The following is a 57,671-nucleotide window of genomic DNA, read 5'->3' as shown; positions in this document are numbered from 1 at the left end:
ACAAGTCCTCAGTGGTGCTTCGATTGCCGAACGCGATCGCGCAGAGCCATGTCGCATCAACGGCTCCATCCGGGACCGGTGTGAAATTTTCACCGGTGTACAGGGTCGCGACTACGACTCCATGGGATCCAAGATCTACCACCGTCGCCTGTCCGCCAAGACTTGGCGCGCACTGAGCAAAACCCGCGAGATGCGGCCCACAGGACCACACGACCTCGATAACGCTCGAACCCGTGTGGACGTTGTCATCCACCGAGAGAGAGATCTGAAGGCGATAGCGATAGGAATACGTGGTGAAGATCGACTTGTAGGCCGCGTAACCAGCAACAACGACGACCAATAGCGCCGCAAGCCATCTCATATTGATCAGCGAGCCTCTCGAAACAACTTGGACAGTGTCACCTATAGTAGCAGCGAGTGTTGACTAACCATTAAGGCGAGAGGTGAATATCTCCTATTGGGAATTACGGTGACAGTGCACTTAATTTGGTCTGGCCGAATTTGGACTGCACCCCTCAAGTGAGACACGAATCTCGGTGACAGGGCATTTTCCGAGGATGACCTGTGGCAGCAAGAGCGAAGAACCAACACGAGGCCCAACGGGGCAGCAACCAGCGCGTTCGATACCCAATACAAAGGTGAGAGCTAAATTCCCGTTGCTGCGAGTTCAGCAGCTCGTTCGCGTGCTTTTGCTGCGCGCCACCGACAAAAGCCGAAGAATGCAAGCCAGTTCATTCCAGGACATCAATTGGATTTGCGTCGTTCGTCTTCGAACGGCGGACGACTGAGATGCCTCGTGAGACGCCCTTCATTGCCCCACCCGTAGCGCTTAGCGAACGGAACGTACAGAAGGCAGGCTAGGCCCAACGCTATCAGTACCATAATCAGGTTGAGGCCGAGGAACACGTAGATGCCCGACGTGCCCCCGATCACGAGGACGAGCATAAGCGTGGAACGAATGCTGAAAGGCGACATGCCCGCTAAAATAGCACGAGGACGCTCTTAGCTGACAGCTCTCTGACGATTAGGGTTTGCAGACCATTAAGTCAGCTTCTCGCCCGGTCGAGGCATGCACGTACGATCTGACGATGTTGGCTTATCCGGGCAGACCGGAAGGAAGTCATAAAGAGCTCGCCGAATCGCGATCTCAACTGGTGAATAGTTTCCGTCCGCCCGCTCAAGCCGGAGGGGTTCCGAGGGATGCAGCGGCGGCTGGGCCATGAACCGCGGCGCCGTCCCTTGGTGGCGCTGCCCGGCGTGCACCAGGAATGGATGGCACAGGTAGACAGTGCCGGCTTCACCCGTCGCCAGCGCCTCGGGCCGCTCGGCTCCCATCCAACCCTGCACCATTTCCGTTTGTAACATCCCAGTCTCGCCTGCTGGCGCGAGGAAGCGTGCCATGTCGATGTGTGATCCCACCCTTATCCGCGTTGGGGAATTACGGTGACAGTGCACTTAATTCGGTTAACCGATTAAGTGCACTGTCACTGTAATTCGAGATCTGGAGCGTAGGAACTGGAGACCTGGCCACGCGGAGGATTCGTATCGCGGCGTATATGCAATGATGGCGACACTCCGAACAGCACCGAGTCTGGCAAGGGCATCGCGACGCAAGCAACGTTGCCAGCCGTCCAGGTGACGAAGTTCGATTGGGGTTGGCTCAGGCCGATCGAAAGGCCGTGCATACCGAATTTGGCCCCAACTTCAATTGCGAGACCTGTGACGTTGCGGTGCAGCTGTAAAGGCTGCTCAGTTCCGAGGAATTTCCTAGCTATTTGGGGGGTAAAGGCGCTGAGTGATCCGCGCGATGGTCGATCCTCCCAATTTCAGATTCGTCAACAGTCTCCGCCCACCATGCTCTAGGTGTGGCGGCCGAATGGGATGGGCTCTCCGTGTGGACCGGCCCTCGGACCGAAGTCTGACGCCCGAACAGCTAAGCTAGACCAAATACGACTCAGAAGCGCAATTGGTTGCTGAGAAGGAGAGTAAAGCAGAACGCGACCGTTGTAATCAAGTCGGGGAGTAGCCACCTAACGAACTCAGCATCCGGCCCGCTTCAAGCGCCTGTCCGGACACGCGACAGTTAGCCACGCCAAATCTTACGGTCGACAACGGCCAACGGCACGTCGCCTTGACGTGCGCGTCACCCCGGTCAGGACATCTCATGCCTACCGAACAAGCAGCCGTGCGGGTCGTCCACAAACCGTGGGGGGTTCGCGATCTGCAACCGTGGAGCAGCGTCGACGGGTCTGGTAGTGCCGTCGGAGAGTTGTGGTTCGAGCGGGCCAACAAGGATGCGCCCACCCCGGCGTTGCTCCTCAAGCTACTGTTCACCAGCGAACCATTGTCGATCCAGGTTCATCCCGACGACACTTACGCACGTGCGATGGGGATGCCGAACGGCAAGAGCGAGGCATGGTATATCCTCGCGGCCCAGCCCGACGCGCAGATCGGCGTTGGATTAAAGCACCAGATAACTCCACAACAATTGCGCGCGTCGATCCAGAACGGTTCGATCGCCGAACTCATTCACTGGCGATCGGTTGCCAAAGGCGACGTCATCTACATCCCGGCCGGTACCATCCACGCCGTCGGCGCCGGCATCGTGCTCGCTGAAATTCAGCAGCACAGCGACGCCACATTCCGGCTATTCGACTACGGCCGGCAGCGCGAATTGCATGAAGACAATGGGGTCGCCGTCGCCCACCCATGGCCCCTTCCAACGCCAGGCAATCCGACGCCCTTGACCGTAAACCGAACGGTACTGGTCGCGAGCAAGCATTTCGTTCTCGAGCGGCTTGAACTGCTCGAGGGGGCAAGCTGGGCGCTGCTTGCAGAACCGGAAACCTGGATTCTCACCCTCGACGGCCATGCGGCAATCGGCTTAACCGCGGCAGCTATCGGACATGCCATCTTCATCGGTGGCGGCTGCACCAGCATAGAGGTTGGCAATAACGGATTGAGCGCGCTGATTGCGTATCCTGCAAGTCGCCCGATCGATTCCCTGTTGCAGAGTTTAAGCAAGCAACCGGGCAAGCCTGCCAATCCAGCTGCGATCCCCGTTCCGCAATTTGCAGGCCTCGCATGATGCCGCTTCGCCGCGTCGCCCTGATCGGCAATTCACTGCCTCGCCGCTGCGGTATCGCCACCTTCACGACCGACCTTGAACGCGCGATTTCGAATTCAAGGCCGGACCTGGAGACCAGTATTATCGCCATGAACGACCACGCACAGGCCTACGACTATCCCGGTTCGGTCGCATTCCAGATCAAGGATGACGTCATTGGAGACTATGTGCGTGCCGCAGCCTTCCTGAATGCCGGTCGCTACGACGTCGTCTGCCTGCAACACGAATTCGGAATCTTCGGCGGGGAAGCCGGCGCTCACATTCTCGAGCTGCTTTCACGCCTCAGCATGCCGGTTATCACGACACTGCACACGGTGCTCGCCAAGCCGACCACCGCCCAGCGCGCGGTGATGGAGCGTATCGTCGAGGCATCTTCGAAAATCATTGTGATGGCCAACAAGGGACGCGAGATGCTGCGTAGCGTCTATCGCGTGCCGGACGACAAGGTCGAGGTCATTGCGCACGGCATTCCCGACTTTCCCTTTGTCGAGCCCGATGCTGCCAAGGCCAAACTTGGATTCAGCAACCGCTCAGTCATTCTGACTTTCGGCCTGCTCTCCCCCAGCAAGGGCATCGAGGTCATGATCGACGCCATGCCCTCGATTCTGGAGCGCCGCGCGGACGCGGTCTATGTCGTACTCGGCGCGACGCATCCCAATCTGGTGCGCGACCAGGGTGAGGCCTATCGCGAAAGCCTGATGAAGCGCGTGCGCGAACTTGGGGGTGAGAACCACGTCGTATTCCTCGACCAGTTCGTCGATCAGGCCACGCTGCTCGAATTCATTTCGATGTGCGACGTCTACGTCACGCCTTATCTCAACGAAGCGCAGATGACGTCGGGCACGCTGGCCTACAGCTTCGGTCTCGGGAAGCCGGTGGTTTCGACGCCTTATTGGCACGCGTTGGAGCTGCTGGATGACGGTCGTGGCGTCATCGTTCCCTTCGGCAACTCTGCCGCGACCGGCAAGGAAATTGCGCGATTGCTCACCGATACCCCTCGTCGTCAGGCGATGCGCGAGCGCGCCTACGCCGTCAGCCGATCGATGACATGGGTTCGCACGGCCGAGCGCTATATTGCCGTATTCGAAGACGCGCGGCAGGGCGACTGGCTCAAGGTGATCGCGCGCACCGGACCGGTTGCGATCGCGCACAGCCCTGCGGCGTCGGACATGCAGTTGGATCACTTTCTTTCGATGTGCGACGACACCGGCCTGTTCCAGCATGCGGTGCATTCGGTACCTGATCGCGCGCACGGCTATTGCGTGGACGACAATGCGCGCGCCTTGCTGCTCGCCTGCGCCCTCAACAATCCCGGCGAAAAACGTCTGCCTGAGGTTTTGACTGCCCGCTTTGCCGCATTCGTGCAGCATGCGTGGAATCCCGACACCAGACGCTTTCGCAACTTCATGGGCTTCAATCGAACCTGGCTGGAAGACCGTGGCTCCGAAGACAGCCATGGACGAACATTGTGGGCGCTGGGTGAGTGCGCACGGAAGGATGCAAGCCCGTCGCGACGTCGATGGGCTGAAGCCTTGTTTGCCAAGGCGTTGCCGACTGTTGAGGCCTTTGCTTCGCCGCGTGCATTGGCCTTCACCCTGCTGGGTCTGGACGGTTATTGCGCCGTCGTTCCCGATGACGCGCGCGCCCTGGAAATCCGGCATTTCCTCGCCGACAGGTTGATGTCGAGCCTCGCGTCGGTCGAAACGCCGGACTGGACGTGGTTCGAGGAGGGTCTGGCGTATGACAATGCGCGCTTACCGCAGGCCTTGATGCTGACAGGCATGGCCACGCAAACGCCTGACTACCTCGATGCCGGAATGCGATCCCTGCGTTGGCTGATGAAACAACAAACGGCTTCGACCGGGCATTTCCGCCCCATCGGCACCGCCGGCTTCGGCGAACTGCGCCAACCGCCTCGCCCATTCGACCAGCAGCCGGTGGAAGCCACGGCGACGATCGCCGCCTGCCTGACCGCTTGGCGGGCAGACGGCGACGCCGAATGGAAAGCGATCGCAACCAGCGTTTTCGCCTGGTTTCTCGGCCGCAACGATCTATCGATCGTGCTCGTCGATGCCGAGACCGGCAGTTGCCGGGATGGATTGCATCCCGACCGCGCCAACGAAAATCGCGGAGGTGAGTCAGTCGTGTCCTATCTGCTCGGTCTTGCCGATATTCGTCAGCTTGCGCGCGTCAACGTCAGCGAAACACCCCCCGTGGCCTTTCGCGCCATCGGGGCCTGATTACATTTTTCCCTCCAGCGAACCGAGGACATCTTGTCGCACGCCACTTTCCTGAATCGGCAGGCGCTCTATCTGCGTCCAGACACCGCGCGCGTGATCGTACGCCCGTTCAAGCCGGCGACCGAACCGCGCGATCTCAACCCGACCGATAAGACCCGCGCCAACCACATCGTCGAACGGGTTCTTGCGCTTGACCCGAAGATTGCGGCCAGCCTATTGGCGGATGTGCTGGAAAATTTTCAGGGCCGGCATCGTAACCTGCTGGAGACGTTCGAGGCGCGTACCGACGTCATGGAACAAGCGCTGGCAGCGCACGGGCCTTTTTCCAGCGTCCAGCGCCAATTGATCGGAGCCTATTTTCTGAACGAATACTCGTTCGAAGCCTCGGCACTGTTCAATCCCAGCATCGTGCCGCATCCCGACCAGTCGGACGCTCCGAGGGGCGGCTTGCGCTTTATTCTCAGCCTCCGTGCCGTCGGTGAAGGCCATATATCGTCACTGACCTTTCGCGCCGGCACGATCGCTGCCGATGGCAGTCTGACCGTCGATCCAACAGCCCGCCTTGCTTCCAGCCCTCGGGTCAAGCTTCGCATACCCAAACCAGATGGCGACGACATCGAACTGACGTTCAACCCGGACGAGGAACTCAGTGAGCGCGTCATCTTTCCGGTTACGGAGTCCCAGTCGAACGGCATCGAAGACGCCCGCTTCGTTGAATTCGACGATGGCGGCCGCAAGACCTATTACGCCACTTATACCGCCTACAGCGGCAAGGCGATTCGATCGGAGCTGATCGAGACCTGCGACTTCCTGTCATTTCGAATGTCGCCGCTGCGCGGGACCGCCGCACGCAATAAGGGGATGGCGTTGTTCCCGCGCAAGATCGACGGCAAGTACGCCATGATCGCGCGTCAGGACAATGAGAACCTCTATCTGATCTATTCGGACGATCTGCATCAATGGGACGGCGGTCAGGCGATCCTGAAGCCGCAATTTCCCTGGGAGTTCGTGCAGATCGGAAACTGCGGTTCACCGATCGAACTCGATGAGGGCTGGCTGTTGCTCACGCACGGCGTCGGTCCAGTGCGAAAATATTCGATCGGCGCTGCCCTGCTCGACAAGAACGATCCATCCAAGGTCCTGGCGCGTTCGGTCGAACCGCTGCTGCATCCCGAGCCGTCGGAACGCGAAGGCTACGTTCCTAACGTGGTTTATACCTGCGGGGCGATGCGGCACAATGATCAGATCATTTTGCCTTATGCCGTGTCCGACACCTACTCGAACTTCGCGACCATCAAGACTGCAGCCCTAGTGCGGGCTATGTCCTGAGACATCTCCCAATATTGTCTGTCCCTATCGCTAGGGACAGACGTCGGCGCCTGAGTTGGCTAGTCTGGCCCGGATCACACGAGAATCCAGGGAAGACCGCCTTGAGCACCGCGCCGCGTATCGACATCGACCTGGCCGCATTCTGGGCCGACCCCTATCCGATGCTTGCAAGACTGCGCAAGGAGGCGCCGATCGCTTTCGTGCCGCAGCTCGGCTCGACGCTGCTGACCTGCCGCGACGACATCTCGATCTCGGAGAAGCAGATTGACGTGTTCTCCTCGCACCAGCCCGCGGGCCTGATGAACCGGCTGATGGGCCACAACATGATGCGCAAGGACGGCGAGGCGCACCAGGTCGAGCGGCGCGCGATGTTTCCGACGATCTCGCCGAGGACGGTGAAGGCGCACTGGACCGCGCTGTTCCAGGCCCATGCCGACCGCATCATCGAGGCGATCGCGCCCGGCGGCCGGATCGATTTCATGCGCGACTTCGCGCTGCCGTTCTCGGGCGAGTGCCTGAAGTCGATCACCGGCCTCACCAATATCGGCTTCGCCGACATGGATGCGTGGTCGCAGGGCATGATCGAGGGCATCGCCAATTACGGCGGCGATGGCGCGATCGAGGCGCGCTGTCACGCGGCGACGTCGGGCATCGATGCCGCGATCGACGACATCCTGCCGGTCATGACCAAGAATCCCGATCAGAGCATTCTCGGCGTGCTGCTCGCATCCGGCATGCCGATGGAGAGCGTGCGCGCAAACGTCAAGCTCGCGATCTCGGGCGGCCAGAACGAGCCGCGCAAGGCGATCGCGGGCACGGTGTGGGCGCTGCTGACGCATCCCGAGCAGCTCGAGCTTGTGCGCAAAGGCGAGGTGACCTGGCTGCAGGCCTTCGAGGAATATGCGCGCTGGATCTCGCCGATCGGCATGTCGCCGCGGCGCATCGCCAAGCCGTGGTCGATACGCGACGTCGCCTTCGAGCTCGATGAGCGCGTGTTCCTGATGTTCGGCTCGGCCAACCGCGACGAGAAGCATTTTGAGCGCGCCGACCAGTTCGACGTGCGGCGTGATACGTCCAAGAGCGTCGCCTTCGGTGCCGGTCCGCATTTCTGCGCCGGCGCCTGGGCCTCGCGCGCCATGATCGCCGACGTCGCGCTGCCGACGGTGTTTGCGCGTGCTGGGCATATCGAGATCTCCGATGACGAGCCGGTGCGGATCGGCGGCTGGGCGTTCCGGGGCTTGCAGAATTTGCCGGTGAGATGGCTGTAATAGCCCGGCAAGGGTCTGTCCATCACGAGCGCCCATGATGTCATCTTGCACCTGTTTTGCCCGACGTGTCAAATTTTATTTCGGATAAAGCGCAATTGATTGTTTTCGCGCGCCTCGGCTACTGTGCATGGGGTTGTTTTCGCTTTTTTGTTCCGGCTGCGCGTCGGAGGTCGACCATGCGCAGCCTTCACGTCCGCGTGCAGAAAAATTCCATCTTCAATCGCTCCGCCGCTTGAAAGATTAATCATGCGCTCTGCCCCAGAGGCAGTGCATGCATCGCTATTTTCCCGCACGTCTCGACACCTTTCCCGCCCCGCACCATCATCCCCCCGACATGAATGATGGCGGCCGTACGCGGCCGGGAGCCTGGAATGCAGCGTCGTGACTTTCTGAAACTGTCCGTTGGAACGGCGGCCGCGGCAGCGTTCGCGCCGCGTGCGAATGCGCAAGGCGCTGTGAAGGAAATTCGTATCGGCTACCAGAAGACCGGCGTGCTGGTCATCACGCGCCAGCGGGCTACTCTAGAAAAACATTTCGCGCCGCAGGGCATCGACGTGAAATGGATCGAGTTCTCCTCCGGCCCGCCGATGATGGAGGCGATGAATGTCGGCAGCGTCGATTACGGTGCGGTCGGCGATTCCCCGCCTGTGTTCGCCCAGGCCGCGGGCGCGGCGATCGTCTATGCCGCCGGCCAGCCGATCACCAACGGCCAGGGCATTCTGGTGCCCAAGGACTCGCCGATCCGCTCCATTGCCGACTTGAAGGGCAAGCGCGTCGGCTTCACCAAGGGCTCGAGCGCGCACAATGTCGTGGTGCAAACGCTGGAGAAGGCGGGCCTAACCTACGCGGACATCACCCCCGTCTATCTGACGCCGCCGGATGCCGGTCCCGCCTTTGCCAATGGCAGCATCGAGGCCTGGGCAATCTGGGATCCTTATTTCGCGATCGGCGAGACCAGGCAGAACGGCCGCATCCTGATCAATGCGCGCGAGGTCACCAAGACCAACTCGTTCTACATCGCCAACCGCGAGTTCGCGAAGAACCACGGCGCGATCCTGCAACAGATCGTCGACGTCACCACCGCGACCGGTCAATGGGCCGAACAGCACCGCGACGAGGTCGCCAAGTCGCTGGCCGCGATCACCGGCGTCCCGCTGGAGATCCAGGCCGTCGCGGCCGATCGCGCCAATTTCGTGATCGGCCCCGTCACCGACGACATTGTCGCGACCCAGCAGGGCGTCGCCGACCGCTTCTACAAGCTCGGCCTGATCCCGAGGCCGATCGTCATCCGCGACATCGTCTGGCGCAGCACGGCGACCTGATCGTGCCAACCAATCTCCCCATTTCAAAAGGGTTGAACATGAGGCGTATCATTCAGCGTCTGATCGCGGCCATCGTGCTCTCGATCGGCATCGTCGCGGCGGCGGTCGGAACGTCCTACGGTCAGGACAAGGTGGTCCGCATCGGCTACCAGAAATACGGCAAGCTGGTGCTGCTCAAGAGCAAGGGCACGCTGGAGCCGAAGCTCGCGGCTGACGGCTACAAGGTGGTGTGGACCGAGTTCCCGTCCGGCCCGCCGCTGCTCGAAGCGCTCAATGTCGGCGCGATCGATTTCGGCAACACCGGGGAAGCCCCGCCGATCTTCGCGCAGGCCGCCGGCGCGCCGATCGAGTATGTCGCCTATGAGCCGCCGGCGCCGAAGGGCGAGGCGATCCTGGTGGCGAAGGACAGTCCGCTGAAATCGGTCGCCGATCTCAAAGGCAAGAAGGTCGCGCTCAACAAGGGCTCCAACGTGCACTATCTCCTGGTCAAGGCGCTGGAGAAGGCGGGCGTCAAATATTCGGAAGTTGAGCCCGTGTTCCTGGCACCTGCCGATGCGCGCGCCGCGTTCGAGCGCGGCGCGGTCGATGCCTGGGTGATCTGGGATCCGTTCCAGGCCGCAGCCGAAGCGGCGACCGGTGCACGCACGCTGGCTGACGGCACCGACATCGTCGCCAACTACCAGTTCTATTTCTCCTCGAGGAAATTCCTCGAGGCCAACCCGAAGATCGTCGATGCCGTGCTCGCCGAGCTGAGCTCGGTCGACGATTGGGCCAAGGGCGACATCCACGCGGTGGCCGAACAGCTGGCGCCGGCGATCGGCCTGTCCGTCCCGGTGGTCGAGGTCGCGTTGAGGCGGCAGTCCTATGGCATCAAGCCGCTCACCGATGCCGTCATCGCCGATCAGCAGCAGGTTGCCGACGCGTTCTTCGCGCTCAACCTGATTCCCAAATCCATCAAGATTTCCGACGTGGCGCGGAGACCAGGAACATGAGCAAGGTCATGAGCAAACAAAGTAACGCCAACATCCTCTGGTTCCTGCCGACCCACGGTGACGGCCGCTATCTCGGCACCGGCATCGGCGGCCGCGAGGTCAACTTCAACTATCTGCGCCAGGTCGCACAGGCCGCCGACCAGCTCGGCTATTTCGGCGTGCTGTTGCCGACGGGCAGGTCGTGCGAGGATTCCTGGGTGGTCGCGTCCTCGGTCGCGCCATTCACGGAGCGGCTGCGTTATCTCGTCGCTGTCCGTCCCGGCCTGCAATCGCCGACCGTGGCGGCGCGGATGACCGCGACGCTCGACCGCATCACCAATGGACGCCTGCTGGTCAACGTCGTCACCGGCGGCGATCCCGTCGAAAACAAGGGCGACGGCATCTTTCTCGGACATGACGAGCGCTACGAGGTCACGCGCGAGTTCCTCAACGTCTATAGCGACCTGCTCGCCGGCAAGACCGTCAATGTCGAGGGCAAGCACATCCAGATCGAGGACGGCAAGCTGCTGTTTCATCCGGTGCAGTCTCCGCGGCCGCCGCTCTATTTCGGCGGCTCGTCCGATGCCGGCATCGATGTCGCGGTCGACGCCGTCGACAAATATCTCACCTGGGGCGAACCGCCGGCGCTGGTCGCCGAGAAGGTCGCGAAAGTAAGGGACATCGCCGCCGCGCGTGGTCGCAAGCTGTCCTTCGGCATCCGCCTTCACGTGATCGTCCGCGAGACCAATGAAGAGGCCTGGAGCGCCGCCGACGAGCTGATCAAGCATGTCAGCGACGACACCATCGCCACCGCGCAGAAGAACTTTGCGCGGATGGACTCGGTCGGTCAGCAGCGCATGGCGCAGCTCCACGGCGGCAAACGCGACAAGCTCGAGATCGCCCCGAACCTCTGGGCCGGCGTCGGCCTCGTGCGCGGCGGTGCCGGCACGGCGCTGGTCGGTGACGCCCAGACCGTCGCCGCCCGCATCAAGGAGTATCAGGATATCGGCATCGATACTTTCATCATGTCGGGCTACCCGCATCTGGAAGAAGCCTATCGCTTCGCCGAGCTGGTCTTCCCGCTGCTTTCGCTGGAGCAGCCGGGCAACGTGACCAAGCTGCACTTCAATGGCGGTCCCTTTGGCGAGACGGTCGGCAGCGATTATCGTCCGCAGCATCGGGTGTCGCAATCATGAGTCTCATCGACAGCGTCTCTCTCCCGCGCAATTTTCGCCTGCCGCGTGTCGACGGACTGGTCCAATGGATCGTGCCGCTCGCCATTATCGCGATCTGGCAAGTGGCGAGCGTTACCGGCTTCGTGCCAGTGCGCGTGCTGCCGGCGCCGAGCGATGTGGCACTCGCCGGCTGGAAGCTGCTGCTCTCCGGCGAGCTGATCCGCAACATCTGGGTCTCGTTCTGGCGTGCCTCGATCGGCTTCCTGATCGGCGGCAGCATCGGTTTTGCCTTCGGGCTAGCGAACGGTCTGTCGCAGCTCTCCGCCAAGCTCACCGACACCACGCTCCAGATGGTGCGCAACGTGCCGCATCTGGCGCTGATCCCGCTGGTTATCCTCTGGTTCGGGATCGACGAGAGCGCCAAGCTGTTTCTCGTCGCGCTCGGCGTGTTCTTCCCGATCTACCTCAACACGCTGCACGGCATCCGCACCGTCGATCCGCAGCTGATCGAGATGGGCCGCATCTACGGCATGAGCGACGGCGAGCTGTTCCGCCGCGTCATCTTCCCCGGCGCGCTGCCGTCGATCTTCGTCGGCATCCGTTTCGCGCTCGGCATCATGTGGCTGACGTTGATCGTCGCCGAGACCATCGCGGCGTCCTCGGGCCTCGGCTACATGGCGATGCAGGCGCGCGAGTTCATGCTGATCGACGTCGTCGTGCTCTCGATCCTGATCTACGCCCTGCTCGGCAAGCTCGCCGACAGTGCCTCCCGCGTGCTGGAGCGCCTGACGCTCTCCTGGCACCCCGCTTTCCAGAAACGCTGAGAGTGACATGCAGACAGCCCTTCGGACCTCCCTTCCGGAAACCGAGCTCGCCAGCCGCGCCAATTTCGCGCCGGCCGCCCGTGTGGCGCGCGAGGACCGCCAAGAACGCCAAGTGCATACCAGCGGCCTGCCGCTCAGCATCCGCGGCTTGCGAAAATCCTTCGGTGACAATGAGGTGCTGCGCGGGATCGATTTGCACATCCCCGCAGGCCAGTTCGTTGCCATCGTCGGAAAGAGCGGCTGCGGCAAGAGCACGCTGTTGCGTCTCATCGCGGGCCTGGAAAAGATCGACGCCGGCAGCATCAGCTTCGGCGATGCGGCGATCCAGCCCGAGGATATCCGCGTGATGTTCCAGGAGCCGCGCTTGCTGCCCTGGGCGCGAGTGCTCTCCAATGTCGAGGTCGGCCTCGGCCGCGATCGTTCATCCGGCGATGCGCACGCGCGTGCCGAGAAGGCGCTCACCGAGGTCGGGCTCGTCGACAAGCGCGACCAGTGGCCGTCGGTGCTGTCAGGCGGCCAGAAGCAGCGCGTCGCGCTCGCCCGCGCGCTGGTCTCGCGCCCGCGCGTGCTGGCCTTCGACGAGCCGCTCGGCGCGCTCGATGCACTGACCCGGATCTCGATGCAGCGGCTGCTAGAGCGTGTCTGGCGCGACCAGGGCTTTACCGCGATCCTGGTGACCCACGATGTCGCCGAAGCGGTCGCGCTGGCCGACCGGGTGCTGGTGATCGACGAGGGCCGCATTGCCCATGATGTCATGGTTAACGTCGCTCGTCCCCGCGAGCGCGGATCCGCCGAACTGGCGAGCCTCGAGGGCTCGATCCTGAGCCACCTTTTGTCGGCGGACGATCGTACCTAAATAGAGAGGACCCCGCTTCGGGGAGCATGCCATGAATGTAGTCCCCCGCGAGCTCATGACCGAAATTCCCGTCTCGTCCGCCGATTTCCGCGGCGCCATGCGCCATCTCACCGGCGGCGTCAGCGTCATCACCGCCGGACGGGGCAAGGACATCACCGGCATGACGGTCACGTCCGTAACCTCGCTGTCGGTCGATCCGCCGACGCTGCTGGTCAGCATCAACCGCGATGCCTCGTCTTTTCCGCTGATCCGTCGCTACGGTGCCTTCGGCGTGAACATCCTCGCGGCCGATCAGCTCGACGTCGCGGAACGCTTTGCCGGCAAGGGTAGCCTGAAGGGTGCCGATCGTTTCGCCGGCGCCCAGTGGGTCACGGCTGTCTCCGGCGTTCCGCTGCTGGTCGGTGCCTTGTCCGCCGTCGATTGCGAGGTCGAGGAGATCGTCGAGCGCCATTCGCACGGCATCGTCATTGGCCGCGTCAGGGACATCAAGAATTCGGCCCGGACCGCGGCGCTCGCCTATTGGCACGGCCAGTATGTGGCGGTGGATCAGGACGAGGATGCCGCAAGGCTCGCCGACGTCAGCGTTCCCGCGCGCGGCCGCCGCGGCGTTTGATCGCCGCAGGCATTAGGCTGCGCAGGCTGGCCTTTTCTCCCTCATCGCTCTAGAAGCGCCTTGAGCCTTCTATCCGGGACGGCCATGGAGCGGAACGATGAAGCGCGTCGGGACCTGGGCCTTCTACGCCGTCGGCGCGCTGGCGATCGTTTATCTCGCGCTTTACGCCTATGCGATGCTCCGCGGCCAGCCGTTCGTGCCGGGCGATCCCATCCATATTTTTCGCAAGCCCGACGCGCCGAGTTATTCGTGACGGATTTGTCTAACCCACCTACCGCACCAACATTCACCCCCGCAAAATCGCCAGCGCCAGCGCCTGAGCGCGCGGCACGATGCTGTCGAGCTCGAGATATTCCTCGGGCGAATGGGCGAGCCCGCCCACCGGCCCGACGCCGCAGATGGTCGGCGTCCCCACCGCGGCGGTGAAGCCGGAATCGGCGCAGCCGCCGGAGAACTCGCCTTGCAGCGTGGTGAGGCCGGCCTGCTTTGCGGCGGCCTGATAGTTTTCGAACAGCGCCTTCGAGCTCTCGCTCTGCACCACCGGAACGAACTCGCCTTTGATCGTCAAGGTCGCGCTGGTGCCCGGCACGTAAGGCGTCGCGATGATCCGTTCGATCTCGGCCATGACAGTGGCACGGTCCTTTGGATCGACGTAGCGCATGTCGATCTGGCCCTCGGCGTAAGGCGCCGTGGTGTTGACCGACTGGCCGCCCGAGATGAGGCCGACGTTGAGCGTGATGCCCTTGGTGAGATCGGTCAACGCATGGATCTGGATGATCTTGTGCGCGAGCTCGCCAATCGCGCTGACGCCCGCGGCGAAATTGGCGCCGGAATGCGCTGCCTTGCCGGTGACGGCCATATGCATGAAGATGCCGCCCTTACGGCTGGTGACGACATTGCCTGTTGGCCGGCCCGGCTCGGAATTGAAAACGGCGCGCGCAGAGCGCCCCTCGCGTTCGATCACCGGCCGCGACGAGGGCGAGCCAATCTCCTCGTCCGAGGTGATCAGCAGCTTGATCGGATGCGGGTTGCCGCCGAATTTGTAGAAGGCGGCGGCGACGAAGATGTTCATCACGACGCCGGCCTTCATGTCGGCGACGCCGGGTCCATAAGCGCGCTTGTCCTTGATGGTGAACGGACGACGTCCGGCCTCGCCCTTGCCGAACACGGTGTCGCGATGCCCCATCAACAGCACCGGCTTCTCGTTGCTGCCGGGCTTTGCCACCTCGGCATGGATCGCATCGCCAAACGTGCCGTGGCTCTCCCTGCGCGAGGGAATGCCGTGCTCGGCAAAATGTCGCTCGAACCGCGCACCGACCGCATCGACGCCTTCCTTGTCATAGGATCCGGAATCGATGTTCACGACATCGCGCAGCAGATCGATCATCGCCTGCCGCTGCGACGCCAACCAATCCGTGATTTGAGCTTCAGACATCTGGTTCCTCGCGTGGGTCACGTGCGGGGTTATAGGGCCTCGCGTCGTCATGGCCTAGTCGCGTGGCGCGGCCCGGTCATGCGAAGGATGCTGTTGAGGTTGGCACCCCTGCCCTAGAAGCAAAGACGCCCGGGACCAGCCCGGGCATTTGCATTCTCTCGCTATCGACTGGAGCCCTACGCTCCCACCATCGGCATCCGCGGATACTCACCTGGCGTGCCCGCCGGGGTGATCGGGATGCCGCCGTCGGAATATTCATTGAGCTTGTTGCGCAGCGTGCGGATCGAGATGCCCAGGATGTTCGCGGCATGGGTCCGGTTGCCGAGGCAGTGTTTCAGCGTCTCCAGGATCAGATCGCGTTCGACGTCGGCGACGGTGCGCCCCACCAGCGCCCGCGTCACCTGCTCGGCGGCCATGGTCGCGTGCGCCACCGCCGGCACTGTCTTGGCGAGATCGAGGCGATCGCCGTCCGGGGTGAGGATCGCATCGGGTCCGATCTCGTCGCCCAGCGCCATCAGCACCGAGCGGTGCATGGTGTTCTCGAGCTCGCGGACGTTGCCCTGCCAGCGGTTGGTGGAGAGCACGCGGCGCGCTTCCGCCGAGATCGGCCGCACCGGCACGCCGTTGGCTTCGGCATATTTCTTCACGAAATGCTGGGCGAGCTCGAGAATGTCGGCGGGACGCTCGCGCAGCGGCGGGATCTTCAGGTTCACGACGTTGAGGCGGAACAGAAGGTCCTCGCGGAACGTGCCTTCGCGCACGGCTTCCACCAGATTGCGGTTCGAGGTCGCGATGATGCGGATGTCGACCGCAACAGGCTTGGTGCCGCCGACGCGGTCGATCACGCGCTCCTGGATGGCGCGGAGCAGTTTTGATTGCAGGCGAACGTCCATCTCGGAGATTTCGTCGAGCAGCAGCGTGCCGCCGGTGGCTTCCTCGAATTTGCCGATGCGGCGGGCGATCGCGCCGGTGAAGGCACCCTTCTCGTGGCCGAACAGCTCGGACTCCAGGAGATGCTCGGGGATCGCGGCGCAGTTGATCGAGATGAAGGGCCGCTTGGCGCGGGCCGAGCGGGTATGGACGTAGCGGGCCAGCACTTCCTTGCCGGTGCCGGATTCGCCGGTGATCATCACCGAGGCGTCGGAGCCCGCGATCTGCTGGGCAAGCTTGACGACGCGCGCCATGGCTTCGTCGCGATAGATCAGCTCGCGGGAATCATTGGCCACAGCGGCCAGCACCGCCGCGATCAGCTCCGGATCCGGCGGCAGCGGGATGTATTCCTTGGCGCCGGCGTGGATCGCGGCGACCGCGGCGCGGGCGTCGTTGGTGATGCCGCAGGCGACGATCGGGGCGTGGATGTGCTCGGCCTCGAGCCGCATCACGAGGTCGCGGATGTCGAGGGCGACGTCGACCAGCAGCAGGTCGGCGCCCTTACCGCCGCGCAGCACGCGCATCGCCTGCTCGTGATCCTCGGCGTGGGTCACGGTGGCGCCGTTCTCCATCGCGATCTTGGTGGCGGTGGTGAGCTGGCCCTTCAATGTGCCAACGATGAGAAGCCGCATGTCAGTCTCCTGTCCGTCTGTTCGCGCTATCGCGCGTCATTCCTTTGCAAGCGCTAGCTGCGTTCGGTCCTGATGATTTCAGTCATGGTGACGCCGAGCTTGTCCTCGACCAGCACCACCTCGCCGCGGGCGACGAGCTTGTTGTTGACGTAGATGTCGATGGCCTCGCCGACGCGGCGGTCGAGCTCCAGCACGGTGCCGGGCCCGAGCTTCAACAGCTCGCCGACATCCATCTTGGAGCGGCCGAGCACCGCCGAGACCTGCACCGGCACGTCGAAGACGGCCTCGAGGTCGGCGGCGACGCGCGAGGCATATTCGTCCTCGCTGTAGCTCACATCGGTGCCGGTCGGCGGCAATGGGCCGTTGAGGTCGGGCAGCGGGACCTGTCCGTCGTTGTCGCTCATGGCTTAATTCCCCCTGCGGGACGCGATATAGCGTCCGACCATGTCGTCGATCTTGGCCGCGATGGCGCTGCGCTCCAGCACGACGCCGCCATCGGCCCATTCGATCCGGCAGTCGCCGGTGGCAATGTCGGGCTCGGCCAGGATCACCAGCCGTCCTTCGAATCCGCTCTGCTTGGCGAGCCGCTCGATCTTCTCGCGCGCGCTGTCGTAGAGCGCGTCGTTGATGCGGACCACGAGATGCGGGGTGGCGACCAGATGCGAGAAGCAGTCCTTGACCAGCGCCATGATCTCGCCGAGCGGCTCGGCGGCGACCAAGTCGGCGCACAGCTTGCGGGCCACGGCGACCGCGACGTCAACCGCCTCGGTCTCCATCTTGCTCTCGATATTGCCGATGCCCGACGCGATGCCCCGGATGCCGATGTTGATCTCTTCCATGGCGAGCGCGACGCGGCGGTCGCTCTCGGCCTTGGCCTCGCGCTGGCCTGCGTCAAAGCCGTCCTGATAGGCGCGCGCTTCGGCTTCCGCGAGCTTCTGCGCGATCTCGGCCACGGTCGCGGCCTTCTCGCGCGTCCGGTCGGGTGCGGCGAAGTCGGTGTCGAACAGGAATTTGGCCGGAGCGCCCATCAATACACCAGCTCGTCGTCGGCGCGGTTCTTGGTCAGCATGATCTCGCCCTTGGCAGCGAGGTCCTTGGCGAGGTTGACCAGCAGTGCCTGGGCCTCGTCGACGTCGCGCAGGCGAACCGGGCCCATCGCCGCCATGTCGTCCTGGAGCATCTTGGCCGCGCGCGAGGACATGTTGCCGAAGAAGAAGCTGCGGACGTCCTCGTTGGCGCTCTTCAGCGCCACGCCGAGCTTGTCCTTGTCGACGTTGCGCATCAGCGTCTGGGCCGAGCCGGAATCGAGCTTCACGAGGTCGTCGAAGGTGAACATCAGCGCCTTGATGCGCTCGGCCGATTCCCGGTTGTCCTCTTCCAGCGAGGTGATGAAGCGGGTTTCGGTCTGGCGGTCGAAATTGTTGAAGATCTCCGCCATCACCTCGTGGGCGTCGCGGCGACGGGTCTGCGAGAGGTTGGACATGAATTCGGTACGCAGCGTCTTCTCCACGCTCTCGATTACCTCCTTCTGCACCGCCTCCATCTTCAGCATGCGGTTGACGACGTCGAGGGCGAGGTCCTCGGGGAAGATGCCGAGCACGCGCGCGGCATGCTCCGGCTTCAGCTTCGACAGCACCACCGCGATGGTCTGCGGATATTCGTTCTTGAGATAGTTGGCGAGAACCTCTTCCTGCACGTTGGAAAGCTTCTCCCACATGTTGCGCCCCGCGGGGCCGCGGATCTCGTCCATGATGCCGTTGACGCGCTCGGGCGCCAGATATTGCTGGAGCAGCCGCTCGGTGGCGTCGAAATTGCCCATCAGCGCGCCGGACGCCGACATGCGTGAGACGAATTCGAGCAGCATGTCCTCGACCGTATCGACCTCGACGGTGCCGAGAGTCGACATTTCCAGCGAGAGCTGGCGCACCTCGTCATCGTCGAGCAGACCCCAGATCTTGCCGCCATATTGCTCGCCGAGCGCCAGCATCAGGATCGCCGCGCGTTTCGGCCCCGCCACCGCTTCGGTCTTGGCGCCCGCGCGGCTGCCGGCACGCTGACCGAGCGTGGAGATCACGCTGGTGATGTCGTTCGAGTTGGCGTTTTGCCGGTTGCCGGCCATGTCAGTTCACTTCTCGAATCATTTCGCGGGTTCGGTCAGCCATTGACGGATGATGGCGACGGTTTCGTTAGGGTTGCGCTCGGCGAGCTCGCCGACGCGGTGAACGGACTGGGCGTGGACTTGGCCTTGGACGGTGGCGACGTCGATCGCGCTCGCGGCGCCGCTCGGCAGCAGCGCCTGGCCGCCGGCCGGTGCGGCCTCGTCCAGGGCGGCGGGGCCGGTGAGGGCACCGGAGATGGCGGCGGCAACCTCCTCGGAGGCGAGGATGCGCTTCACCAGCGGGCGGATCACCATGAACATCACGATCAGGCCGAGCAGCATCATCACGCCGAGCTCGACGAAGTACATGACGTCGTCCTTGGTGAACTGCAGCATGCCGAGGAAGCCGCTTGGCTCGGCGATCGGGGCGGTGGAGGGGGCATCGGCAAAGCGCAGATTGACGACCTCGACCTGGTCGCCGCGCTTCTGGTCGAAGCCGATCGCCGAGCGCACCAGGGTGGCGATGCGGTCGAGCTGCTCCTTGGTGCGGTCGGTGTAGGCGAGCTCGCCCTTGTCGTTCTTGGTGTAGATGCCGTCGACCAGCACCGCGACCGAGATGCGGTTGACCCGGCCGGCCTCGGTCACTTCGGTCTTGGTGGTGCGGGAGATCTCGTAATTGTTGGTCTCTTCGGTCTTCTTGCTCTGGTCCTTCGCCGCCGGGCCGCTGTTCTGCTGCTGGCCGGGGAGCTCGTTGTTGACCGTGACCTGGCCGTTATTGTCGGCGGTCATGCTCTGCTCTTCGCGGGTCTGGCTCGAGCGCAGCACGCGGCCTTCGGGATCGAACTTGTCCGAGGTCTGGGTGACCTTGTTGAAGTCGAAATCGGCAGAGAGCTGGACGCGGGCGCGCCCCGAACCGACCACGGAGGAGACGATGTCCTCGACCTGCTTGCGCATCCGCTTCTCGTAGGCGGTGCGGCGCTCGTCGCCGACCGCCTGCTCCGGATCGGTCTGGGCACCATCGGCAAGCAACGAGCCGGCTTCGTCCACGATCGAGACCCGCTGCGGCTTCAAGCCGTTGACGGCGGAGGCGACGAGGTGGCGGATGGCGCGGATCTGCTGGGCTTCGAGCGATCCACGGACCCGGACCACGATCGAGGCCGACGGCTCTGGCGCCTCGCGCGAGAACAGCGGACGCTCGGGCAGCACGAGGTGGACGCGGGCGGCCTGGATCCGGTCGATGGCGCGGATGGTGCGGGCGAGCTCGCCCTCCAGCGCGCGCAAATGATTGATGTTCTGGACGAAGGAGGTGGTGCCGAGCGCGTCGGACTTGTCGAACACTTCATAGCCGACCCCGCCGCCCTTGGGCAGGCCGCCCTCGGCGAGCTTCATCCGCAGCCGCGTCACCTTGTCCTTCGGCACCATGATGACGCTGCCTTCATTGCGCAGCTCGAACTGGATGCCCTGGCGCTCCAGGTCCTTGATAATGCCGGAGGAATCCTCGACGCTGAGGTCGGTGAACAGCGTCGTCATCTGCGGCGTGGTGACGCGCATGATGACGAAGGCAAAGAAGCCGATGAGCGCGGCGGTGACCGCGATCATCGCCCCGAAGCGGGCGGCGCCGATACCTTTTAAAAAGTCCGCAAGACCTTGCAAGCAACCGCCCCGAAGCTTCGACCCGCAACTGAGCGGCCGAGTGGGCAATTATTGCCTAGGTGATGGTTTCGATATGGTTAACGAAGGTTAAGAGCTCGGACAAAAGTAGCGCCAAAACGAAACATGAAAAAAATCGGCCTCGCACAGCGGGGCCGATTTTCGTCAAAAGCAGCAGATTTCCGGGTTGCTTACTGGCGATATTGCTGGATGCGGGTGGTGCGAAGGCCCGCCAGACCGTGCTGGTCGATGGAAAACTGCCAGGAGAGGAATTCGTCGACCGTCAGGGTGTACCGGCTGCAGGCCTCTTCGAGCGAGAGAAGTCCGCCACGAACTGCGGCAACGACTTCAGCCTTGCGGCGGATGACCCAGCGTTTGGTGCCGGGGGCGGGCAGATCTGCAATCGTCAGCGGACTGCCGTCCGGCCCGATGACGTATTTTACCCTCGGGCGATGGGGTTCTGTCATGGCGTACTCACAAACTCTCAACCACTGAACTCACTTCGCAACCGTACGCATGCGGGCTTAAAAATCCGCTAAGCCTAAGGCTTCAATACAATTCTCGTTGAAACTTGCGGGAACACGACCGGCCCGGCGGGCAGAAAACGCAATTTCAGCCGGCCGAGCGGGGTCTTCGTAAATACTTTACTAAGAACAGGGCGCGCAAACCGCGCGTATCGGCGCAAAGCGCGAGGTCTAGCTGCCGCTGCTGCTGCTGGCGGCGACGACGCTCTTCACCTGGTTCAGCGTGTAGCTCTGGCCGTCGATGGTGAGCAGCGGCGGCGACTGGGTCAGGTCGACTGACGACACCGTGCCCTGCACCTGCGCCGAAATGCCGACATTGTTGTTCGAGGCGTCCTTGCCGGTCGCCGAGATCGTGTACTTGCCGTCGGGCCATTGCGTGCCGTCATTGCCCTGGCCGTTCCAGGTGAAGGGAATGTCGCTGCCGGCACCCGCGGAATATTGGCCGGTGAACACGGTCTGGCCGCTGGAGTTGGCGATGGAGATGTTGACCGTGGCGCTGGAGGGCACGTTGAGATGCCAGGTCGCCGACGAGCTCTTCATGGTCGCGGTGGTGCCGTCGACCACCGCGGTCTTGCCGACGAAATCCAGCGCCTGGGTCGCCTGCGTGGTCTGCTGCAAGGTGACGAGCTGCGACAGCGAGTCGTTGGTCTTGAGCTGCTGCTCGACGCCGGCGAACTGTACCAGCTGCTGGGTGAACTGGTTGGTGTCGAGCGGATCGAGCGGGTTCTGGTTCTGCAGCTGGGTCGTCAGCAGCGTCAAGAAGGTCTGGAAGTTGCCGGCGAGCGTCGCGCCCGTGGACGAGCCCAGGCTCGAGCTCGACGAGGAGGACGACGACGTTTGCGTCGTGCCGGAGACGACGGCAGGTGCGGTGGCGGAATTCGTGGTGGTCATTTGCGAATACTCCTCACACTCTGATGTCGACGCCGCTGCTCGATCCGAGCATGCGGCCATAGCTGCGGCTCACGGGCGCGGCCGCGGCAGAATCGTCTTCACTGATGATCAGCCGGCGGGAATTGCCGGAATTGTCGTTGTTCTGGCCGGAGTTCTGTCCCGGCGAATTCTGGTCGCGCAGGCTGAAAGAGAGCCCGTTGCTGCCGGTCTTGAGGCCGGCATCGTCGAGCGCGCGCTGCAATTGCGGCGCGTCCTGCCGCAGCATCTGCAGTGTCTCCGGCTTCTCGACGGTGAGATGCGAGGTGACCTGGCCGTTGCGGTCGACATTGATGCGGACGTCGATGCGGCCGAGATCGATCGGATCGAGGCTGATGTCGAAGCGCGTCTTGCCGGAGCGCGCGGCGGCCGCGATCTCGACTGGGATGCCGCTGATCGGCACGGCGTTCGAAGTCGCCGCGGTCGCGGTCAGCGTCGCGGTGGAGGCGGTGGCCGCCGACGTCGTATTGGTCAGCGGCGCCTGCACGGCGGAGGCGGCTTGCGCACTGGCGTCGGTCGTCGCAGCAGCAACGGCTTGCGTGTCGGCATGGGCGTGCGTGGTCGGCGCGGCCGGCGTCGCATCGGCCGTGCGATTGGCAGCATCGGCCTTGGCGTCGGTCGCGGCGCTATCGACCTGCGGCTTGGCGGCTTCCGGATGCGCGGCGGCGTTGGTCGCCGTCGCCGTCGCGGCATTTTGCGCAGTGGTCGCGGCCTGCGCGGTCTTGTCGGTATCCTGGCCGATATTGGAGACGTCGGCCTGGCCTTGCGCGGTCGCTGCAGCCTTGAACGACGTTTTGGGCGTGCCCTGGTCGACCGCGGTGAGCTGCGCGGCGTTCGCCGTCGCATCCGTCGCGGTGCCGTCGGTCGTTGTAGCAGCCGCATCGGCGAGCGCGGACTTCGCATCGGCGGTTTTGCCGTCGGTCTTGCCGTCGGTCTTGGCCGTCTTGCCGGTCGCATCGGTCTTGGCGCCGGCGATCTGCGCCGCGGTCGAGGCGCTGGCGGCGATGCCGGCGGCTGCGATCGTCAGCGGCGAGGAGGCGGTGTTGGCGGCCTGGCCGGCTGTCGCATTCGGATCGACCGGAACCACGGGCGCCGCGACGGGGATAGTGGCCGGATCGGGCGTCGCCGCCGGCGTCGCGGCGGCCTGTGCTGCGGCAGAGGCGTCGACCGCGGCGGCGAGGCCGTCGGTGGTGCCGTCGGTCTTGTCGCCCTTGGCGTCCTTGGTCTCCTGCGACTTGTCGCCCGACTTGGACGCGTCGCTCTTGTCCTTGGTCTTGGCAGTCGCCTTGGTCGGATCGGCCGGCGTGTCGCTCGCGGCCGTCGTCGAGGAATCCGTGTTGTCGCTCGCGTTGCTCTGCGAGGACTGATCGGTCGAGGAAGAGTCGCGCGTGCTCCGGTCGGACGAGGAGGACGACGAAGACGACGAATCGGTCCGCCGCGGCGCGGTGTCCTGGCTCGCGGACGAGGCGCTGTTGCTGATGGCCTGGGTGTTGCTGTCGACCAGCGCGCCGAAGGAGTCACTCGGCGTCGAGTCCTTGGTGCTCTGCGACCGGGCAGGCTTCTGCTGCGCGCTGGAAACCTGCGCGCTTGCCGCTACGTCTGACGTGACACCGACCACAGGCGACCCCTCGAAAACATCTTCGGGCTAGAAGGTCAGCAAGGAGCGGGCCAATCCTTCGAATTGCCATTTTATATAGCGATATCAATATCTTGTGGAATCGGCAGTACCCCCGGCAGCTGCGCGAAAACCCCGTCATTTCTGCCGCCCCGGCAAGAATTGCCGAAAGCTTGGGGCGGCCGCGATTGCTTCACCGGAATGCGGCATATATTAAAGGGTGCTCTCAGCCGCTTTCGACCGGGCAGGCCGTGCCCTTCGGGAACTCTTGGTTCCCGGGGACCGCCAGTGTCCCGGCCAAAGGCACAGAAATCGCGGATCGCGAACGTCGCCGTCACAACTGCTAGGCCCATGCTCAACAGTCTGGATCTCGAAGGCCGTCCTAAGGACACCAGGGTCGTCGTTGCCATGTCAGGCGGCGTCGATTCCTCGACGACGGCTGCGCTGTTGAAGGCGGAGGGCTATGACGTCGTCGGCATCACGCTGCAGCTCTACGACCATGGCGCGGCGACCCACCGCAAGGGCGCCTGCTGCGCCGGCCAGGACATTCATGACGCCCGCGACGTCGCCGCCAAGCTCGGCATTCCTCATTACGTGCTCGACTACGAGGACCGTTTTCGCGAGTCCGTCATCGACAATTTCGCCGACTCTTATGCGCTTGGCGAGACGCCGGTGCCGTGCATCGAGTGCAACCGCTCGGTCAAGTTTCGCGACCTGCTGAAGACCGCGCGCGAGCTGGGCGCGCAAGCGCTCGCCACCGGCCATTACGTCGCCTCGCGCCGCCGCGACGACGGGTCGCGCGCGCTGGTGTGCGCCGCCGACGGCGATCGCGACCAGAGCTATTTCCTGTTCGCGACCACGCAGGAGCAGCTCGACTTCCTGCGCTTCCCGCTCGGCGACATGACCAAGCCCGAGACGCGCGAGCTTGCGCGCCGCTTCGGTCTCTCCGTCGCCGACAAGCACGACAGCCAGGACATCTGCTTCGTGCCGACCGGCCGCTACACCGACATCATCACCCGCCTGCGTCCGAACGCGATGGACCCCGGCGACATCGTCGATCTCGACGGCCGCGTGCTCGGCCGGCATCACGGTATCGCCAATTTCACCATCGGTCAGCGCCGCGGCCTCGGCATCGCCGCCGCCGCGCCGCTGTTCGTGGTGCGGCTGGAGGCCGCCAACCGCCGCGTCGTGGTCGGCCCGCGCGATGCGCTGAGGATGCACCGCATCGCCTTGCGAGACGTCAACTGGATCGGCGGCGGCGACATCGACCGCGCGATCGGCAATGGCCTCGAGCTGTTCGTCCGCGTCCGCTCGACCCGCAGCCCCCAGCCGGCGTGGCTGCGCGGCGCTGACGGCCATTACGAGGTCGAGCTCGTCGCCGGCGAAGAGGGTGTTTCGCCCGGCCAGGCCTGCGTGTTCTACGACGCGCCCAGTGGCCAGGCCCGCGTGCTCGGCGGCGGCTTCATCCAGAGCGCTGCCGCGAAGGTCGCGAGCAACACGACGCGGCCGCTCGTGGAAGCGGTGCGCGGCTAAAAGATATCCGGGGCAGGGGCATGGCAGCAGACATCTCGCGGGCCGGGGTCGAGAAGGCCTATGGCCGCTGGGCGCCGGTCTATGATCTCGTGTTCGGCAAGGTGTTCGACGCCGGCCGGCAGTCGACCATCGCAGAGGCCGACCGCATCGGCGGCCGTATCCTCGACGTCGGCGTCGGCACCGGTCTCTCGCTGTCCGATTATTCGCGCACCACAAAGATCTGCGGCGTCGACATTTCCGAGCCGATGCTGCGCAAGGCGCAGGCGCGCGTGCGCGCGCTTCGCTTGAGCAATGTCGAAGTGCTCTCGGTGATGGACGCGAAGAACCTCGCCTTCCACGATGGCTACTTCGACGCGGTGGTCGCGCAATATGTCATCACCGCCGTGCCCGATCCCGAAGGCACGCTCGACGAGTTCGTGCGCGTGCTCAAGCCCGGCGGCGAGCTGATCCTGGTTAACCACATCGGCGCCGAAAAGGGGTTTCGCAAGCTCTCCGAGCTCGCGTTTGCGCCGTTCGCCCGCCGCCTCGGCTGGCGTCCGGAATTCCCGTGGCAGCGCCTGGTCGACTGGGCTGCAAAGCACGGCGGCATCACGCTCGCCGAGCGCCGCCCGATGCCGCCGATGGGCCATTTTTCGCTGATCCGCTACCACAAATCGTAATGTTCAGAGGCTGGAACAGAGCGCGCGCTTCGCGCGTTTCCTGTCCATGCGGACGACATCAAACATCATCCTGGCTAGCCTCGTGATCGCAGCCGCCGGCGCCGCGGTCGCGCAGGCGCCGCCCGCTCCGGCGACGCCGCCGCAACAGACCGCGCCGCCATCCCCGCAGCACGCGGCCGACTGCACGCCGCAGGACCGCCCGAACCGCGCCACCACGCCCGACGGCACCACTACCGGCCAGGCCCGGGAACCGCTCGGCGACAAGCTGGCAAAATCCGACGGCGTGCTCTGCCCGCCCGCCGGCGTCGATCCCGAAATGCACGCCCCCGCGCCGAGTACGGATGGCAAAATGCCCGTCATCCCGCCCCCCGGCAGCCCCGGCGGCGACCCCAACGTCAAGCCGAAGTAGGCCGTAGCTCCTACCCAGCTGTCATCATGCCCGGGCTTGTCCCGGGCACCCACGTTCTTGGGACCGCAGATTAAGGCGTGGATGGCCGGGACAAGCCCGGCCATGACGGATTCGGCGGGGAGTTCGGCCCAAAACAGGCTGATCTGTCCCCACGCGGACCTGTCCCGCCGAAGCTTTCGCGAAAGCGGAAGCGAAGGCGGATTGACTTCCCGCCGCCCCCTTCTTTATATGCCGCGCGTTCGCGAGATCGGCCTTATCAGGCCCTCGCGACCCTGTGGCGGGGTAGCTCAGCTGGTTAGAGCACGGGAATCATAATCCTGGGGTCGGGGGTTCGAGTCCCTCTCCCGCTACCATCTTTCCCCACATCCCTTTGACGCGGTTTGGATAAGCAGTTTCGCCCAGCAGGGTATTTAATCTCGAACGACCGAACACATGCTCTTCTCGCTGGAGCCACTCCCATGCGACGAGCGCTGCCGTTGCGACCGCAACCGGAAGGCGAGCGCAAGGGTTTCAGCGAGAGGATTTCCAGTTTTCCCGGACCGCTGACAGATTGCGGTCGATCCTGTTCATGGCATGCGCGTGACTTCGACGCGCAGCGCTGGCGTGTCCTTGATCGCCACTCGGCCGTCGACGCCGGCTTTGACGTAGCCGTCCCGCACCCGGACATTGGGCGTGCCAAAAGCGATGTAGAGCACGGCGAGCATGGTGATGACATTAGCGGCCGCGGACGCGGTGAGCGTCCATGCGAGCAGCGAGATATTGCGCATCCCTTTAAGTTCTCCGAATTCAGCAGCTCCGAGTTCGCGCGCACAGCCGATGCGGCCGCAGGGCAATTAAGGCGAGGCCCACCAGCCGTCCGGAAAGGGCTCTAGCGGTTTAGTATCATCGTTATCGGGGTCCCTCGGACCGCCAGCCCGGCGGCTATCCGGTGGCGGCGTAGGTCGGCGGTCCGTTGGGACCCAACAACGGAGACTAGATGAATCAGATGGGGCTAGCTGAAGTTTCGAAGTGTTCACGTTTGGACAAAGCTGCGTATGAATAGAATGGTTGGCAACAAGCAACGTTGGGGCTCGCCGGCCCTCATGGCGGGACGACTAACTCCAGGCTAACCCGCGCCGTCCACCAGCAACCTGCGATCCGTCAAGTTCTTCTCTACCGGCAAAAAGAAAATTGGGCCCCGCCAGCGCGAACGCCATGCCGTTAATCGATCTGCTGTTGGCCCGCGCAAATTATCGCTAAGGCCCTTTCCGATTTTGCGAGAATTTTCTGCCTTGCTTCAGCGATCTGTTCGAGAGGCGGCACGAGCTCCCGTATCCCCATCTCAATTCCGAGATCGTTAAGGGCCCTCTGATCAAACAGGATCGAGTCATCCGCCCAGCGGGTCATCTGTTCCGCCCAGCGATTGCGAAGGTCATTCGCGGACAGCTGTTCATAGCGGCGGCCGCGGACCAGATAAGATTGGCGATTTTCCGATTGCCGGCTTTTCAGCATGGCCTCGACAGCTTGAACCGCCCCGGGTTTGCCGGAGGCTCCAACTCCTGAGAGGATGGAGCCATGACGAGCAAGACGACGAACAAGTTTTCACCCGAGGTCCGGACCCGAGCGGTTCGGATGGTTCTGGATCACGCCAGCGAGTACCCGTCGCGCTGGGCGGCAGTGACGTCGATCGCGACCAAGATCGGCAGCACGCCGCAGACGCTGCATGACTGGGTCAAGAAGGCAGAGGTCGATAGCGGGCAGCGTTCCGACCGACACGGCCGAGAAGCTGAAGGCGCTCGAACGGGGGAACCGCGAGCTTCGGCAGGCCAACGAGATCCTGCGCAAGGCAAGCGCCTATTTTGCGATGGCGGGACTCGACCGCCGGTTCAAGCCATGATCGCCTTCATCGACGATCATCGTGGGGCGCATGGGGTCGGGCCGATCTGTAAGGTCTTGCCGATCGCCCCCTCGACCTACCACGCCCATGTGGCCAAGCGGCGCGATCCGGCCAAGCTGCCGGCGCGCGCCAGACTGGATGCCGCGCAGAAGATCGAGGTTCGCCGCGTGTTCGATCAAAACTTCTCCGTCTACGGCGTGCGCAAGGTCTGGCGCCAGCTCAAGCGCGTGCCCGTTGCACAGTGTCGCGACTGATGCGGGACATGGGTTTGCAAGGGGTTATCCGCGGCAAACCGGTCAAGACCACGATCGGCGCCAAGGCCGCGCCATGCCCGCTGGATCACGTCAACCGCCAGTTCAAGGCGCCAAGGCCGAATGCTCTTTGGCTCTCTGACTTCACCTATGTCGCGACCTGGACCGGCTTCGTCTACGTCGCCTTCGTCATCGACGCCTATGCCAGCAGGATCGTGGGCTGGCGAGCCTCGCGCACGGCGCATGCGGGCTTCGTGCTCGATGCGCCGGAGCAGGCCCTGCATGATCGAGGGCCGGTCCATCGCGGCGGCCTCGTGCATCATAACGACAGGGGCAGCCAATGCGTCTCCATCAAATACACCGAGCGCGCCTGGCTGAAGCAGGCGTGGAGCCTTCTGTCAGCAGCGTCGGAGATTCCTATGACAATGCTCTGGCCGAAACCATCAACGGTCTCTACAAGGCCGAGGTGATCCATCCGCGCGGGCCATGGCGCAGCTTCGAGGCCGTCGAGTTCGCGACCCTGGAATGCGTGGACTGGTTCAACAACCGGCGGCTCCTGGAGCCTATCGGCAACATACGCCGGCCGAAGCCGAGCAACGCTACTACGCCATGCTGGAACAACCGGTCATGGCGGCGTAACTTAAACCAACCAGCCTCCGGCAAACCCGGGGCGGTTCAAATTAAGTTAAAGCCGGCCGGGTCAATTTAGCGGTTAGAGGGCAGCATCCATGGAAACTGCTAAGCACTGCCGGACCCAGTCGGCTGAATGCCTCCGCCTAATGCAATTGGCGCGGGGTGAGCGCGAAGCCAGATCCCTGAAATCGCTATCGGAAAGCTGGATCCGGATCGCCAATCAGATCGATCGATACCAATCTCTTACGCGCGATCAATGAATGCATTGACCGATCCGTTGATCGCTTACACGCGCCGTTGCACGATCCACTCTGAGCCGGGGAATCCGCGAGGTGAGAAGCCTGACTTTCCGGGCGTCATGCGTCGGAGATGACCGCTGTCCAATTCAATGACAATTTGAGTAGGAGAGGAATTCACTACCGTACTGCTGATAACCGTTTCATCTCCCAAGACGATCGGTAAGTCGATGCCTGTCGCTGGAAAGGTGCGAAGCATGGCATTGGTCCTCAGCCACACTGTAGCGCCAGTCGCAAGCGTCCATGAACGCGTATGGCCGGCCCATTCCAACTGTTCGCCCCCCGAACAGGTGGGCAGCATACAGACTTCCCCCGACCAAACTTGACATCCGGCAATACCCCAAGCCATGCCGCCGTCAAAGCGACGCCCGTGGCTGCGACAAATTGTTACACCTTCGCATGCCGCGAGATCAGCTCGATCTCGACGAGCTCGCGAGCAACTATCGCGCGGCGATCCTAACCGTATCCCTCCGGCGGCGGCCGCCTTGTTTAGTTTGAGAGGCGGGCCGAGGATTTGACCTTAAATCTAGCTTTAAGGTCACGTCGCGAATGCAGGTCAATGTCTTGGGCGCCGAGCGTCGGCGGCGATGGAGTTACGACGAGAAGGTTCGCCTTGTCGAAGAGACCTTGCAGGCTGGCGAGACGGTCTGCGGCGTCGCGCGCCGGCACGGGGTGGCTCACAGCCTGCTGTTCACCTGGCGTCGACAGGCGCGCCAGGGCCGACTGGGCGGAGATTCCGTACCAGCTCTCGTTCCGGTCGAGATCACGCCGGTGGCGGCTCCGATCTCGAGCGACGCGCCACAACCGGCGTCTTCCCTGCCTGCGCAGCGCGCAAGGGCTGGAATCATCGAGATCGAGCTTGGCGGCGGCTGTCGCGTTCGCGTTGACCGTGACGTGGACGTTGAGGCGCTGCAGCGGATTCTTGAGCTGCTGCGACGACGATGATCCCGATTCCAAGCGGCGTCAGGGTTTGGATCGCCACTGACCACACCGACATGCGTCGCGGCATGCAAAGCCTGGCTCTGACGGTTCAGGAGAGCTTGAAGCGCGATCCTCATGCCGGCGATCTCTATATCTTCCGGGGTCGTCGCGGTGACCTCGTCAAGATTCTCTGGCACGATGGGCTGGGCATGTCGCTCTACGCCAAGCGCCTTGACCGTGGGAAGTTCATCTGGCCCGCGGCGTCAGCCGGCGCGGTATCGATCTCAGCGGCGCAGATGGCCTATATGCTCGAGGGCATCGACTGGCGGAATCCGCAACTGAGTTGGCGACCGCAAAGCGCAGGCTGAGCGAAGAAACTACGGTTGCTGCCATTTTGGGGAGTCCCATCGCGTCCAATCTGTGATTCACTGCGTCGCATGGATGCCGACCGCGACGCTGTTCCGGATGACGTTGCCGCCTTGAAGGAGGCGCTGGCGGTGGAGCGCGTGAAGGGTTTGGAGATATCCGCCGAGCTCGCGGTCGCCCGCGCGAAAGCGTCGGAAGACGAAGCGCTGATCGCCCAGCAGCAGTTGCAGATCGCCAAGCTGAAGCATCAGATCTATGGGCAACGGTCGGAACGTTCGGCGCGGCTGATCGAGCAGTTGGCGCTGACGTTCGAAGAGCTGGAAGCCGACGCCACCGAGGACGAGCTTGCGGCGGAACGAGCCGTGGCGAAGACGACGACGGTGCGCGGATTTATGCGCAAGCGCGCTGAGCGCCAGACCTTCCCTGAGCACCTTCCCCGGGAGCGGGTGGTGATCGAAGGACCTACGGCTTGTGAATGCTGCGGCAGCAATCGCCTTCGTAAGCTCGGCGAGGACGTGACGCGCACGCTGGAAGTAGTGCCGCGCCAGTGGAAGGTGATCGAGACGGTCCGGGAGAAGTTCTCCTGCCGCGATTGCGAGAAGATCAGCCAGCCGCCGGCGCCATTCCATGCCATCGCCCGAGGATGGGCCGGTCCGAGCCTCCTGGCCATGATTATGTTCGAGAAGTTCGGCCAGCATCAGCCCTTGAACCGTCAGGCCGAGCGCTATGCCCTGGAAGGGGTGCCGATCGCGCTGTCGACCATGGCCGATGCCGTGGGGGCGGTCTGTGCGTCGCTGGATTCCCTGCTGCGCCTGGTGGAAGCCCATGTCATGGCAGCCGAGCGCCTTCATGCTGACGATACGACGGTGCCGGTCCTGGCCAAGGGCAAGACCGACACGGGACGGTGCTGGATCTACGTTCGGGACGACCGGCCGTTTGGGGGCGCGGGTCCCCCGGCAGCGATGTTTTACTACTCACGCGACCGCAAGGGCGAGCATCCGCAGGGGCATCTGGCCCGGTATGCCGGCATCCTGCAGGCCGACGCTTATGACGGTTACAACCAGCTCTATCTGGCCGGGCGCCAGCCCGGACCGATCCGGGAGGCTGCCTGCTGGTCGCATGGAAGGCGGCCATTCTTTGCCATGGCCGACATCGAAGAGAATGCGCGGCGCAAGGGTGCCGGAAAGAAGGAAATCCCGCTCTCTCCGATTGCGATCGAGGTCGTGCGGCGGATCGATGCGCTGTTCGAGATCGAACGCTCCATCAAGGGCAGGAGCCCCGAAGGGCGTCTTCAGGTACGACAGACGCTGAGCCGGCCTCTGGTCGAGGACCTTCAGGTCTACATGCGCGAACAGCTCGCCAAACTGTCTCGTGGGCACGATCTGGCCAAGGCGTTCAACTACATCCTGAAGCGCTGGGCGAGCTTCACGCTCTTCCTGGAGGACGGCCGCGTCTGTCTCTCGAACAATGCCGCAGAGCGAGGATTAAGAGGTATAGCTCTCGGACGAAAATCCTGGTTGTTCTGCGGCTCTGATCGCGGCGGACGGCGCGCAGCTTCCATGTATAGCTTGATCGTCACTGCCAAAATGAATGGCGTTGATCCGAGTTGATCCGCAGGCCTGGCTCACGGATATCCTTGCCCGTATAGCCGCCCACCCAGCTCATCGACTCGACGAGCTTCTGCCTTGGAATTGGACGCCGGTATCAGCGATCTCCGCTCGAGCGGCATGACCACCCCACGTCAACAAGGTCCATCACGTCACCACCAAGGTCGCGAGGAACCGCGGCGAAGACGAAGATTGGCTGCGAGACGTTGTCTGTCAGCTATCGATCCGCTCTGTATTCTGGCGCGGACGACTGAGTTGTGATGCCTCTCTAATGTTGAGAGCTGTCTTCCCTTTATCAGAAATAAGATAGACGACATGTGGAGGCATAGCCGAAATTCCGGCTTCGTGGAGATAGCCTAACTCACACAGACGTCTGGCGCGACCATAGACGCCTTTCCATGGGCGCCACGCGCTATGTCCTTCCCTCATCGCTTCTCGTAAGCATTCGAAATCGAGTTTTTCTAGGTCCATAATCTATTCCAGCCTTGGCGCGATATCCGGTAGTTTATCAGACACTCTTCGCAATCGCACTATCATGACAACCACTAACCGTCGGGCAGCCATGTGCCGCCGCGGCGGCTAATAAGCCTTGCGGTCTCCTCGCTTCATCCGTGATCCGTCACGCCGAAAGTAACTAATCCCAGAGCTTTTGTCGCACCCTCTGACGCGCGTTTGGCAGACTTCGATGGGATCTTGGTGGGATCTCGTCACTAATCTGCACTGCGCTCTCCGTTCGAAGGAGCGTTCTCAGTACCGCGCTTTGCTCGGCAAGGCGGCCTTCAGCGGACGGGTACTCCTAACCGCTCAGGCCGGCAACCGATTTGCCAACATAGTGCCCACGCAGCGCTTTTTCAGCCTCTTGCCGATTTACCGTAAGCTATTGAATTTGTTTGGTGAGCACGCCGGGGGCCAAAGGCATCCTTGGCACGGAAATGCGCCCAAACTCTTTGCCTATCTCCGTAAATTATTGATATTGCGGCAAAAGGGGCGGCCCTCCGAGCGCACCAGGAGCCGACGTGACTGCCGGAAGCGTAAGCCAATGCGGTCCGATAAACGGTTCTGGCTGGTTGAGTCCAGCAGGCGACCTGGATCGACCATGCAGCAGATCCGCTTCATTCTCGAGACGGACGGAAGGGCGGATCAAGTCCTCACTGATGCTCGTCACCAAATGGGTGTTCGGACGATTGTCTTGCACGTGGCGCTTCAACAGCCCATTTTGCGCAGTCCCTGCTTGCTGACCGAGAGGCCAACGGTGGATGTGCGATTTCTATTTAGTCAAACGCGCCGCTGCACAATCCACTCCGACCCCTGGAATGCAAGCGATGGGCAAGTGGCCGGAACGAGCCGGCGAAGACGGCCGCTATCCAATTCTAACACGATCGCGCAGGGTGATGAGGCAAAGCACGGTGCTGCTATCACGGCGTCCCCCAAAAGGATAGGCAGATGAGTGCCGACCGGCGGGAGGGTCTGCTGCCCGGCGCTGGTTGTCAGCCAGACCGAAGCGCCAGTTAGAAGCGTCCAATAGTGAGCATGCGCCGCCCAATCCAAAGTGCCGATCGCCGTTTTTCCATACCGTTCATAGGAAAGGCAATCTGCTCGAGAAACCGACTTGGCGAAACTTTCGTGTTGGCAAGCATAGGCCCGCCGCCCGTCGCGGCGCGGGGCCCGTTTCCTTTGTCTTGATTTAGGAACGCCACGCCTAGTCTTCGAGTTCTGCAGCAATATCCATCGCTTTGAGATTCCAAATCCATGACAGAATCAAAAGCAAGATAACGGGGCAAGCCGTCAAAACTATTCCTCTCAAATGGAGCTCCCGCATGGACTGAAAGAAGAACGGTGCCGACATCATCGCTATCGCAACTAGCGCGGTTCCAGCGCTTAGGTTGCTGAAAAATCTTACCCGCAGTTTCCGTATCGCATTATTTGCCACCTTTCCCATGACTTGCCTCTGTCATTTGATTTGCGAGAGCCATCGCTTTCCTAAACGGGCGGCGGCAAGCAAAAAATCAGGATTGCTTATTCGAGTTAACGCGACGTCCTGCTTACAGTCGTCTTTCGGCTCGAAAATCCGTTCCGTTGGCGCGCGCAGGCGAGCGAGCTATCGGCGTCAGCTGTGTCTGCGGCAATGTTCCCGCGTACGCGTGATGCCCAACTTCCAGCACCCGGATCTGGAAGGGGGCTTAACCAGCATTGCTGTCAGCATATTGCCTTGCTGAACCCGTTCGCCCGACTTGGGCCTAGGCTCGAACGCTCGCCGTTGCCAAAAGCCGGCAAACTCCCGCCGCGCCTTGCACGGGAAGGCTCAATAAGCCTCCTGGCCTGAAAGCACAATCACGGTCCGTATTAGAATACGAATGTCCAGCCAGATGCTCCAATTGGTCACGTACCAGACGTCGTATTCAACACGCTTCTGCATCAGATCGATAGTTGGCGTCTCGCCACGGAAGCCGTTGACCTGGGCCCAACCCGTTAGGCCAGGCTTCACATGATGTCGATAAGCGTAGTTGCTGATCATCTGATTGTAGTAGTTGTCATGTGCGAGCGCATGCGGGCGCGGGCCAACTAGCGACATTTCTCCGCGCAGAACATTCCAAAGCTGCGGCAATTCATCGATGCTCGTTCTGCGCAAGAGACGCCCAATCTGGGTAACTCGCTCGTCCTGTTTGCTCGCCTGCCTAATCTCGGGGCCGTTCTCCGAAACCGTCATACTGCGAAATTTCCAGATCTCGAATGGCCGGCTGTTGAATCCGCGGCGTGTCTGTCGAAAGATGACGCTGCCCGGCGATTCCAATTTGATCAAGATCGCTGGGACGATGAGCAGAGGGACCAGAAGCGCTAACCCCACAGAGGCCAAGGCGATATCGAGGCTGCGTTTCAGGGCCCGCTCGCCGATTGAAAGAGGTGTCCGCTGGATCTCGATCGCCATCGTTCCACTCATCGGCACGAACGGCCGTGACACGAGGTCGGCGATCGCAAAATCGGCCAATAGGCGAACCGCATTCGGTACCTGGCGGAGCCGTTGGCTCAGCTTTTGTAGAACCAGAACTTCGTTCCAGTCGAAGGCCAGCAGAAACTCGTCTGCCTCAGCCGCACGAGACTCTCGAACGATCTTGAGAACATCCCGGTCCCACGCTCCATCGTCATCCTCCAACGTCACGTTCAGTATCACGTGACACACGACTTCGAAGCCATTCCTGCGCAAATCCTTGAGGCGATTGGAGGTGAAATCGAGCGGTTTTGGGCTGACCAAAACAACCCGTCGCCTGAAGGAATGGCTGCTGGCAAGGGACGAAGCCAGCAGGAGGCGCCAGACCGCGCGGTGTGCGCCTAGACTGACGAGGCCGATCATCGCGAACAGCATGATGGTGGCACGGGATAGGACGGACGTCGATTTCAACAGGAAGGCGGCGAAGGTAAGAATTGTCAGTGACAAGAGCCAGGCGAAAAGGACCTTACGTAATTGCCAGCTCGCATCGAGAAGGTGGTGACGATCGTATCCGCCCTGAAAGAAGGCAATCGTGACAAAAACCATGGCCACAATCAAGCCCGGACCCATTGAAAGCTCTTGATCGGACGAAACTCCGATGAGTTTGCGATGAACTAGAGCAGCGCAGAGATAGCTGATTAGAACCAGCAAGAAGTCGGCCGTCATAACGGCGATTTGTAGCGGCGTCTGCAAGGATGCGCCGCGACTAGCTGCTTCTGAGGATAAGTGTTTGGAATCGAATATGGCTGAGGTCACGATAAGTCTCTTTCGCAAAGATTTCTCGGCCTGAGAACAGCTTGACTAGTGAAAAATGGCGCCACGTCAGGGCGGAAATATGCCCTGAACCGCGAGGCGTCCGGTGCCTCGATTGCTCAATGTCATAGGTCATCGACAAGCAATGCGCGACGCAAGATGCTATCGCGGTGCCAGGACACGCAGGCACGGCGATTGTACATTTGCGGTGCGCGGCATGCTTGCCGCCTGTGCCGGAAGCGGCAATTCGGTCAAAGGCGGCGGCGGGTCTGCAGTGAATTGCGGAGTGCTGCTGGAAAAGAAGTAGAGGGTGGACCAGTTCGCTGAAAGTTCGACCCAATTGCTGTTACCCGCACCTCGATTGTTGGAGCCGTTGTGCAGCGAGTCGGGGGCGCGCCACCAGTCGGCGCCAACATTTGCGACGACCTTTATGTTCGGATCCGTCGTCTTCATGTCCATCTGCACGTACACGGAGTCCACGCTTCCGGCGGCAAAAGCGCCCCGTCTCACCATCCACATCAAGTCGTTACGGCCAGGCGGAGGGCCATCGGCAACAGTGCTTCCATCGGCTTGTACTTCGATCTTCATCTGGACGGCCAGATTTTTGGGAGCGATAGCGTCGAAATGGGCTCCGACGATTTCGTTTTCGTTCTGGTCCTGCACCAGGACCCACTCTTTGGTGGCGTGGAGACGTACATACGTCTTTCCGTTGGCTATGAGTATCTTTCCGTCCGAGGTTGCTGGGGCAGCTGCGCCGAATTTTGGAAAGACGGAAGCCAATCCGGTAACGGATGTGAAGTCCGAAGGAGGGGCGCCGCTTTCCGGCCTGGAGGCGCCGTTGCACCAGGATGACGTCTTGGGCGCGCCGGCCGGAAAGCCTTGGCTGTAACCGGGAGTATTTTGCTCGATTGCGCTCAACGAGAGCCCCGCCGGGGTGACTTCGTTCAACGGGCCGTTCGCCGAGACAGCGCTCCCTGGAGTCACGGCAACGATCGCAATTATTCCGATGGGCAAGAGCCGGGTCGGAGGTTTCCGGAACAGGAGGTGGACCGCGCTCCGAAGAGTTGCAAGCGGTAAGCACAAAGCCGGAAAATGGCGAGCGTCAGACATGGGGACCGCCCAATAATCGGTTAAAAATTCTAGGCGGCATTGTAGACAGCGGGGGCGCAGCTGACTTGACGACCATCAAATGCTAGACGATTAGCACTGAGGTGGGTAACCGGCACGGCGGTCAATCGGAGTCGCGAGGCCGGCTTGGTCTGGTTCCTTGGCTAGTTCGCAATATGTTGCGGGCCTCATCGGTAGACTGACTGTCTGCACGCACGGGAGTGTTGGCCGCTCCTGCTGTCCAGCCTCACCGATTGTTTCTTAGCGTGCTGTCAGGCTCGGCTCGCCTAGCATTCGAGCGACTTGTGACGGCATACCAAAGCGTCCGCGGAGCTCGACGCCGCTGTTTGGAACCAAGGCCATCGATGTAACGCCGTGCTGGATTTTCGATCACAAAGTAGGAAACATACGCGACGACAAAGATGATCGCATAGCAAATCGTGCAGAACACCGACATCAAGCCGGGGGAGGCGTGGACCAGTTTGTCGGCAACAGCATTCATGACGATCAAAATAATGAGAGGGTGCCACATGTAGATTGAGTAGGTGAGCTGCCCAAGAGGCGCTAGGCACGCCACAAAGGCTGGCACGGTCCGCTGCGTGTCGGCTGCGACGGCGGTGATCGCGACAACATAGACGAGTCCGAGTGCAATAAGGTGGTGCGTATAGGTGACCATTGAGGCCAACAATAGCATCGAGGAAAGCAACAACAGTCGCCCGGGAGCTGGAAGCATGCTGAGCTTGTCCCGAAAGTAAAACAGCGAGATTCCAATCATGAAGGACGGGAGGGCCCTGAGGGGCGGCCACACGTCTACCCACGAGCGATCGACTGCGTTCTGAGTTAGATCGACGCCAATCGTCGCAACGAGAGTGGGGACTGCAGCCACAAGTAATCCAAGCTTTGATCTCAGGGCCACCCAGGCGAAAAGCGGGAATATTAGATACATCACCATTTCAGCGCCGATCGACCATGACACGCTGCTGAATGAGATCCCATTGCCGCAGTTTGTCATGGCGTTCAATAGAAACGCAGTCTCCGCGATGCATAGCGGTTCGTAGGACGGTTCGTGATTCCCGGCCTTGCCGACCGCAACAAACATAGACCAGATGATGATCGAGACCAGCAGTGTCAACCAGTGGAGCGGCATCAGCCGCCCTATACGCCTCTGAAGAAATGAGCCATAGCCCGGCAGGGTATCGACCTTTCCCTGATACACATGCGCGATCACAAATCCAGAGATCACGAAGAAAAGATCAACGAACAAAGCAAGGCCGCTCGGCAGCGTTGATCGAACGGCCGTTGGGAAAAAAAATTCGAAAGAGTGGCGAACGACGATTCCGGCGGAAGCAACGAATCTCAGCATATCCAAGTGCAGCATCTCGGCGGACGCGACGCGAAGCGTCGGTATTTTCCATGATTTTGTGGTCATGGCGTATCGCTCCAGCGGCTGCCTGCCGAGCCCAGCGGGCGTTTCCGGCAGACCTTGACCATTGCCCCCAAAGTCAATGCGAGCATCACGAGACAGTCGTTCGACAAGGCTTGAGCCGTTGCGATCGAACCGGGCGAGGCGGGGTGTAAGACGGCGCTCACATGCTGTTGATGGATTTGTCCTGCAGAATGCGATCCATCATCGTTGTTGGCAATCTTCGGGTCGTTCGAGCGGGACGTCGGCTCGAGCGAACCGCTGTTTTCGCCGCTCCGCGTCGGCATCGGGGATGGCGGGGGCGTCACCGCAGGCGGCGTCGTTTCCCTCGCGGAGCCACGAAGCGGCGGGGCGGGACTCGCGCGAAAGTCGTCTGTCCTCATTGAATAGAAGCCGATTGTCTTCCATTGGGTCGAGAGCTCAATCCAATTGCTACCGCCGACTCCCGGGTTGTTACTGTGATCGTCAAGATAGGGGGCTCGAGCGTGTCGCCACCAGTCGGCGCCCACCATGGCCACGAGATGCAAGTTCGGATCTGTAACCCGCATCTCCATCTGAACGTAGACTGCATCCACAGTTCCGGCGGGATAAATTCCTCGTCCCCGGTACCAGAAATGGTTGTTATAGCCGACTGGAGGAGCATCAAATGAAATGGTCGCACCAGCCAAAGGGGTCGCTTTCATGGGAATGGCCACGTTCCCGACGAAGTCAGGAACGAAATGCCCTCCGGTCAATTGGACTCTCGACTGGTCCTGAACCAGCGACCATTCGCCCGATTGCTTGATGCGAACATAAGTCTTTGCGTGGGCGACCTCGACCGCGGCATTGGGACTTACGTAGTGCGATTCTCCCACCTTGTGATAGACCTGCCCCCACCCCTCTACCGCACTGAAATCGGCGGGCGGCGACCACAGCCCGCCATCATTCCAGCCTTGATACCAATTGTAACTCGGATGCACGCCCGCGGGAAAGCCTTCGCTGTTTCCCGGAGTGTTCTGCTTGATGAGGTCGGACATCGAGAAGTCCATTGGCCTTTCCTTGTTCATGCTGTGGGCCAGCTGCGTGTCACCGGGCCATAGACCATTTCGGTGACGTAAACCGGCCGGCATAAGAGAAGAACAGCGTCATCGACGTGAAATTATCGATCAGGTTCTCGGACAAAAAATAGATGAGCAGAACTGTGTACATGGTTTTTGCCGCCCGCTCTTTGAGCGAAAACATGATACTGAACACGAAGACGATAAAGACCACGGCATTTAGCAATCCATATTCTGCGAGCACCCGAAGGTAATCGTTGTGTGGCGGCAGCGGCAACACCGTCAGTATCCCGGTCTGGCTTGCACCGTAGCCAAACAGTATTCCTCCGATCCCCAGCGACGAGTAAATCTGCCATATGTTTGTCCAGTGAGTGATGCGGAAGAACGCGGACATGTCCGTCGTGCCCGTTAGATCAATCAATTGCTTGGTTGACATCCGTGCGACGGTGCCTGGGTCAAGGCTCCAGATCAGCGCTATTGCGTTCAGACCCGTTATCAATCGATCAAGCGCGCCGACCGCGTAGGCGCCAAAGCTGGCTATTGCCAGCAAGAAGAGCGCAACGAACACTTGCGGCCTCAGGGGGAAGAAAGACCAAAGACCAACGGCGACGATGGTCGCCAGTGCGGGACCAACTCGGTTCATGATCGCAGCATTTACAAATTGCGCGATTAGTACCTTGCTTCCGAGCCAGGGGGATAAGGCAAAGAACAAGGCGGAGAAATAGAGTGCTGCCGTGTTTGTGTTCGGGAAGTAGGAGAACACGTCAGGATATTCGATTCCTATGTAGACTTTCGTCTGGCCAACTACCTTGAATAGCAGTGGCAGAGCGGCGAGTACGTAGATGCACCGCTTCTCGAAGCGGTGCAGTTGCTCCGGCGTGCTTCGGCCTGCCACATAGAACGAATAGATCGATACGAGCTTCAAACCGTCCGACAGCTCGAAAGAGCCAAAATTCACCAGATAGCTCGCACCCGTGAAGATACAGGCGAGCATCAGGAAGACCTTGTAGAAGCCACTGCTCTCTTTCGCTGTCAGCACGTGGTAGGCAGACCAGGAGATAAGCAGCAGGCTTGTCGAGTTACTCAGGACGTTGAATATGGTCGACCCGGTAAAGTGGTAAGCGAACGTAAGGCAATTCAGGAACACGAGGCCGAAGCAGGTTACCACGAAGAACCGGCTCTGGACGGCCATCGCGGTGGAAGCGAGATGTGGTGTCTCCTCTCTTCCTAGAGCTAGATCCTTCACAACGAACTTACTCCACTTCCATTGGCGTATGGCTGCTGTGGTTCCCCTTCAAACGGACTGAACCTGCTCAGACCGCTCTCGTTGGCAATGCCGGAGGCTCTGTAGCAACATGTCGGTGATCGCCGAATACAAGTTGACGGCCGTCAATACCGATCAGTGCACTTCGGTGGACGCTGTGGCGGTCCGAAGAAGTGGAGTCGACGGTGAAACACGGGAGCACTACGATATTCGCCAGCGTATTCGGCCTGTTATGGCGGCGACAGTGGGTTATTTACCTGTGCCTGGTGCTGACGTCCGGCGTAGCCTTTCTTTATTACGCGACCGTTGGTGATCGGTACGAGGCGTACGTGCTGTTGCGCGCCGGGCAGGGTATCAAGGAGCGGTCCAGTAATGCGACCTCGCCGTTTGGCGAAGGCGTTGACCTTCAAAGCCGGATGGAGTCGCTGTCGCGCATCGCCAAGATCGATCTGGTCATTTTGGAAGCCGCCAAGAACGTTGGCTACGACAGGCTATCGTCGGATTCAAATCCGACTCTCTTGGCCAGGTTTATGGCATGGGGAAAGGAAATCGATCTTCGGGACGTGTTTGCCAGGGAGCCGACAGAACCGAAACCGGAGTCGAAGCCGGAGGCGGAGGAAGACATAGAGCGTAACCAGGGTGCAATTCTCAGTTTGCGCGATCGCATCAACGCCAAGCAGGAAGGCCGATCCGACCTGTTGAGAATAACGTTCCGTCACAAAGATCCGTCGATCGCCGCGAATTACCTGAACGAGCTCGCGAACGCTTTGGTAGAGGTGCAAAGTCAGGATGTTCAAATGCTGGGCGCGCAGGAGTTTTTCCAGCAGCAAACGAAACGCCTCGAGGAAGAGGCCGAGATAGCGGCTGACAATCTGAAAAAGTTTTCAGTGGAGGCCTCGATCTATGCCGTCGACGATCAGCGGCAACTCCTGCTCAAGCGCGCCAGTGATTTGGCCGGGCAGATCTCCAGTACGCGGGTCCTAATTGAGGATAAGAAAGGGCAGAAGCTTGCGATCGCAGATCAATTGGCAGTGCTGCGGCCGGTCGCGCAGAGTAAGACTGTCAGCCGAATGGTGACCACGCTTGGAGGGGATACTCGGAAGACATTGGACTCTTCCGCCAAGCCGCCGGACCAGTTCGAGGACCAGCCTCCCTTGCTTCTGATCAAAGTGTATCAGGAGAACATGGCGACTCTTATGAAGCTGAATGCCGAGCTCAACGGGCAGTCGGAGCTGATGAGTCAACTAAGCATCGAGCTGGAAAAGGTGAACAGGGAGCTGGCGTCGCTCTCTGCGAAGGAGGCCGAGTATGGAAGATTGAAGCGCGTTCTCACGACCGCGTCGTCTGCCGCGGGGCAGTATGCGGCCCGAATTCTTGAGGAGCAGATAAGCACCGAAGTCGCAAAAAAGAGCCAGCTGTCCAGCCTCAGGGTGGTACAGAAAGCGATAACCCCAACGGCGCCAGTGTTTCCTCACATCTCGCATCTCGTCGCCTTGGCGCTTGCCGGCGGTGTTCTGCTCGGCCTTGGAGGCATCTTCGGACCAGAACTCGCTAAGAGCACGATGCATGCCCAACCAAGTCAGGATGTCGTCGTTGGGGACGACGATCCGGTGAGAAATCTGCTGTTGGTTGCCCGACAAAAGGCGGAAGGAGCCAAGGACCATCATCCTGCCGGACGGCCCGATTTCAGGGAAGAAGCGAGTGCCGCCCCCGCCCGGTCGCCAAGGGGGTGAATGTGCGTTCGCCCCTCTGCAATTCCGCGAGCTGCGCCGGCGCTGTCTGGCCGGCCGAGTGAGTGTACCATCAGCATGAAGATATTCAGCATCTGTTGCGTTCGGGACGAGAACGACATTGTCGGCGAGACGCTGGAGGCGGCGCTACGCTGGAGCGACAGGATATTCGTCTTTGATAATGGCAGTGTCGATGGAACGTGGGAAACGGTGCAAGCCGTCGCGAGCCGGAACCCAAAGATCGAAATCGTTGGCCATGACGACCGCGTTTTCACCGACGAGCTTCGCGGAGAGATATTTGAGGAGCGTCGGGCTATAGCATCGCCAGGAGATTGGTGGTGCAGACTAGACTCCGACGAGTTCTTCATTGATGATCCGGCCCGTTTCCTCGCGCGCGTTCCCAGCAGCTATGGCTTCGTTCTGTCCGCCACGTTTAACTTCTACTTCACCGACGTGGATATTCAAGAATACGAACGAAGTCCTTCGGAATGGCTCAATCAGCCGGTGCAAGACCGGCTCAGGTTCTATCAGAACAACTGGAGTGAACCGCGTTTCGTTCGACACCGAAACGATCTCCGCTGGGGCGGGCTGATCTGGCCGCATAACCGTGGCCGGACGTTCCCGTTGCGGATGCGGCTGAAGCATTATCCGTACCGTTCTCCAGCGCAGATATCGAAGCGTCTGGAGATACGGCAAAGGCAACCGGCGCTATTCAAGCACGAAGCCAATCGAACGCTTGCGAAGGGCGCACAGGCTGATTGGACGGACAGTATGGCACCAATGCATGAGACTGCCTCCTGGCGCGATCGCCTGAGAAAGGCTGCTGAATGCGATGTGGACCAGGGAGACGAAAGTCTTGTCACACGCGACAACCTGATGCCTCCACTGCCATCGCCGACCGTGGATTTGGTCAAGGTTGGCCTACGACGGACGCTCGTTGGCCGGGCAATATTGTCACCAATCCTCAGGTGGCGTCGGAGCCAGCCAGGTTGGCGATGAGTGGCTCAATCTTCGTAACAGGTTCAGTGACGACGCGTTGTCGGCGGACTGGGCGAGAACTCAGGGGAGCATAGTTATGATTGCGAAGGACCGGCTGAAGTCGATCGTTAGGTCAGTAGGTTATGAGATTCGTCGTCAACATCCGGATTTGACGGAATTTCTCCACTCGAGGTCCGTCAATCTTGTTTTGGACGTCGGCGCCAACGAGGGCCAGTTTGCCCAAGAACTGCGGTCGCGAGGGTACTCTGGCAGGATTGTCTCTTTTGAGCCTGTCGCCGAAGTGTTCGAGCGGCTCGAGAAGAACAGTGCTGCCGACGAGAAGTGGAGTTGCCGAAATACGGCGCTTGGGGAGACCATTGGCACGATCGAAATCAATGTAAGCAAGAACACGGCTATGAGTTCTATTGTCAGGCAAACCGAGGTCGGTCGCAACAGCATCTATGAGACCGACGTAGTTCGGGTCGACAAAGTGCAGATCACGACGCTTGATTCCATATTCTCGGAGGTTTCCGAGGATCGGGTGTTCCTGAAGGTGGATACGCAAGGATTCGAGCAGAGCGTTTTAGGAGGTGGCAAGAACTCGCTTCATCGTGTTCTGGGCGTCCAGTTGGAATTGCCTCTTGTTCACCTCTACGAGGGGACTTGGCAGTTCGACGAAGCCCTCCGTTTCATGCGGGAGGCCGGTTTCTCGCTAAGTCAGATGCGGCCGATAACTTACTATTCTCAGGATCCAGCATCCTTGCTTGAAGTGGATTGCATATTCAGGCGGGCCCATTACGTCGACGGTGGCACATACCATTGACTTCCGGGGACATACGGCCTTCGGCTCAATGGCTTGCCTTGTCGGGCTAGGCTCCTGCCCGACCTGACTCGGCGTTCACGAACGAGGGACCGAACAGAAGCCAGTAGCGCCAAAGCGCTATGACGAGAGACGTGAACAAGATTGCTCCGCCTGCGCCATAGAGTCCGGCGATCGGCAGTAACACCAACTGCGCAATCACCGACACGCATCCCAATGCGACGTTTGTGATCGTTGTCATCCGATCGCGATGCGCAGTAAACAGACCTACGGCTCCGAAATCGGCCAGGTAACGGACCGCTAGCCCGGTAACGATCAGCCAGAACGCCGGCCATTGGGCAGCAAGCACAGGCTGACCGAGCTGCGGCAAGAGGATCTGGAAAGCAAATCCGACCACAATGCTGAGCGCGACCGTGGCAAACGCGGTCGTCTGCGTGAAACGCCAGACCAGCTGGCAGTGCGCGGATGGGCCGCCAGTCCGATAAGCGCTGATCAGGAGCGGGCGTTGTTTTTGCTGAAAAATGAATCCGAGGAAGGTGGTTGCAGAACTTCCTACCGTCCAGAAGAGGAAGTAGATGCCGGCGACCTTCAAGCCCAGGAACAACGTGATGAGGTAGCGGTCGACGAACTGGCTCGCAATAAACCCGAGATCGCTTAGCAGCATGAGGAACGACTTCCGGATCGCGTTCGTAATCACCGAGGGTCGTAACGGAAGAGAAAAGGATGCTCGCCATGGCCAGGACCAGCTCAGGAAAACAAACAGCCCTATAGAAACCACACCTCCCATCAGCCAAAATCCGAACAGATCCGGGAGTGAACTGAAGCTCGGATCCCAAATGGCGAGCGGAATATAAACGAGAATCCAGGCTGCGCCGCGAATGAAGCTGATGGCATTCGCTGAGAAGTGGTGCTGCAGGCTCGAAAGAAGATAGAAGATATCGTTACCGATATGCTCGAACATGATCACGGCAATGATCAGGACCCATAGAGCGGAAGTGCCGAAGACGAAAATCACCAGTGCAGCGATCGTCAAGAGAGCCAGGTACGCTGAGACCACAAAAGACCAATAGTGGCGCATGCTGTCAATCATATCACCGGTGGAGGCGGTCACTGCGTCGCGCATCAGCAGGTGGTTCATTCCAAGATTGACGACGATCGGAATCGTGCCCATGGCGGCAGTAGCAAGTCCGTACAGACCAAGTGATGATAGATCGAGATACCGGGCAATGAACAGAGCGAGAGCAAATTTGCTGGCCATGACGCTGGCACGCATGGCCATGACGATCAGATCAACGAGGAACCGGTTGAGTGGAGCGCGCATGGCCTGGGTGCTCATGGTACATATGATGAATCAGGCACGGTGAACCGCCAGCACGTCCTGAACGACCCCTGCCAGATTATCTCGGGATCGCGCCTGTCTGGCCGGTAGAGCGCCGGATTGGTGATGTGAACTGGTGATCATGCTCTCGCCTCTGCCAGGACGTTTGCATGTGCGGATTCTAGTGAATTTGAGCGTTATCAATAATCGTGGGAAGCCATTGCTGACCACGTGATTGTCGGGCAGGGCGCATCTTGACGAGTGGGGCGATACTTGGGGGCGGGGTCGTCAGGCTAGCTGTTCCGATGTGCTCCGCCTCAGTCGACGCAGCCCAGCAGCGAGCTGTTTTGGGCAAAAAGCGACAGCAACGAAGCGAAGAACGGCCTTCAGGCTGACACCGTACAGGTCGTGACGAAATTGCCAGGCGACGTTCAGCATCTCCGCGATACTGGCGCCGCTCTTTCGATAATCAGACAGCGTGATCAGTGCGCGGCGCGCGAAGCAGCGCTTGGCCTCAACTTGTATGGTCTTACGCAGCTGCGGGTCTTGGACATGAACTTCTGCGGTCTCTGCGATCAGACCGGCCACCTTGCGTCCGTCGTGGAGAAGCTGTTCGACGCCCAACCGAGCCGTCTCGGAGCCGTCGTGATAGGTGTAGGTTGCGCAGGGCTCGTTGATCAGGCCGGCCTTGCCGAGCAGCAGAAGCGGCGCCCACGCAGCGACGTCGGCGGTGTGCGGCAGGTCAAGCGGAATGCCGCCGCGCTCGCGCAGGAGCTCGGTCCGCATCATCACGCCGCACATATTTACTGTGATCTGGTCGGTCAGGAAGTCCGTCAGAATCATGGTTCCGTCCCGAATGCCCGTCTCGCAGCGGCGGCTGACGCGCGGAGGCCTTGTTTTTCCGATCGAAGCCGCATGAAGGTTACTCAGCGTAATCACGCTCGAAAGTTCCGGCTGCTGCCTGACGAGGGCCGCGCACCGCGCGAGCAGCCACGGCATGATTCTGTCATCGTCGGAAACGAAGACGACGTAGTCGCCGCGAGCATTGGCGAGACAGGCATTCCAATTCGGGAGCAGGCCGATATTCGTTTCCTGGTTGATGACCCGCAATCTTGGATCGCTAAAGCCGGCCAGGACTCTGCTGGTATCGTCCGGAGAGGCGTTGTTCGAAACCAGGACCTCGAAATGAGGGTAAGTCTGCAACAGAGCTGAGGCAATGCAGCCCCTCAAAAGCGCGGCACGATTATACGTAGGAATGGCGATCGTCACGAAGGGATTGGCCGGCCCGGCCACAGAGTTGCGGTTCGCGCCCGTTTGTGGGTAGTCCGAGGGTGCGCTCTTCGTGATGTTCGCCGAAGGCGTCATGGATCAGGATCGCTGAATGTCGCGCGGAAGCAATCCTCGCGGGTGCCAGCTACTCGACCGAATATCCGTCGGTTTCTGATCAGAAGTGGACCTGCTGGCGTGCACGACGTCTCCATTCCACGATTGATCACACAAGGCGGGTGTGAGTGGCGAGCTTCATTTTTCGTAGCACGCCCGGCATCAACTAATGCGAACTTGGCTAACCCGAGTTGACGATTATCAATTCTCCATCGTTGCTATCAAGCTGTGGTGGTCTACCTTGAGCGAGGTCATTCTGTACGGTTCACTCTTATCCTTATCTCGCGTGGAATCACCGGTCCACCAGGTCGATGCCGAAAAAAAGGGTGCCGCTGCGCGACACCCCAGAGGTTGCTCTCATCCAATCGCTAGCGAATTAGTGCTGCGCCGGCAAAGAAAGCGTTTGTGTGAGAGAGGCGTTGGCGTCAGCAGCCGAGATCGTGCTGGTCACCGAGCCGGTGCCAACTACGTCGGTCGCCGCATATTGGTTCATCAGCGCCACTGCATGATTTGCATCACTCAGTAGAGACGCCGAAGCTGCGCTTGTCGGCTTGGCGACCAACGAAACGTTGTCATAGAGAGCGCCGAGCCCGTCACTAGACTGGCCTGCCGCCTCGCGGAACGTCAGGCGATCCTTTCCGCCAGTGCCGACCACCGTGAAATCATAGTTTTTCCAGTTGCTGCCGGGGGGAACCACGTCAACGACCGAACCATTCCATAATACCTCGACCGAGCAGGTCGAGCTTGTGAACCCAGGTCGCGAGCGCGCGTCGAAGGAGAGTGTGTACTCTTGCCCGACGACGGTCTTCACGTCCTGGTAGAAGCCATCGCGGGCTCCCGCGTAGTCCAACTCGCCGTAATTGACTCCGTCGGTAGCCTTCACGCCGTTGAGATTATTCCAAAGCTCGATGGCGCCCCCACTGATCGCGTGCCAACCCGGAATGGAGTCGAAGGCTCCCCACCGGCCGTCCTGCAAGGGCGCCAGCGACGACGACTCGAAGGATCCGTTCACCAGGAGATTGGTGCCTGCCGCTGGCGGTGATGTGACTGGTGGAGATGAGGCGGCGGTTAGTTCGATGTTGTCGTAAAGCGCGCCTAGTCCATCGCCACCTTGACTGGCTACCTCACGGAACGTGAGGCGATCCTTGCCACCGGTCCCTACCACCGTGAAGTCGAAGGTTTGCCATGCCGTGCCGGGAGGGACGGTAGAGATGACTGAGGCGTTCCACAATACCTCGATCGAGCAGGTCGAGCCGGTAAAGCCGGGCCGTGAGCGTGCGTCGAAGGACAAGACGTAGACTTGGCCGGCAACAGTCTTGACGTCCTGGCAGAAGCCGTCTCGCGCGCCTGCATAGTCGAGTTCGCCGAAATTCCCACCATCGGTGGCTTTGACTCCACCAAGATTGTTCCAGAGTTCGATCATGCCGCCGCTGATCGCGGTCCAGCCGGAAACGGACTGGTAGGCGCCCCAGCGGCCGCCGGCATAGGCCGCCAAGGAAGTTGCCTCGAACGATCCGTTGACCAACAGGTTCGCGCCGGTTGCCGGCGGCGAGGTGGCGGGAGGTGTTGCATTCACGATCACACTCAGGGCCGCGGATTTCGAACTGACGTTGCCTGCAGCGTCTGTGGCGCTCGCGGTGAAGGTATGGGTGCCCGCCAACAACTGGGCTGTGCTCAGGCTCCAGGCGCCGTTTGCATTGGCTTTCGCCGTGCCAACCACGGTCGTTCCCTCAAGTACCTTCACAGTGCTGCCAGCTTCGGCGGTACCGCTCAACGTCAATTGCTTGGCGTCGGTTTTCTTGTCTCCAACGGTGCCCGTATCCGGCGTGAACGCGGTGATCTTGGGCGCTGCCGGCGCGAGCGTGTCCGGCGGCACGACGGGAGGCGTTTGTGAAGATCCGAGCAGCGGCGGAGGCAGGTTTGCCTGGAATGCCGCGGTGCTCATGGAATAGTAGCCAACCGTCTTCCACTGGGTCGAGAGCTCGACCCAGTTGCTGCCGCCAACACCTGGATTGTTGCTGTGGTCGGCAAGAAAAGGCGCCGTTGCGTTACGCCACCAGTCGACGCCTACCATGCCCACGAGTTTCGCGTTCGCATCGGTCGTGCGCATATCCATTTGGACGTAGACGCCGTCGACCGTTCCAGCCGCGTATGATCCTCGGGCTCCATACCAGAAATGGTCATTGTACCCGGCCACGGGGGCATCAAAGCTCGCGGCCCCACTTGGCAGGCGCGTCACCTGCATCGGATAGGCTGAATTTCCCGCGAAGTCGGCGACAAAATGCCCCCCTCCCAGACCGAGCTTTGACTGGTCCTGAACCAGCACCCATTGGCCCGTTTCCTTGATGTGCGCGTAGGTCTTCGCATTGGAGACCTCGACATCTGCGTTTGGGGAGGCGGGGGCTCCTTCCTCAGTATAAACTTGCCCCCAACCTTCAACGGCGCTGAAGCCTGGAGGCGGTGTCATCTGACCACCAGGATTCCAGCCTTTGTACCAGCTGTAGCTGTGCGGCACGCCGGCAGGAAATGCTTCGCTCTGCCCGAGCGTATTCTGTTTGATCAGCGCGGATAACGAAATTGCCATTTCACTTTCCTGGTTGTTCGGGGATGCGCCGATCCCGCGCGAGCAGCAATCGGCGCGGTCCGGGCAAAGCATTGCCTGCGGCCTTGAAGCCTGACCGACTTCACGCCGCTTTCGCTACTGAACGCTGTTTGGGACGCGAAAGTTACAAGAACGGGCCACCCACCACACGGCCGATCGTTCACGCGCCATTGAGATCGGACTTCGCCGAATCACATTGAACTGTTCCCTAAAAAATGAACCACGCCACAGCAAATTTCAATTGACTTGTCGTAGCGGACTCATTTGCCGTCCCCGCAGAACTACGTGCATTGTGTGTGGCGAACGCCAGATTGGGCGCCTGACTCAATGCACGCTGCTTGCGCTTGCAAGTCGACCGTCGCAACAGAATTTGTCGTCAATGTGATTGAGCTATTTCCGAATAGGGTGATAGTGCGGCATTCGCCGATCAAACAGGCACGATGACGGTTGTTGCCTTCTTGAACAGCAGCAGCGCCTGCAGCTGATTGCGCTATAGCAAGGAAACTATAGGCCGTTTTGCCGTTGCTCGCTTTTGCGGCAAACGTGCCTACGGCAGTCTTGCGTCGAATTGTCTCGCGTCGGCCCCGAGAGACACTCCCGGTTTCTCAGGCCGCAGATGTTGGGCGTCGCGCTTTTTTCGATGCGGCAGCCCGGGCAGCGCTCCGCGGTGCCGAACGTCAAGGCCTGCGCCTGTCGCCAATTGAGCCAGGCATTATTGAGATGCGTCAATTCGACCAGGAAGACCGCGGCTAAAAACCCGGAAGGCTGGCATCTTTTCCCTGGTTCACGGGGGGGCTTGAGATGGGAAGGCATGACGTGATCGTTTTTCGCGCAGAGACCGGGGTGTCTCCTGCTTTGTCGGATTGGCTCGATCTCGCGCGCGGGCTTGCTGCCGTTGAGGTTCTGGCATTCCATTCCTACCAGTTGATGTTCATGGAGAAGCTGCCGGGCGAGAATTATGATCCGGCGATCAGACTGGTCTATTCTGTCCTCTGGACCTTGAGCGCTCACGGCCCTGCTGCGGTTCTCGTGTTCTTTGTCTTGAGCGGTTACTTGGTGGGTGGGCCTGCGCTGGTCAGAAATATGCGCGGACGACTGCATGCGGTCGATTATTTCTCTGCGCGTGTGTCGCGGCTCTACGTTGTACTTCTGCCTGCGCTGACGGTCTCCTTCTCCGCTTATGTTTCAGCACGGCAATCTGGGGCGTGGCAGGCCTATGTTTCCTCGCATCTGGACGTCTACAACAGTGCGGCAATCTTCCAGGCGCCGATCGGCGCCGCGACCGCAATCTGCAACGGGCTGTTTCTCCAGACGATAGCGTGCTCGGAATTCGCTGGAAATGCTGCCCTGTGGAGCCTGTCGAATGAATTTTGGTATTATGTACTGTTTTTTGCGATAATTTCAGCCCGCAAGATTCCGGCCTACATTCTGCTCATTATCGCCGTCCTCGCATTGTTCGTAGTGGCGGAGCATTTCGACAGCCGCGGTACGCATGCTGGACTGAAGTTGTTGTTCTTTTTTGCAATTTGGTCTCTTGGTGTCATCGCCTATGCCGTCGTGGTACCGATATGGGTTTGGTGCTGCAGCTTTGTCGTCAGTACGGTTGGTTTATATGTTCTCGCGTCGAAAGGCCTTGTCCCTCAATGGGCGGCGTTCAGCCTCGCTGTGGGGCTGGGTACTACCGCATTCATTGTGGGCATTGACTATCTGAAGGTATCACTGCCTTCATCGCTTCGCATCGGCGGAGAGCTCGCAAAAATCAGCTTTTCACTGTATGCAATTCACTATCCGATCCTGTTGCTTTTGAACGTCACAGTCGCAAGCGGCCGTCAGGATTTTACGTTCGCATCAGTCGGACTTGACGCGAGCTTCATCGTGGCCTGCGTGCTTGCCGCCTGCGTCTTCTATTTCATGTTCGAAAGCCGTACGCCGACGGTCCGTGATTGGCTGAAGGGTATCATGCTGAGAACTGTGGCTGGCAGCCACAGTGCGATCGGTCCAGCTGCGATAATCGACACTGCCAGTGCGCACTACGCGCTCGCAGCGGATCGTACGATGACCATCCCAAGTGCGAAGGCAGAGCGGCCCTTGCAATCGTTCGGATCGAGCCCCTCGCCACTGCCAGCGGACCTTCAAGGACGACCCGCCTCGGCCACAGCCAGCGTTCCGATGGTGTTGCTCAATGACGGCCATGCGCTACCCCGGCTTGGATTTGGTGTCTGGCAGATCGCCAGTGCAAGCGCACCCAAAGTCGTCGCCACCGCGATCGATGCGGGCTATCGCTTGATTGACACTGCTGCCAGCTATGGAAACGAGGCCGGAGTTGGCGCGGCCTTGAAGCGAGTGAATCTCCCGAGAAGCGAGCTGTACGTTGCGACGAAAGTTCGCAACGAAGATCACGGATATGATCGAACGATGCGCGCTTTTGACGCCAGCGCAGCAAGGTTGCAACTAGACGTGATCGATCTCTACTTGATCCACTGGCCATGTCCGCAACGTGCGGCCTACGTCGAAACCTGGCGCGCGCTCGTTGAGCTCCAGAAGCAGGGACGCGTCAGGTCGATCGGGGTGTCCAATTTTTTGGCTGATCATTTGCAGCGGATCGTCGGCGAGACGGGCGTCATACCGGCTCTGAATCAGATCGAATTGCATCCTGCGTTCCAGCAGCAATCGTTGCGGAATATCCACGAGCGCTACGGGATCGAGACCCAGGCCTGGAGCCCGCTCGGGCAGGGGAGGGCTCTCGACGATCCGAGGATCCAGGCCATCGCCGAGCGTTGCGGCTGTACGACCTCACAAATCGTCCTCCGCTGGCACCTTGAGAATGGTTTTATCGCCATACCGAAATCGGCAAGAGCGGCGGGCATGGCCGAGAATATTGATCTATTCCACTTCGAGTTGACCAGCAACGACCACGCAGTCATTGCCGGTCTGGACCGGACTGACGGGCGGATCGGTCCCGATCCGGCGGTCTATGGACAAATGCGATTTCTGCATCGGCTGACTCGCCGCTTCTTGCCCGCCTGACTGGCGCTGCGCCGGCAAGAAGCTCATTCGTCCGCGCATAGTTCGGCCGAGACGAGGGATCGACAAGCGCGTCCCTCTAGTTTCGCCAACCTGCGCGGATACACCCCGTCAGTTCGTGGGCGCTGTTCGCTTCGGAGCCGTCGTGCGCGCTTCCGCCGGGCGACGAACGAGCCAGCCCCAAGCGAACACAACAAGACTTCGTGTGCGGTCCACAAATGTCGAGACTAACGCCAAGACTTGCTTTTTCCTGGCCATCACCTTGGATTCAAGCAGATGCCACGAGGTCACCGCGAACACAAACGTCAAGGCGAGGCTGAGCCAAAAATTGATGTACCATATGCGGTGGTCCGGCATCAGCTGAGCCACGCTCTGCTGCACGGGAAATCCATAGAGATAGACGCCGTACGAATAGTCGGCGATTTTTGTGATCGGTCCGGTGCTGAAATTGAGCAGCCCGAGATACACCGTGACGTAAGCGATGAAGAAAGCAGCGAGAGTCTCACCAGCGCGGGTTGATGCGAGCACGCAAACGACGAAGCCGACTGCGCTGACCAGAAAAAGCCAATGGGAACTCGCGATCCGGATTCGGTTCAGAAAGAGCGCCACCCCGCACAGAAAAGCTAACACCAGCATTCGTCCTGGGGGCGCAGCCGGCGAACCCGGCTTGCCGCTGAGCACGTCGCGCAGCGTCAACGCAGCAATGACGAACAATACGGCGAGGAGGAATAACCGATGGCGCTTGGTTAGGCCGATCAATGCCGCGGCGCTGATCGCTAGGTAGCATTCGAGCTCGTGTGGAACAGTCCAGAGCTGACTATTCACCACGTTTGGCACGGGCAGTTCGGAGAAGACGCCGGGCAGGTGGAAGTGGATATAGCCCATCATATTAAGGAAATAGCGGAAGAAGTCCGGGTCCGTGAAGTATTGCGCCAGCGCTAGATCTGTAAATATTGGGCCGATCAGTATTGCCGAGATCAGGACTTCCGCGGTCAAGGCGGGAAAGATTCTGATCACTCGGAGTGTGACGAATGACGGGAGATCGTTGCGCTCGAGGCTTCCGGCGACGAGGAACCCGCTCAGCGCAAAGAAAGCTGGAATGACGAACCACACCAGTGGTTTTAGGGGGCCGCCGTAAAACCACTGCTCGGCGGCCGGACCATAGGAGACAGCAACGGAATGCCAGAGGATGACTGCGATGGCCAATGTGATGCGCAGGAAATCAAAACCCGCGGGTCTTCCCTTCGCCGCTTCCCACTTGTCGTTGATTAATGTCATCGCTCGGTTCCGCCGAGAGCAACGCGTGGTCGCTCTGAGTTTTGATTATTCTCGGTTTTGATCTGCAAGTTGACGAGCGTCAAATCGGTTGCGCGAACACGCCGTGCGAGCGCGGATATACAGGGACGGCGTCGAATCGGGAGTGCTGGCGAAAATGCAATCGGACGCTTCATCGACAAGGCGACTGGCGTGTTGCTCGATTTGACTCGGGTCAATGGTGTTCAGTCGAGTTGACGGTTATCAACTCGGTCTTGCGGCGGTGACCTACTCTCCAATCTCATCGTCCGATCCAATAATTGCGCGTGTGAATGCGTCGGGCGGCGACTCAAATAGAGGAGATCCCGATGAAGGTTGTCATTCTCGCCGGCGGTTATGGCACGAGATTGAGCGAACATACCTCAGTGGTTCCGAAGCCGTTGGTTGAAATCGGTGGCCGCCCGATCCTTTGGCACATCATGAAGCTCTATTCCCATCACGGCATGAACGAGTTCGTTATCTGCTGTGGCTACAAGGGTGCGGTGATCAAAGACTATTTCATGAGCTACCTGTCCCATCAGGGAGATTTTACACTCGATCTTCAACGCAACCGCATTGAGATGCATCGAAGTGGTTGCGAACCCTGGAAGGTAACCCTGGTCGACACCGGCGAGAAGACGATGACCGGTGGGCGGCTCAAGCGCGTACGCGAGCATCTGGGGGATTCGACTTTTTGTATGACGTATGGCGACGGCGTCAGCGACGTTAATATACGCGAACTGATCAAATTTCATCATCAGCAGGGCGCGCTCGCGACGGTGACAGCGGTGCAATTGCCCGGTCGCTTCGGTGCAATCAATCTCTCCTCGGATCGCCCACGCGCGGCGCAGTTCCGCGAAAAGAACACGGGCGACGGCCAGATCATCAATGGAGGCTTTTTCGTTGTCGAGCGGCAGGCTCTCGATCTCATCGACGGTGACAGCACGAGCTGGGAGAACGAGCCGCTCGCGCGGCTGACTGAGCAGGACCAACTCGCCGTCTACAGGCATCGCGGTTACTGGCAGAACATGGACACCTTGCGCGATAAGACGGTGCTGCAGGATCTCTGGGATAGGGGGCAGCCGCCCTGGTGCGTATGGGATAGGGATGGTGTTGTGCAAGGCGCAGGCGTCAAGGTGTCTCAGCCGGTCATCGCCGATCAAGTTACTCTTTGAGGAGTTGATCACATGCGCGTTCTCTTCACTGGAGCTGACGGATATATCGGTGCGGTGCTCGGTCCGAAGCTGCTTGAACATGGTCATGATGCGACCGGCATTGACACGGGTTTGTATCGCCGCGGCTGGCTATTCGACGACGGCAGGACACGCCCGATGGTAATGTCGCGTGATACGCGGCAATTGTCGCTGTCCGACCTGGCGGGTTTCGATGCTGTGGTTCACCTCGCGGAGCTGTCAAATGATCCGCTTGGGGAGAATGATCCCGGCGTGACAATGGAGATCAACCATCGTGGGTCGGTGGAGTTTGCGCGTAAATGCAGGGAAGTGGGCATTGGACGATTTGTTTATGCGTCCTCGTGCAGCATCTACGGCGCGGCCGGTGCCGAACTGAAATCTGAAACATCGACCTGCGATCCTCAAACAGCCTACGCGCGATGCAAGGTGCTAGTCGAACATGATCTGGTCGAGTTGACGGATAGCCTATTCACACCGGTGTTTTTGCGCAACGCAACGGCGTTCGGGGCGTCTCCGCGGCAGCGTTTTGACTTGGTCCTGAATAATCTTTCCGGCTGGGCGTTTACGGAGAAAAAGATTCGGGTCTTGAGCGACGGTACCCCCTGCCGTCCGCTGGTTCACGTCGAGGACATCTGCCAAGCGATCTTGTGTGCCCTCAAGGCGCCACGCGAGGCTGTTTGCGCCGAGGCATTCAACGTCGGCGATGAAACTCAGAACTATACAGTGCGCGGGATTGCGGAAATTGTGAACGATACGTTCCCCGATTGTGAGCTGTCATTCGGCCCGAGCGGCCCGGACAACCGTAGCTATCGCGTGTCTTTTGCGAAGATCAAGGCTCACATGCCGGGCTTCCGCTGTGAATGGAATGCGCAGCGCGGCGCAGGGCAATTGAGAAGCGTGTTCGAACGTATTCGGCTGGATGAGGCCACCTTCAATGCCGCTCCCTTTACTCGGCTTTCCGAGCTTCGCCACTTGCAGCATACGGAGCAGCTGGATTCGCATTTGCGCTGGACGCCAATTCGCGAGTTCGTTCCGGTGACGGCGAACGCGCGATCGTTGACGGCAGCCGGACAAGTGGTCGCATAGCGGCCGACCTACCGGCGAGGCATTCAAGGCGCTCACGCGCCGTGCGGGAACATCTAGGAACCTGCACGTCGTCCTCACGTCGCCCTGTTGACTTTTATTTAAGTCAGCTTACAATTTTTGCATTGCGGTAAATTCAATTGGTTGTCCGCATGGCCGTTTCGTACAACGGTCACATAGGAGGATGTAGATTGGGACTTTGTTGGGGCTATCTCTGCTAGTTTTTTTGTCAGCCCAACTGCCAGGATGTGAGAATCCCGGGTAAGAGTACGGGATTGCTCGAGGATTGAGCAGAGTGTCTGTTATTTTAATAGTCGATGACCATAGCGTTTACCGTAACGGTCTCCGGGACGTGATTGAATGTCGTTTCAGGAAATCTCGCGTAGTAGATGTCTCATGCTTGGAACATTTTGATCTAGAGACAAGTGTCGATTTGATTTTGATCGACCTCGGCTGCGTCACTCAGGGGGCGCTTGGTGTCCTTTGCGAGTTGTTCGACATAAGGCCTGCAACTCGGGTTGCGGTAATGTCGACTTCGAACACCCGTGCGGATGTCTTTAAGTGTCTTTCTGCTGGTTTCCACGGGTTCGTGCCCAAGCTGCAGTCGGATGAGGAATTGCTGTCCGCTATCGGAGATTTGTTGTCAGGACGCATCTATGTACCTCGGTGGTTGGCTGGGGATGACGTTGCTCAGCCGGAACCTGCTCCGATCATCAACTTTGACCTTGACGCCCTCCGATTGACGCGCCGGCAGAACGAAATTCTCCCGCTGCTGGCCCAAGGAATGTCGAACAAGGAGATCGCTCGGGAACTTAGCATTGCGGAAGGGACAAGCAAAATTCATACGGCCGCGCTTCTTCGCGCGCTTGGTGCTCGCAATCGTACTGAGGCGGCGTTTATCGCCGCAAAGTTGGTTGGACCAAAGGACCGGTCGACGGCTAGAGTGAAGAGTAAAAGGTTCGCGATCGACAGAGGCAACCACGCCGGTTCGAGGCCAGATCCGATGCTCGATAACAACTGGCGGGCGCAGCGGTGGGAACCACGCTTTTTTCGACGATTGGCTGAATGATTGCCATCTCTCCAGGTGCGGCATGTCGTTTCCTGGAATCACTTCAGCACAAACCCGGGCAAAGTTAACCTTTGAAGCGAGATTTCGGAAGCGTGCGCTCTGGGCTCGCTGATCTCATCGGTGCTGACTGTTTAAAGTCTTTCCGATTTTGTCTGAATCGAGGATTCCCAAATCATCTGGGCCCTGTTTCAAGCCTCCTCCTTGAGGTGGAGGTCAGCAGGGATGGCGCGAGCAGACTCACTGGATCTGCGTGAGCATGTTGTCGGGGGGCTTGCGAGTGACGAAACGTACCAAGCCGTGGTGGAGCTGCACGACTTCAGCGTTGCGAGTGTCGTGAGATGGTCGCAGTGGTCGCGCGCGATAGGCTAGCGCGCGGCCAAGCCGATGGGCGGCAGGCGACTTTATCTGCTTGAGGAGAGCGGCTACGTAAGCATCCGGCGAAGACCGCGCGCGGGTCATTTTCGGCTCAGGCGGCTTGATCAACGTTCCGGATGGCAGAGCGCCAATTCCATGGCAGCAGT

General features: G+C 60.6%; 46 protein-coding genes, 1 tRNA gene, 4 pseudogenes and 1 other annotated feature (1 of these 52 running past the window's edge). Of the genes and pseudogenes, 27 read left to right on the top strand and 24 right to left on the bottom strand.

Going from position 1 to position 57,671, the window contains the following annotated elements; genetic code table 11:
• Both ABIC09_RS14660 and ABIC09_RS14655 read right to left on the bottom strand, forming a co-directional pair.
• Positions 1-340, bottom strand: the 5' portion of a protein-coding gene (locus ABIC09_RS14660) for a hypothetical protein (protein ID WP_354109703.1). 317 nt of this gene lie to the left of the window's left edge; only the first 340 of its 657 coding nucleotides appear in the window; it begins with the start codon at positions 338-340; the stop codon falls past the left edge of the window.
• Positions 341-1,119: 779 nt separating this feature from the next.
• Positions 1,120-1,440, bottom strand: a pseudogene (locus ABIC09_RS14655) (phytanoyl-CoA dioxygenase); the annotation flags it as partial.
• 724 nt (positions 1,441-2,164) lie between these two features.
• Here ABIC09_RS14655 and ABIC09_RS14650 point away from each other — a divergent pair.
• The 4 genes from ABIC09_RS14650 to ABIC09_RS14635 all read left to right on the top strand — a co-directional run bounded on the left by ABIC09_RS14650 (position 2,165) and on the right by ABIC09_RS14635 (position 7,964).
• On the top strand, positions 2,165-3,088 hold the full coding sequence (locus tag ABIC09_RS14650; protein WP_354109702.1) for a class I mannose-6-phosphate isomerase: 924 nt from the start codon (positions 2,165-2,167) through the stop codon (positions 3,086-3,088).
• Positions 3,085-5,367, top strand: coding sequence for a glycosyltransferase family 4 protein (locus ABIC09_RS14645; protein ID WP_354109701.1), 2,283 nt, complete (start codon positions 3,085-3,087; stop codon positions 5,365-5,367). Before ABIC09_RS14650 ends, ABIC09_RS14645 begins: the two co-directional genes overlap by 4 nt.
• Positions 5,368-5,400: 33 nt before the next feature.
• A complete protein-coding gene (locus ABIC09_RS14640; RefSeq protein WP_354109700.1) occupies positions 5,401-6,696 on the top strand; it encodes a glycoside hydrolase family 130 protein in 1,296 nt (431 codons plus the stop codon).
• A 101-nt stretch (positions 6,697-6,797) separates the two neighbouring features.
• On the top strand, positions 6,798-7,964 hold the full coding sequence (locus ABIC09_RS14635; RefSeq protein WP_354109699.1) for a cytochrome P450: 1,167 nt from the start codon (positions 6,798-6,800) through the stop codon (positions 7,962-7,964).
• A gap of 68 nt (positions 7,965-8,032) precedes the next feature.
• Here ABIC09_RS14635 and ABIC09_RS14630 read toward each other — a convergent pair whose 3' ends face one another.
• On the bottom strand, positions 8,033-8,212 hold the full coding sequence (locus ABIC09_RS14630) for a hypothetical protein (RefSeq protein ID WP_354109698.1): 180 nt from the start codon (positions 8,210-8,212) through the stop codon (positions 8,033-8,035).
• 123 nt (positions 8,213-8,335) lie between these two features.
• On the opposite strand from ABIC09_RS14630, the gene ABIC09_RS14625 reads away from it, so the two are divergent.
• From ABIC09_RS14625 to ABIC09_RS14595, 7 genes are all read left to right on the top strand, one after another.
• On the top strand, positions 8,336-9,286 hold the full coding sequence (locus tag ABIC09_RS14625; protein WP_354109697.1) for a sulfonate ABC transporter substrate-binding protein: 951 nt from the start codon (positions 8,336-8,338) through the stop codon (positions 9,284-9,286).
• A 38-nt stretch (positions 9,287-9,324) separates the two neighbouring features.
• On the top strand, positions 9,325-10,278 hold the full coding sequence (locus tag ABIC09_RS14620; RefSeq protein ID WP_354109696.1) for a sulfonate ABC transporter substrate-binding protein: 954 nt from the start codon (positions 9,325-9,327) through the stop codon (positions 10,276-10,278).
• Complete coding sequence (gene ssuD / locus ABIC09_RS14615; RefSeq protein ID WP_354109695.1) at positions 10,275-11,453, top strand: FMNH2-dependent alkanesulfonate monooxygenase; 1,179 nt, start codon at positions 10,275-10,277, stop codon at positions 11,451-11,453. Before ABIC09_RS14620 ends, ssuD begins: the two co-directional genes overlap by 4 nt.
• Positions 11,450-12,256, top strand: a complete 807-nt coding sequence (gene ssuC / locus ABIC09_RS14610; RefSeq protein WP_148755361.1) for an aliphatic sulfonate ABC transporter permease SsuC — start codon at positions 11,450-11,452, stop codon at positions 12,254-12,256. Before ssuD ends, ssuC begins: the two co-directional genes overlap by 4 nt.
• A 7-nt stretch (positions 12,257-12,263) precedes the next feature.
• A complete protein-coding gene (locus ABIC09_RS14605) occupies positions 12,264-13,112 on the top strand; it encodes an ATP-binding cassette domain-containing protein (protein ID WP_354082176.1) in 849 nt (282 codons plus the stop codon).
• 31 nt (positions 13,113-13,143) lie between these two features.
• Entirely contained in the window at positions 13,144-13,725 is a 582-nt protein-coding gene (locus ABIC09_RS14600) for a flavin reductase family protein (RefSeq protein WP_354109694.1), read from the top strand.
• 97 nt (positions 13,726-13,822) lie between these two features.
• Positions 13,823-13,978: a hypothetical protein gene (locus tag ABIC09_RS14595; protein WP_187435338.1), complete on the top strand. Its 156-nt coding sequence runs from the start codon at positions 13,823-13,825 to the stop codon at positions 13,976-13,978.
• Between the two features lie 33 nt (positions 13,979-14,011).
• Here ABIC09_RS14595 and ABIC09_RS14590 read toward each other — a convergent pair whose 3' ends face one another.
• The 9 genes from ABIC09_RS14590 to ABIC09_RS14550 form a co-directional block, all read right to left on the bottom strand.
• Positions 14,012-15,160, bottom strand: a complete 1,149-nt coding sequence (locus tag ABIC09_RS14590) for a M20 family metallopeptidase (RefSeq protein WP_354109693.1) — start codon at positions 15,158-15,160, stop codon at positions 14,012-14,014.
• A gap of 176 nt (positions 15,161-15,336) precedes the next feature.
• Entirely contained in the window at positions 15,337-16,722 is a 1,386-nt protein-coding gene (gene flbD / locus ABIC09_RS14585; protein WP_354109692.1) for a sigma-54-dependent transcriptional regulator FlbD, read from the bottom strand.
• 53 nt (positions 16,723-16,775) lie between these two features.
• Positions 16,776-17,126: a flagellar motor switch protein FliN gene (gene fliN, locus ABIC09_RS14580; protein WP_148755366.1), complete on the bottom strand. Its 351-nt coding sequence runs from the start codon at positions 17,124-17,126 to the stop codon at positions 16,776-16,778.
• A 3-nt stretch (positions 17,127-17,129) separates the two neighbouring features.
• Entirely contained in the window at positions 17,130-17,750 is a 621-nt protein-coding gene (locus ABIC09_RS14575) for a FliH/SctL family protein (RefSeq protein ID WP_148755367.1), read from the bottom strand.
• On the bottom strand, positions 17,750-18,841 hold the full coding sequence (fliG, locus tag ABIC09_RS14570; RefSeq protein WP_148755368.1) for a flagellar motor switch protein FliG: 1,092 nt from the start codon (positions 18,839-18,841) through the stop codon (positions 17,750-17,752). Before fliG ends, ABIC09_RS14575 begins: the two co-directional genes overlap by 1 nt.
• Positions 18,842-18,859: 18 nt before the next feature.
• Complete coding sequence (gene fliF, locus ABIC09_RS14565) at positions 18,860-20,473, bottom strand: flagellar basal-body MS-ring/collar protein FliF (RefSeq protein ID WP_148755369.1); 1,614 nt, start codon at positions 20,471-20,473, stop codon at positions 18,860-18,862.
• Positions 20,474-20,661: 188 nt separating this feature from the next.
• Complete coding sequence (gene sciP, locus ABIC09_RS14560) at positions 20,662-20,937, bottom strand: CtrA inhibitor SciP (protein WP_002714638.1); 276 nt, start codon at positions 20,935-20,937, stop codon at positions 20,662-20,664.
• Positions 20,938-21,165: 228 nt separating this feature from the next.
• Positions 21,166-21,885 (bottom strand): flagellar hook assembly protein FlgD, encoded by a 720-nt coding sequence (locus tag ABIC09_RS14555; RefSeq protein WP_354082172.1) that lies wholly within the window; start codon positions 21,883-21,885, stop codon positions 21,166-21,168.
• A gap of 13 nt (positions 21,886-21,898) precedes the next feature.
• Positions 21,899-23,539 carry a flagellar hook-length control protein FliK gene (locus tag ABIC09_RS14550; RefSeq protein ID WP_354109691.1) on the bottom strand — a complete coding sequence of 547 codons (1,641 nt, stop codon included), beginning with the start codon at positions 23,537-23,539 and terminating at the stop codon, positions 21,899-21,901.
• Positions 23,540-23,887: 348 nt separating this feature from the next.
• Between ABIC09_RS14550 and mnmA the strand changes: the two genes are divergently transcribed.
• From mnmA to ABIC09_RS14530, 4 genes are all read left to right on the top strand, one after another.
• Positions 23,888-25,069: a tRNA 2-thiouridine(34) synthase MnmA gene (gene mnmA / locus ABIC09_RS14545; RefSeq protein ID WP_354109690.1), complete on the top strand. Its 1,182-nt coding sequence runs from the start codon at positions 23,888-23,890 to the stop codon at positions 25,067-25,069.
• Positions 25,070-25,089: 20 nt separating this feature from the next.
• On the top strand, positions 25,090-25,728 hold the full coding sequence (locus ABIC09_RS14540; protein ID WP_148755373.1) for a class I SAM-dependent methyltransferase: 639 nt from the start codon (positions 25,090-25,092) through the stop codon (positions 25,726-25,728).
• Between the two features lie 46 nt (positions 25,729-25,774).
• Positions 25,775-26,137 (top strand): hypothetical protein, encoded by a 363-nt coding sequence (locus ABIC09_RS14535; protein WP_354109689.1) that lies wholly within the window; start codon positions 25,775-25,777, stop codon positions 26,135-26,137.
• A 276-nt stretch (positions 26,138-26,413) separates the two neighbouring features.
• A tRNA-Met gene (locus ABIC09_RS14530) sits at positions 26,414-26,490 on the top strand.
• A gap of 213 nt (positions 26,491-26,703) precedes the next feature.
• On the opposite strand, the gene ABIC09_RS14525 is transcribed toward ABIC09_RS14530, so the two are convergent.
• Positions 26,704-26,904, bottom strand: a complete 201-nt coding sequence (locus ABIC09_RS14525; protein ID WP_354085522.1) for a hypothetical protein — start codon at positions 26,902-26,904, stop codon at positions 26,704-26,706.
• Positions 26,905-27,337: 433 nt separating this feature from the next.
• Entirely contained in the window at positions 27,338-27,628 is a 291-nt protein-coding gene (locus ABIC09_RS14520; protein WP_354085521.1) for a hypothetical protein, read from the bottom strand.
• A gap of 63 nt (positions 27,629-27,691) precedes the next feature.
• On the opposite strand from ABIC09_RS14520, the pseudogene ABIC09_RS14515 reads away from it, so the two are divergent.
• The 4 genes and pseudogenes from ABIC09_RS14515 to tnpC all read left to right on the top strand — a co-directional run bounded on the left by ABIC09_RS14515 (position 27,692) and on the right by tnpC (position 32,211).
• A pseudogene (locus ABIC09_RS14515) lies at positions 27,692-28,903 on the top strand (IS3 family transposase).
• Positions 27,968-28,084, top strand: a sequence feature (AL1L pseudoknot). It overlaps the preceding pseudogene by 117 nt.
• A gap of 839 nt (positions 28,904-29,742) precedes the next feature.
• A complete protein-coding gene (gene tnpA, locus ABIC09_RS37430) occupies positions 29,743-30,138 on the top strand; it encodes an IS66-like element accessory protein TnpA (protein ID WP_502917670.1) in 396 nt (131 codons plus the stop codon).
• Positions 30,135-30,482 carry an IS66 family insertion sequence element accessory protein TnpB gene (gene tnpB / locus ABIC09_RS14505; protein WP_354109688.1) on the top strand — a complete coding sequence of 116 codons (348 nt, stop codon included), beginning with the start codon at positions 30,135-30,137 and terminating at the stop codon, positions 30,480-30,482. The genes tnpA and tnpB overlap by 4 nt, the downstream gene beginning before the upstream one ends.
• Before the next feature lie 69 nt (positions 30,483-30,551).
• Positions 30,552-32,211, top strand: a pseudogene (gene tnpC, locus ABIC09_RS14500) (IS66 family transposase).
• A 2,178-nt stretch (positions 32,212-34,389) separates the two neighbouring features.
• Here the strand turns inward: tnpC and ABIC09_RS14495 are convergent.
• The 5 genes from ABIC09_RS14495 to ABIC09_RS14475 form a co-directional block, all read right to left on the bottom strand.
• Positions 34,390-35,829 carry an undecaprenyl-phosphate glucose phosphotransferase gene (locus ABIC09_RS14495; RefSeq protein ID WP_354085520.1) on the bottom strand — a complete coding sequence of 480 codons (1,440 nt, stop codon included), beginning with the start codon at positions 35,827-35,829 and terminating at the stop codon, positions 34,390-34,392.
• A gap of 159 nt (positions 35,830-35,988) precedes the next feature.
• Entirely contained in the window at positions 35,989-36,774 is a 786-nt protein-coding gene (locus tag ABIC09_RS14490) for a hypothetical protein (protein WP_354085519.1), read from the bottom strand.
• Between the two features lie 406 nt (positions 36,775-37,180).
• Entirely contained in the window at positions 37,181-38,362 is a 1,182-nt protein-coding gene (locus ABIC09_RS14485) for an acyltransferase family protein (protein WP_354085518.1), read from the bottom strand.
• Complete coding sequence (locus ABIC09_RS14480) at positions 38,359-39,384, bottom strand: hypothetical protein (protein ID WP_354085517.1); 1,026 nt, start codon at positions 39,382-39,384, stop codon at positions 38,359-38,361. The genes ABIC09_RS14485 and ABIC09_RS14480 overlap by 4 nt, the downstream gene beginning before the upstream one ends.
• Before the next feature lie 37 nt (positions 39,385-39,421).
• Positions 39,422-40,639, bottom strand: coding sequence for an O-antigen ligase family protein (locus ABIC09_RS14475; protein ID WP_354109687.1), 1,218 nt, complete (start codon positions 40,637-40,639; stop codon positions 39,422-39,424).
• 203 nt (positions 40,640-40,842) lie between these two features.
• Between ABIC09_RS14475 and ABIC09_RS14470 the strand changes: the two genes are divergently transcribed.
• The 3 genes from ABIC09_RS14470 to ABIC09_RS14460 all read left to right on the top strand — a co-directional run bounded on the left by ABIC09_RS14470 (position 40,843) and on the right by ABIC09_RS14460 (position 44,188).
• Complete coding sequence (locus tag ABIC09_RS14470) at positions 40,843-42,390, top strand: GumC domain-containing protein (RefSeq protein WP_354109686.1); 1,548 nt, start codon at positions 40,843-40,845, stop codon at positions 42,388-42,390.
• 75 nt (positions 42,391-42,465) lie between these two features.
• The gene (locus ABIC09_RS14465) at positions 42,466-43,386 is read left to right on the top strand and encodes a glycosyltransferase family 2 protein (RefSeq protein ID WP_354085514.1); all 921 of its coding nucleotides are present in this window, start codon (positions 42,466-42,468) and stop codon (positions 43,384-43,386) included.
• A 76-nt stretch (positions 43,387-43,462) separates the two neighbouring features.
• Positions 43,463-44,188: an FkbM family methyltransferase gene (locus tag ABIC09_RS14460; RefSeq protein ID WP_354109685.1), complete on the top strand. Its 726-nt coding sequence runs from the start codon at positions 43,463-43,465 to the stop codon at positions 44,186-44,188.
• 46 nt (positions 44,189-44,234) lie between these two features.
• Here the strand turns inward: ABIC09_RS14460 and ABIC09_RS14455 are convergent, their stop codons facing one another.
• From ABIC09_RS14455 to ABIC09_RS14445, 3 genes are all read right to left on the bottom strand, one after another.
• Entirely contained in the window at positions 44,235-45,521 is a 1,287-nt protein-coding gene (locus ABIC09_RS14455; protein WP_354109684.1) for a lipopolysaccharide biosynthesis protein, read from the bottom strand.
• A 270-nt stretch (positions 45,522-45,791) separates the two neighbouring features.
• Entirely contained in the window at positions 45,792-46,868 is a 1,077-nt protein-coding gene (locus ABIC09_RS14450) for a glycosyltransferase family 2 protein (RefSeq protein ID WP_354085511.1), read from the bottom strand.
• A 394-nt stretch (positions 46,869-47,262) separates the two neighbouring features.
• Positions 47,263-49,470, bottom strand: coding sequence for an Ig-like domain-containing protein (locus ABIC09_RS14445; protein WP_354109683.1), 2,208 nt, complete (start codon positions 49,468-49,470; stop codon positions 47,263-47,265).
• A gap of 819 nt (positions 49,471-50,289) precedes the next feature.
• Between ABIC09_RS14445 and ABIC09_RS14440 the strand changes: the two are divergent.
• Positions 50,290-51,372: pseudogene (locus ABIC09_RS14440) on the top strand (acyltransferase family protein); the annotation flags it as partial.
• A gap of 285 nt (positions 51,373-51,657) precedes the next feature.
• Entirely contained in the window at positions 51,658-52,515 is an 858-nt protein-coding gene (locus ABIC09_RS14435) for an aldo/keto reductase (protein WP_354085556.1), read from the top strand.
• A gap of 108 nt (positions 52,516-52,623) precedes the next feature.
• On the opposite strand, the gene ABIC09_RS14430 is transcribed toward ABIC09_RS14435, so the two are convergent.
• Positions 52,624-53,790 carry an acyltransferase family protein gene (locus ABIC09_RS14430; protein ID WP_354109682.1) on the bottom strand — a complete coding sequence of 389 codons (1,167 nt, stop codon included), beginning with the start codon at positions 53,788-53,790 and terminating at the stop codon, positions 52,624-52,626.
• A 344-nt stretch (positions 53,791-54,134) separates the two neighbouring features.
• Between ABIC09_RS14430 and rfbF the strand changes: the two genes are divergently transcribed.
• From rfbF to ABIC09_RS14415, 3 genes are all read left to right on the top strand, one after another.
• Positions 54,135-54,980, top strand: coding sequence for a glucose-1-phosphate cytidylyltransferase (gene rfbF / locus ABIC09_RS14425; RefSeq protein WP_354109681.1), 846 nt, complete (start codon positions 54,135-54,137; stop codon positions 54,978-54,980).
• Between the two features lie 12 nt (positions 54,981-54,992).
• On the top strand, positions 54,993-56,084 hold the full coding sequence (locus tag ABIC09_RS14420; protein WP_354085507.1) for an NAD-dependent epimerase/dehydratase family protein: 1,092 nt from the start codon (positions 54,993-54,995) through the stop codon (positions 56,082-56,084).
• A 292-nt stretch (positions 56,085-56,376) separates the two neighbouring features.
• Entirely contained in the window at positions 56,377-57,150 is a 774-nt protein-coding gene (locus ABIC09_RS14415) for a LuxR C-terminal-related transcriptional regulator (protein WP_354109680.1), read from the top strand.
• 237 nt (positions 57,151-57,387) lie between these two features.
• Here the strand turns inward: ABIC09_RS14415 and ABIC09_RS14410 are convergent.
• Positions 57,388-57,671, bottom strand: a 284-nt coding sequence (locus ABIC09_RS14410) for a hypothetical protein (protein ID WP_354109679.1), incomplete at its 5' end; no start/stop codon positions are given.

The organism is Bradyrhizobium sp. S3.12.5 (assembly GCF_040548225.1).
GTDB classification, from domain to species: domain Bacteria; phylum Pseudomonadota; class Alphaproteobacteria; order Rhizobiales; family Xanthobacteraceae; genus Bradyrhizobium; species Bradyrhizobium cytisi.
This window is presented reverse-complemented; position numbering and strand designations above follow the sequence as displayed.

Bases quoted from the DNA above. Each gene is read 5' to 3' on its own strand.
- ABIC09_RS14630 (WP_354109698.1), bottom strand. From the start codon at position 8,212: ATGATTAATCTTTCAAGCGGCGGAGCGATTGAAGATGGAATTTTTCTG.
- ABIC09_RS14625 (WP_354109697.1), top strand. From the start codon at position 8,336: ATGCAGCGTCGTGACTTTCTGAAACTGTCCGTTGGAACGGCGGCCGCG.
- ABIC09_RS14650 (WP_354109702.1), top strand. From the start codon at position 2,165: ATGCCTACCGAACAAGCAGCCGTGCGGGTCGTCCACAAACCGTGGGGG.
- ABIC09_RS14535 (WP_354109689.1), top strand. From the start codon at position 25,775: ATGCGGACGACATCAAACATCATCCTGGCTAGCCTCGTGATCGCAGCC.
- ABIC09_RS14430 (WP_354109682.1), bottom strand. From the start codon at position 53,790: ATGACATTAATCAACGACAAGTGGGAAGCGGCGAAGGGAAGACCCGCG.
- tnpA (WP_502917670.1), top strand. From the start codon at position 29,743: ATGCAGGTCAATGTCTTGGGCGCCGAGCGTCGGCGGCGATGGAGTTAC.
- ABIC09_RS14465 (WP_354085514.1), top strand. From the start codon at position 42,466: ATGAAGATATTCAGCATCTGTTGCGTTCGGGACGAGAACGACATTGTC.
- flbD (WP_354109692.1), bottom strand. From the start codon at position 16,722: ATGCGGCTTCTCATCGTTGGCACATTGAAGGGCCAGCTCACCACCGCC.
- mnmA (WP_354109690.1), top strand. From the start codon at position 23,888: ATGCTCAACAGTCTGGATCTCGAAGGCCGTCCTAAGGACACCAGGGTC.
- sciP (WP_002714638.1), bottom strand. From the start codon at position 20,937: ATGACAGAACCCCATCGCCCGAGGGTAAAATACGTCATCGGGCCGGAC.
- ssuC (WP_148755361.1), top strand. From the start codon at position 11,450: ATGAGTCTCATCGACAGCGTCTCTCTCCCGCGCAATTTTCGCCTGCCG.
- ABIC09_RS14455 (WP_354109684.1), bottom strand. From the start codon at position 45,521: ATGAGCACCCAGGCCATGCGCGCTCCACTCAACCGGTTCCTCGTTGAT.
- ABIC09_RS14525 (WP_354085522.1), bottom strand. From the start codon at position 26,904: ATGCGCAATATCTCGCTGCTCGCATGGACGCTCACCGCGTCCGCGGCC.
- ABIC09_RS14480 (WP_354085517.1), bottom strand. From the start codon at position 39,384: ATGGACTTCTCGATGTCCGACCTCATCAAGCAGAACACTCCGGGAAAC.
- ABIC09_RS14590 (WP_354109693.1), bottom strand. From the start codon at position 15,160: ATGTCTGAAGCTCAAATCACGGATTGGTTGGCGTCGCAGCGGCAGGCG.
- ABIC09_RS14575 (WP_148755367.1), bottom strand. From the start codon at position 17,750: ATGGGCGCTCCGGCCAAATTCCTGTTCGACACCGACTTCGCCGCACCC.
- ABIC09_RS14620 (WP_354109696.1), top strand. From the start codon at position 9,325: ATGAGGCGTATCATTCAGCGTCTGATCGCGGCCATCGTGCTCTCGATC.
- ABIC09_RS14435 (WP_354085556.1), top strand. From the start codon at position 51,658: ATGGTGTTGCTCAATGACGGCCATGCGCTACCCCGGCTTGGATTTGGT.
- ABIC09_RS14645 (WP_354109701.1), top strand. From the start codon at position 3,085: ATGATGCCGCTTCGCCGCGTCGCCCTGATCGGCAATTCACTGCCTCGC.
- ABIC09_RS14605 (WP_354082176.1), top strand. From the start codon at position 12,264: ATGCAGACAGCCCTTCGGACCTCCCTTCCGGAAACCGAGCTCGCCAGC.
- fliG (WP_148755368.1), bottom strand. From the start codon at position 18,841: ATGGCCGGCAACCGGCAAAACGCCAACTCGAACGACATCACCAGCGTG.
- ABIC09_RS14460 (WP_354109685.1), top strand. From the start codon at position 43,463: ATGATTGCGAAGGACCGGCTGAAGTCGATCGTTAGGTCAGTAGGTTAT.
- rfbF (WP_354109681.1), top strand. From the start codon at position 54,135: ATGAAGGTTGTCATTCTCGCCGGCGGTTATGGCACGAGATTGAGCGAA.
- ssuD (WP_354109695.1), top strand. From the start codon at position 10,275: ATGAGCAAGGTCATGAGCAAACAAAGTAACGCCAACATCCTCTGGTTC.
- ABIC09_RS14600 (WP_354109694.1), top strand. From the start codon at position 13,144: ATGAATGTAGTCCCCCGCGAGCTCATGACCGAAATTCCCGTCTCGTCC.
- tnpB (WP_354109688.1), top strand. From the start codon at position 30,135: ATGATCCCGATTCCAAGCGGCGTCAGGGTTTGGATCGCCACTGACCAC.
- ABIC09_RS14540 (WP_148755373.1), top strand. From the start codon at position 25,090: ATGGCAGCAGACATCTCGCGGGCCGGGGTCGAGAAGGCCTATGGCCGC.
- fliN (WP_148755366.1), bottom strand. From the start codon at position 17,126: ATGAGCGACAACGACGGACAGGTCCCGCTGCCCGACCTCAACGGCCCA.
- ABIC09_RS14595 (WP_187435338.1), top strand. From the start codon at position 13,823: ATGAAGCGCGTCGGGACCTGGGCCTTCTACGCCGTCGGCGCGCTGGCG.
- ABIC09_RS14520 (WP_354085521.1), bottom strand. From the start codon at position 27,628: ATGCTGAAAAGCCGGCAATCGGAAAATCGCCAATCTTATCTGGTCCGC.
- ABIC09_RS14445 (WP_354109683.1), bottom strand. From the start codon at position 49,470: ATGGCAATTTCGTTATCCGCGCTGATCAAACAGAATACGCTCGGGCAG.
- ABIC09_RS14420 (WP_354085507.1), top strand. From the start codon at position 54,993: ATGCGCGTTCTCTTCACTGGAGCTGACGGATATATCGGTGCGGTGCTC.
- ABIC09_RS14555 (WP_354082172.1), bottom strand. From the start codon at position 21,885: ATGACCACCACGAATTCCGCCACCGCACCTGCCGTCGTCTCCGGCACG.
- ABIC09_RS14485 (WP_354085518.1), bottom strand. From the start codon at position 38,362: ATGACCACAAAATCATGGAAAATACCGACGCTTCGCGTCGCGTCCGCC.
- ABIC09_RS14450 (WP_354085511.1), bottom strand. From the start codon at position 46,868: ATGACGCCTTCGGCGAACATCACGAAGAGCGCACCCTCGGACTACCCA.